Source organism: Streptomyces sp. NPDC001070 (assembly GCF_053598835.1).
Window position 1 is genome coordinate 55,145 of sequence record NZ_JBSFLB010000001.1, and the last position, 57,148, is coordinate 112,292.

Consider the following 57,148-nt stretch of genomic DNA (forward strand, 5'->3'; position numbering starts at 1 on the left):
TCGGGCCGGTGCCCTCGCTCTTCTTGCGCACGACGGTGGCCTCGATGCCGTTGCGCTTGAGCATCTCGGCCGTGCCGGAGGTGGCGAGCAGCTCGAAGCCGTGCTCGACCAGTGCCCGGGCCGGGAAGATCAGCGCGCGCTTGTCGCGGTTGGCGACCGAGACGAAGGCACGGCCCTTGGTCGGCAGCGCGCCGTAGGCGGCGGCCTGCGACTTGGCGTAGGCCGTGCCGAAGACCGAGTCGATGCCCATGACCTCGCCGGTGGAGCGCATCTCCGGGCCGAGGACGGTGTCGACGCCCCGCCCGTGCACGTCGCGGAAGCGGCTCCACGGCAGCACGGCCTCCTTGACGGAGATCGGCGCGTCCAGCGGCAGGGTGCCGCCGTCGCCGTGCGCCGGGAGCAGGCCCTCCGCGCGCAGCTCGGCGACGGTGGCGCCGAGGGAGATGCGCGCGGCGGCCTTGGCCAGCGGGACCGCCGTCGCCTTGGAGGTGAAGGGGACCGTACGGGAGGCGCGCGGGTTGGCCTCGAGCACGTAGAGGATGTCCCCGGCCAGGGCGAACTGGATGTTGATCAGGCCCTGGACGCCGACGCCCTTGGCGATGGCCTCGGTGGAGGCACGCAGGCGCTTGATGTCGTGCCCGCCGAGCGTGATCGGGGGCAGCGCGCAGGCGGAGTCGCCTGAGTGGATGCCGGCCTCCTCGATGTGCTCCATGACGCCGCCGAGGTAGAGCTCGTGGCCGTCGTAGAGGGCGTCGACGTCGATCTCGATGGCGTCGTCGAGGAAGCGGTCGACCAGCACCGGGCGGTCCGGGCCGATCTCGGTGGACTCGGCGATGTACGAGGCGAGGCGGGCCTCGTCGTACACGATCTCCATGCCGCGGCCGCCGAGCACGTACGAGGGCCGGACCAGGACCGGGTAGCCGATCTCGTCGGCGATGGCCTTGGCCTCCTCGAAGGTGGTGGCCGTGCCGTGCTTGGGGGCGGGCAGGCCCGCCCGGGCCAGGACGCGCCCGAAGGCGCCGCGGTCCTCGGCGAGGTGGATGGCCTCGGGCGAGGTGCCGACGACGGGGACGCCGTTGTCCTTCAGTGCCTGGGCCAGGCCGAGCGGGGTCTGGCCGCCGAGCTGGACGACGACGCCCGCGACGGGGCCGGCCAGCTGCTCGGCGTGGACGATCTCCAGGACGTCCTCCAGGGTGAGCGGCTCGAAGTAGAGCCGGTCGGAGGTGTCGTAGTCGGTGGAGACGGTCTCGGGGTTGCAGTTGACCATGACGGTCTCGTAACCCGCGTCGTGGAGCGCGAAGGAGGCGTGCACGCACGAGTAGTCGAACTCGATGCCCTGGCCGATGCGGTTCGGGCCGGAGCCCAGGATGATCACGGCGGCCTTCTCGCGCGGCGCGACCTCGGTCTCCTCGTCGTAGGACGAGTAGAAGTACGGGGTGCGGGCGGCGAACTCGGCGGCGCAGGTGTCGACCGTCTTGTAGACCGGGCGGACGCCGAGCGCGTGCCGGACCTCGCGGACGACGTCCTCACGCAGTCCGCGGATCGCGGCGAGCTGGGCGTCGGAGAAGCCGTAGCGCTTGGCCTCGGCGAGCAGCTCGGGCTCGAGCTTGTCGGCGGCCGCGAGCTCGTCGGCGATCTCCTTGATCAGGAAGAGCTGGTCGACGAACCAGGGGTCGATCTTCGTGGCGTCGAAGACCTCCTGCGGGGTGGCGCCGGCCCGGATCGCCTGCATGACCGTGTTGATCCGGCCGTCGGTGGGACGCCGGGCGGTCAGCAGCAGCTCTCCCTTGTCGCCCGGGTCGCCGGTGAAGGCGAACTGGCTGCCCTTCTTCTCCAGGGAGCGCAGCGCCTTCTGCAGGGCCTCGGGGAAGTTGCGGCCGATGGCCATGGCCTCGCCGACCGACTTCATCGTGGTGGTGAGGGTGGCGTCGGCGACCGGGAACTTCTCGAAGGCGAAGCGCGGCACCTTCACGACCACGTAGTCGAGCGTCGGCTCGAAGGAGGCCGGGGTCTGCTCGGTGATGTCGTTGGGGATCTCGTCGAGGGTGTAGCCGACGGCGAGCTTGGCGGCGATCTTGGCGATCGGGAAGCCGGTCGCCTTGGACGCCAGCGCCGAGGAGCGGGAGACGCGCGGGTTCATCTCGATGACGATGACCCGGCCGTCCTCGGGGTTGACGGCGAACTGGATGTTGCAGCCGCCGGTGTCGACGCCGACCTCGCGGATCACGGCGATGCCGATGTCGCGCAGGATCTGGTACTCGCGGTCGGTCAGCGTCATGGCGGGCGCGACGGTGATGGAGTCACCGGTGTGCACGCCCATGGGGTCGAAGTTCTCGATGGAGCATACGACCACGACGTTGTCGTGCTTGTCGCGCATCAGCTCCAGCTCGTACTCCTTCCAGCCGAGGATGGACTCCTCCAGGAGCACCTCGGTGGTCGGGGAGAGCGTCAGGCCCTGGCCGGCGATGCGGCGCAGCTCCTCCTCGTCGTGGGCGAAGCCGGAGCCGGCGCCGCCCATGGTGAAGGAGGGGCGGACGACGACCGGGTAGCCGCCGAGGGTGTCGACGCCGGCGAGGACGTCGTCCATGGTGTGGCAGATGACCGAGCGGGCGGACTCGCCGTGGCCGATCTTGGCGCGGACGGCCTCGACGACCTCCTTGAACAGGTCGCGGTCCTCGCCCTTGTTGATGGCCTCGACGTTGGCGCCGATCAGCTCGACCCCGTACTTGTCGAGGACGCCCGCCTTGTGGAGCGAGATCGCGGTGTTCAGCGCGGTCTGGCCGCCCAGGGTGGGCAGGAGCGCGTCGGGGCGCTCCTTGGCGATGATCTTCTCGACGAACTCGGGGGTGATCGGCTCCACATAGGTGGCGTCGGCGATCTCCGGGTCGGTCATGATCGTGGCCGGGTTGGAGTTGACCAGGATCACGCGCAGGCCCTCGGCGCGCAGGACGCGGCAGGCCTGGGTACCGGAGTAGTCGAACTCGGCGGCCTGGCCGATGACGATCGGGCCGGAGCCGATGACCAGGACGGACTGGATATCGGTGCGCTTAGGCACGCTGGCCCTCCATGAGCTTCACGAAGCGGTCGAACAGGTACGCGGCGTCGTGCGGACCTGCGGCGGCCTCGGGGTGGTACTGGACGCTGAAGGCGGGGGTGTCGAGCAGCCGCAGGCCCTCGACCACGTTGTCGTTGAGGCACACGTGGGAGACCTCGACCCGCCCGTACGGGGTGTCGGAGACCTGGTCGAGCGGCGCGTCCACGGCGAAGCCGTGGTTGTGGGCGGTGACCTCGACCTTGCCGGTGGAGCGGTCCTGCACCGGCTGGTTGATGCCGCGGTGGCCGTACTTCAGCTTGTACGTGCCGAAGCCGACGGCCCGGCCGAGCAGCTGGTTGCCGAAGCAGATGCCGAACAGCGGGGTCCTCCGCTCCAGGACGCCCTTGATGACGGTCAGGTCGGCGGTGGCCGGGTCGCCGGGGCCGTTGGAGAGGAAGACGCCGTCGGGGTTGACCGCGTAGACCTCGTCCACGGTGGCACCGGCGGGCAGGACGTGCACCTCGATACCGCGCTCGGCCATCCGCTGCGGGGTCATGCCCTTGATGCCGAGGTCGATGGCGGCGACGGTGAACTTCTTCTCGCCGATCGCCGGGACGACGTACGGCTCCTTGGTGGCGACCTCGGCGGAGAGGTCGGCGCCCTTCATCTGCGGGCTGGCCTGAACCTCGGCCAGGAGCGCGGCCTCGTCGGTGTGCGCCTTGTCGCCGGAGAAGATGCCGACGCGCATCGCGCCGCGCTCGCGCAGGTGCCGGGTGAGCGCCCGGGTGTCGATGCCACTGATGCCGACGACGCCCTGGCGGGTGAGCTCCTCGTCAAGGGTGCGGCGGGCGCGCCAGTTGGAGGGCACGCGGGCGGGGTCGCGGACGACGTAACCGGCCACCCAGATGCGGGAGGACTCGGGGTCCTCGTCGTTGACGCCGGTGTTGCCGACGTGGGGGGCGGTCATCACGACGACCTGGCGGTGGTACGACGGGTCGGTCAGGGTCTCCTGGTACCCGGTCATGCCGGTGGAGAACACGGCCTCGCCGAAGGTCTCCCCCACGGCCCCGTAGGCGCGGCCGCGGAAGGTGCGGCCGTCCTCCAGGACGAGTACGGCAGGGACCCTCGCGGGCCGCTGGGTGGAGGTCGTCATCGTGCGCCTTCCTGGTCGTGCGTGAGAGTGTTCAGGGCCTCGACCCACGCGGCGTGCTCGGCGGCGTGGTCCGAGCGGAAGCCGGAGTCGATCAGCCGGTCGCCGTGCGCCCAGGTGACCACCAGCAGGCCGCCCTCGGTGAGGACCTTGCCCGCGATGCCCTTGTCGAGACGGGCGCCGCGCAGGTCCGCGGCCGGGACGAAGAAGCTCGGCGCGCCGGTGCGCTCGACGTCCATCCCCCGGTCGGTGAGAGTGAGCTCGACCCGGCTGCGCACGCCGAGGCCGTGGGCGACGATGCGGTCCAGCCACTGCCCCGCCGTGGTGCTGCCGTGGTACCGGCCGGTCAGGATCAGGCGGGGCTCACCGGGCTCCTCGGGGGCGGTGGGGAGGGCGGGCAGGTCGCTCTGGAGGGTGGCGCGCCACTTCCAGCCCTGGCGCATCAGCCAGTACAGGAGGACGACGAAGAGCAGCAGCCCGATGACCCAGCCGATGCGCCCGGCCCAGTCGGTGACCTGTGCGGAGTGCCTGCCCTCCGCCGCGATGAGTACCAGAGGTGTCACGAGAGCTTCCCGTCCATGACCGTCGCCTTGCCCCGCAGGAACGTGGCGAACACCTGGCCCGGCAGCTCCAGACCCTCGTAGGGGGTGTTACGGCTGCGGGAGGCGAAGCCCGCGGGATTCACCACACCACGGTATGCCGGATCGACCAGGGTGAGGTTCGCGGGCTCACCAGCCGAGACGGGCCGTCCGTGGCCGGAGAGACGGCCGATGGCCGCGGGGCGGAAGGACATCCGGTCGGCGACGCCGGCCCAGTCCAGCAGGCCGGTGTCGACCATGGCGTGCTGGACGACCGACAGCGCGGTCTCCAGGCCGATCATGCCCATGGCCGCCGCGCCCCACTCGCAGTCCTTGTCCTCGTGCGGGTGCGGGGCGTGGTCGGTGGCCACGCAGTCGATGGTGCCGTCGGCGAGCGCCTCGCGCAGCGCCATGACGTCGGCCTCGGTGCGCAGCGGCGGGTTGACCTTGTAGACCGGGTTGTAGGTGCGCACCAGTTCGTCGGTGAGGAGCAGGTGGTGCGGGGTGACTTCGGCGGTGACGTCCCAGCCCTTGGACTTGGCCCAGCGCACGATCTCGACCGAGCCGGCCGTGGACAGGTGGCAGATGTGCACCCGGGAGCCCACGTGCGCGGCGAGGAGGACGTCGCGGGCGATGATCGACTCCTCGGCGACGGCGGGCCAGCCGGTCAGGCCCAGCTCGCCGGAGACGACGCCCTCGTTCATCTGGGCGCCCTCGGTGAGGCGGGGCTCCTGGGCGTGCTGGGCGACGACACCGTCGAAGGCCTTCACGTACTCCAGGGCGCGGCGCATGATCACGGCGTCGTCCACGCACTTGCCGTCGTCGGAGAAGACCCGGACGCCGGCCGCGGAGTCGGCCATCGCGCCGAGCTCGGCGAGCTTCTTGCCCTCCAGGCCCACGGTGACGGCGCCGACCGGCTGGACGTCGCAGTAGCCGTGCTCGCGGCCGAGGCGCCAGACCTGCTCGACGACGCCGGCGGTGTCGGCGACGGGGAAGGTGTTGGCCATGGCGTGGACGGCGGTGTAGCCGCCCGCGGCGGCGGACCGCGTGCCGGTGAGGACGGTCTCGGAGTCCTCGCGGCCGGGCTCGCGCAGGTGGGTGTGGAGGTCGACCAGGCCCGGCAGCAGGATCCTGCCCCCGGCCTCGACCACGGTGGCGCCCTCGGGGGCCGTGATGTCCGTGCCGATCTCCGCGATGGTCTCGCCGTCGATCAGGACGTCCTGCGGCTCGCCGCCGAGGATCCTCGCGCCGCGGATCAGTGTCCTCGGGGTCGCGCTCATGTTCACTTGCTCTCCTCGGTGCGGGCGTGGGAAATGGCGGGCTCGGCGCCGCCGAGCAGCAGGTACAGGACCGCCATGCGGATGCTGACGCCGTTCTTCACCTGTTCGACGGCGGTGCAGCGCGGCGAGTCGGCGACCTCCGCGGTGATCTCCATGCCGCGGTTCATCGGGCCGGGGTGCATGACGACGGCGTGCTCGGGCAGCACCGCCATGCGCATCCCGTCCAGGCCGTAGCGGCGCGCGTACTCGCGCTCGGTCGGGAAGAAGGCGGCGTTCATGCGCTCGCGCTGGACGCGCAGCATCATGACGGCGTCGGACTTGGCGAGCACCGCGTCCAGGTCGTAGCTGACCTCACAGGGCCACTTCTCCACGCCGATCGGCAGCAGGGTGGGCGGCGCCACCAGGGTGACCTCGGCGCCGAGCGTGTTGAGCAGCAGCACATTGGAGCGGGCCACGCGGCTGTGCAGCACGTCGCCGACGATCGTGACGCGGCGTCCTGCCAGGTCCCGGCCGGGCCCGGACAGGTGGCGGCGCATGGTGAAGGCGTCGAGCAGCGCCTGCGTGGGGTGCTCGTGGGTGCCGTCTCCGGCGTTGACGACGCTGCCGCCGATCCAGTCGGAGTACGCCAGCCGGTGCGGGGCGCCGGACATGTGGTGCCGGATGACGACGGCGTCGGCGCCCATCGCCTCGAGGGTGAGGGCGGTGTCCTTCAGGGACTCGCCCTTGGAGACCGACGAGCCCTTGGCGGAGAAGTTGATGACGTCGGCCGACAGGCGCTTGGCGGCGGCCTCGAAGGAGATGCGGGTGCGGGTCGAGTCCTCGAAGAAGAGGTTGACGACCGTGCGGCCGCGCAGCGTCGGCAGTTTCTTGATGGGGCGGTCGGCGACGCGGGCCATCTCCTCGGCGGTGTCCAGCACAAGGAGGGCGTCGTCGCGGGTGAGGTCGGCGGCCGAGATCAGGTGGCGCTTCATCGGGTCACTCCGGAGGATGCGTGCGGGGGCGGACTGGGGGCGGCACGCCACGTCTCCCGGGCAGGCCGGGGGCGGAGGCGGGCGGAGCGGTGCCCCGGGGGTCGGGGCAGGGCTCGCGCTACTCGTCCGCCGGGGAGCCGTCGCGTACGCCGAGCAGGACGCAGTCGCGCCCGTCCTCCTCGGTCAGGTGGACCTTGACGGTCTCGCGCAGCGAGGTGGGGATGTTCTTGCCGACGTAGTCGGCCCTGATGGGCAGCTCGCGGTGGCCCCGGTCGACCAGGACCGCCAGCTGCACGGCGCGGGGGCGGCCGATGTCGTTGAGGGCGTCGAGGGCGGCGCGGATCGTACGGCCGGAGAAGAGCACGTCGTCGACGAGGACGACCAGCCTGCCGTCCACCCCGTCGGCCGGGATGTCGGTGCGGGCGAGCGCACGCGCCGGGCCGAGCCGCAGGTCGTCGCGGTACATGGTGATGTCGAGCGAGCCGACCGGGACCTTGCCGCCGGTGATGCCGTCGAGCTTGTCGGCGAGTCTGCGGGCCAGGTGGACGCCGCGGGTGGGGATGCCGAGGAGCACCACGTCGTCGGCGCCCTTGGCGCGTTCGACGATCTCGTGGGCGATGCGGGTGAGCACCCGCTCGATGTCCGGGGCCTCGAGAACGGGCCGGGCCGGATCCGAACTGATTGCGGCCATGAAAAATGGACCTCCTTCCCCGCCTCACAGGACGGGCCTTAAAGGACGCCAAAACGTACGGGTCCAGCGTATCAGGCACCCTGGCGCGGTCCCCGGCGGGGCCTGGCGGCTGCCTGGCGCGTCCCTCCGGCCGGGTCCGCCACCCGTACCACGGCCGACTGCGGATCCCGGTCGAAAGGCCGGTGACCGGCGATTCCTCGCTCTTCCGGGGGACCGGTGTGGACCATTCGGCTTGACGGATTCCAATTACGCTGCGTAACCTCACAGTGAGTTACTGAGTTTCCGTCCGGGGAGCCTTATGTCCAGCGATTACGCCAAGCAGCTCGGAGCCAAGCTCCGCGCCATCCGCACGCAGCAGGGACTCTCCCTCCACGGCGTCGAGGAGAAGTCCCAGGGCCGCTGGAAGGCCGTGGTGGTCGGTTCCTACGAGCGCGGCGACCGTGCCGTGACCGTGCAGCGCCTCGCCGAGCTCGCCGACTTTTACGGCGTTCCGGTCCAGGAGCTGCTGCCCGGCTCCGCGCCGGGCGGTGCCGCCGAGCCGCCGCCGAAGCTCGTCCTCGACCTCGAGCGTCTGAGCCAGGTGCCGTCCGACAAGGCCGGCCCGCTGCAGCGTTACGCCGCCACGATCCAGAGCCAGCGTGGCGACTACAACGGCAAGGTGCTGTCGATCCGCCAGGACGACTTGCGCACCCTGGCCGTCATCTACGACCAGTCGCCCTCGGTCCTGACCGAGCAGCTCATCAGCTGGGGCGTCCTCGACGCGGACGCACGGCGCGCGGTGCAGCACGAGGAGGGCTGACGCCCTCGGGAAGCAGAAACGTCCCGCCCCTTGGGAGCGGCCGCGAGGCCGCCCCCAAGGGGCGGTTGTGTTTGTGCCCGGGGGAGGGAGCTGTCCGACGCCCGTGGGCCGCACACGCCACGGGCCCGGAACGCGTGGCGTTCCGGGCCCGGTGAGCCGGGCGGGCTAGTCCTCCCGGAGGCCGGGCTTCAGCTCCTTGAGGCGGGCCAGCAGGCCGTTCACGAACGAGGGGGACTCGTCCGTCGAGAACTCCTTGGCCAGCTGCACGGCCTCGTCCAGGACGACGGCGTCGGGGACGTCGTCCTCCCAGATCAGCTCGTAGGCGCCGAGCCGCAGGATGTTCCGGTCGGTCACCGGCATACGGTCGAGGGTCCAGCCCACGGCGTGCTTCGACAGCAGTTCGTCGATCCGCTTCGCCCGTTCGGCGTAGCCCTCGACGAGCTGCATCGTGTATTCGCTGACCGGGGGCTGCCGGTCGTCGGTCCGGGCGAGCCTGATCCAGTCGGCCATGGCGGTCTTGGGGTCGACACCCCGCTGCTCCGCCTCGAACAGGATCTGGAAGGCGCGCTTGCGGGCCTTGTTACGAGCGGCCACGGTTAGCTGGTCACCCGGCCGAGGTACTCACCCGAGCGGGTGTCGACCTTGATCTTCTCACCGGTGGTGATGAAGAGCGGGACGCCGATCTCGTAGCCGGTCTCCAGCTTGGCGGGCTTGGTGCCGCCGGTGGAGCGGTCGCCCTGGACGCCCGGCTCCGTGTACTCGATGACCAGCTCGACCGCGGCCGGGAGCTCGATGTAGAGGGGCGAGCCCTCGTACATCGCGACGACCGCCTCGAAGCCCTCCAGGAGGAAGTGGGCGGCGTCGCCGACGACCTCGGGGGTGATGTAGACCTGGTCGTACGTGTCCATGTCCATGAACACGAAGCTTTCGCCGTCCTTGTAGGAGAACTGCATCCCGCGCTTGTCGACGTTGGCCGTCTCGACCTTCACGCCGGCGTTGAAGGTCTTGTCGACGACCTTGCCGGAGAGCACGTTCTTGAGCTTCGTACGGACGAAGGCGGGGCCCTTGCCGGGCTTGACGTGCTGGAACTCGACGACGGACCAGAGCTGGCCGCCGTCGAGCTTGAGCACGAGGCCGTTCTTGAGGTCGTTCGTGGTGGCCACGGTTGCGGAATCTCCTGCACTGCTGCTTCGGGGACCCGGAGCCGCGGTCGCCCACTACAGGGCGAGCAGCTCCTTGGTCGTGATGGTGAGTAGCTCGGGCCCGCCGTCCGTCGGAGGACGCACGACGAGTGTGTCGTCGATGCGGACACCGCCGCGGCCCGGGAGGTGGACCCCCGGTTCGACGGTGACCGGCACGCAAGCGTCCAGTTTACCCATGGCCGAGGGGGACAGCCGAGGGTCCTCGCCGATCTCCAGTCCGACACCGTGTCCGGTGGTCTCCCCCAGCGCCTCGCCGTGGCCGCCGGACTCCAGGACGTGGCGTGCCGCGCGGTCCACGTCGCAGCAGGCGGCGCCCGGTGCCAGGGCCTCGCGGCCGGCCCGCTGGGCGGCGAAGACGAGGTCGTACAGCTCGATCTGCCAGTCGGCCGGCGTGGTGCCGATGACGAAGGTGCGCCCCACCTCGCAGCGGTAGCCGCGGTAGCACGCGCCCAGGCAGACGGTGAGGAAGTCGCCCTCCTCGACCCGCCGGTCGGTCGGCAGGTGGCGCGCCGCGCCCGAGTGCGGGCCGGCGCCGACGCAGGTGGGGAAGGCCGGGCCGTCGGCCCCGTGGTCGATCAGCCGGCGCTCCAGCTCCAGGGCGAGATGGCGTTCGGTGCGGCCCACCAGGATCGACTCCAGGAGTTCGCTGAGCGCCTGGTCGGCGATCTCGGCGGCGATCCGCAGCGCGGAGATCTCCTGCTCGTCCTTGACCAGGCGGAGCTGCTCCACGGCCGAGCCGAGGTCGGAGAGGCGTACGCCCGGGGCCGCGCTGCCGACCGCGCGGTGCCGCGCGACGGTGAGGTGGTGCTCCTCGACCGCCAGGGCCTCCGCCTTGCGGTCCGCGGCCAGGGCGGCGGCGGTGACCGCCGGGTCGCCCTCGGGGCTGGACAGCACGACGCCCCGCACGTCCTCAGGGAGCCGTCCCTCTGCCAGGTCGCCGGAGGGGCGGCGGTGGTGGACCAGCACGTCCTCGGCGCCGGGCCCCACCAGCAGCACGGTCCCGGGCGGGGCGCACCCCGTCAGGTAGCGGACGTTGGCGGGGCGGGAGACGAGCGCCGCCGCCGCTCCGGCCGCCGCGCAGCGGTCCCGCAGCCGTTCCCTGCGGGCAGCGTGCACCTCGGACATGTGGCGAGCGTACGTCGCGTCCCGCCGGTCGGCCTCTCGAGAGCGGCCGGGCCGTCCACGGCTACCAGGCGGGCGGGCCCTGCAGGCTGCGGGTGACCACGCCGTCGAGGGCGGCGGCGGCCGCCGCGACGTCGAGGTGGGAGTTGTCGATGATGGGCAGCCCGGAGCCGTACCAGCCGGCCATGCGCCCGTGGATGCGGGCGACCTCCTCGTCGGAGAGCCGGCGGTTGCCGCTGCGCTGGGCGTTGCGGGCCAGCACGATGTCGAGGCCGGGGAGGAGGACGACGGGCAGCAGGCCGGGGCCGACGTGGCGCTTCCAGCCGCCGAGGCCGACGACCGGGCGGTCGGGGAAGACGGCGTCGTCGATGATGCAGGAGATGCCGTTCGCCAGGAAGTTGCGGGCGGCGAAACCGCAGGTGCGGCGGGCGAGACGGTACTGCGCCTCGGAGTTGTCGTTCCAGCCGGACTGCGGGTCGGCGAAGCCCGAGCGGACCCATTCGCGGACGTCGTCCAGGCTGATGTGGGCGGTGGGCACGCCCCGGTGGTCGGCCCAGTGCCGCGCGATGGTGGTCTTGCCCGCGCCGGCCGCGCCGATCAGCAGGACGGCGACGGGGCTGTGCGTGGGGTGCGGGAGCGGCGCGCCGCCGCTGCCGGCGGGCTGCGCGGGCGGCTGGACCGGGTGCTGGACGGGGGCGCCCTGGGCCATCGGGAAGTGGCCGGTGGTGCCCGGGGGCTGCGGCGGCCCTGGCTGCCCGGCCGGCTGCCCGCCGTGCGGCGGTGGCAGCGGCGCACCCACGGCATGCTGCATCGAGGCCCACTCCGTCCGTACAAGAGCTTTCAGGTTCGACCGAACGGTACCGTCAACGGCCGCAGTTGTGTGAACGGCCGGGCCACCCACGGGGTGCCCGGCCGTTCGGAATCCGCGATCCTGTGCGAGGTGCGCCTACTTGGAGATCTCCGCGTAGGCGGCGAGGAGCACCCCGGGGTCGGGGGCCTCCAGGACGGTCGGCTTGGCGAGACCGTCCAGGACGATGAACCGCAGCCGGTCGGCGCGCGACTTCTTGTCCACCTTCATCGTCTCCAGCAGCCGCGGCCACTGGTCGCCGCGGTAGGTCAACGGCAGGCCGACGGACTCCAGGACGGAGCGGTGCCGGTCGGCGGTGGCGTCGTCGAGGCGCCCGGCGAGGCGGCCGAGCTCGGCGGCGAAGACCATGCCGATGGAGACGGCCGCGCCGTGCCGCCAGTTGTAGCGCTCGTTCTTCTCGATGGCGTGGCCGAGGGTGTGGCCGTAGTTGAGGATCTCGCGCAGGCCCGACTCCTTGAGGTCGGCGGAGACCACCTCGGCCTTGACCCGGATGGCCCGTTCCAGCAGTTCCGCGGTGTGCGGGCCCTCGGGGCCGCGGGCGGCTGCCGGGTCCTGCTCGATCAGGTCCAGGATCACCGGGTCGGCGATGAAACCGGCCTTGATGATCTCGGCGAGGCCGCTGACGTAGTCGTTGACCGGCAGCGACTCCAGCGCCGCGAGGTCGCAGAGCACCCCGGCGGGCGGATGGAAGGCGCCGACGAGGTTCTTGCCCTCGGCGGTGTTGATGCCGGTCTTGCCGCCGACCGCGGCGTCGACCATGCCGAGCACCGTGGTCGGCACGGCGACCCAGCGCACCCCGCGCAGCCACGTCGCGGCGACGAAACCGGCGAGATCGGTGGTGGCGCCACCACCGACGCCCACGATGACATCCGTCCTGGTGAATCCGGACTGGCCCAGCGCCCGCCAGCAGTACGCCGCGACCTCGGCGGTCTTGGCCTCCTCCGCGTTGGGCACCTGGATCGCGACGGCCTCGTATCCCTGCTCCGCCAGGTCCTCGCGCAGCGCCTGGCCGGTGGCCTCCAGCGCCTCGGGGTGGATGACGGCGACCCGGGCCGCCTTGTCGCCGATCAGGCCCGGCAGCTCGCCGAGCAGTTGCCGGCCGACCAGCACCTCGTACGGCTCGGTGCCCTCACTGCCCCCGACCTGGATGCGGCTGGGGGCGTGGGCGGCGTGCTCGGTCATGCGTTCTTCAGCTCCAGTGCGTCCAGGACGGCGTCCGCGACGTCCTCGGGGGTACGGCCATCCGTGCTGACCACGGCGCGGGCGACCTCGGTGTACAGCGGGCGGCGGGCCTCCATCAGCTCGCGCCACTGCCGCCGCGGGTTGACGGCCAGCAGCGGGCGGGCGGTGTCGAGGCCGACGCGCTTGACGGCTTCGGCGACGTCCATGTCGAGGAAGACCACGGGCAGTCCGGCGAGCAGCTTGCGGGTGTCCTCGGCGAGGATCGAGCCGCCGCCGAGCGCGAGCACGCCCGGGTGCTCGGCGAGCGCGGCGCGGACCGCCTCGGCCTCCAGCGCGCGGAAGTGCTCCTCGCCGTCCTCGACGAAGATGTCGGCGATCGGCCGCCCCTGGGCCCGGACGATGTCGGCGTCGGTGTCGCGGCAGGTGGTGCCGAGCCGCTCGGCGAGCAGCTCGCCCACCGTGGTCTTGCCGACCCCCATCGGGCCGACCAGGACGACGACCGGCCCGCTCATCGGATCGCCAGGTTGTCGAGGTAGCCGCGGACGTTGCGGCGGGTCTCGGCGACGCTGTCGCCGCCGAACTTCTCCGCGACCGCGTCGGCCAGGACGAGGGCGACCATCGCCTCGGCGACGATGCCGGCGGCCGGCACGGCGCAGACGTCGGAGCGCTGGTGGTGGGCCTGGGTGGCCTCGCCGGTGGTCACGTCCACGGTGGCCAGGGCACGCGGCACGGTGGCGATGGGCTTCATCGCGGCCCGCACCCGCAGCAGCTCGCCGGTGCTCAGGCCGCCCTCGGTGCCGCCGGAACGGCCGGAGGAGCGGCGGATGCCGTCGGGGGTGGAGACGATCTCGTCGTGGGCCTGGGAGCCGGGGACGCGGGCGAGCTCGAAGCCGTCGCCGACCTCGACGCCCTTGATGGCCTGGATGCCCATGAGGGCGGCGGCCAGCCGGGCGTCCAGGCGGCGGTCCCAGTGCACATGGCTGCCGAGGCCGACCGGCACGCCGTAGGCCAGGACCTCGACGACGCCGCCGAGCGTGTCGCCGTCCTTGTGGGCCTGGTCGATCTCGGCGACCATCCGCTTGCTCGCGTCGGCGTCGAGGCAGCGCACCGGGTCGGCGTCGAGCTTCTCGACGTCGGCGGGGGTCGGGTAGACGCCGTACGGGGCCTTGGCCGAGGCGAGCTCCACGACGTGGGAGACGATCTCGATACCGGCCGTCTCCTTGAGGTAGGAGCGGGCCACGGCGCCGAGCGCGACGCGGGCGGCGGTCTCGCGGGCGGAGGCGCGCTCCAGGATCGGCCGGGCCTCGTCGAAGCCGTACTTCTGCATGCCGGCCAGGTCGGCGTGGCCGGGGCGCGGGCGGGTCAGCGGGGCGTTGCGGGCGAGCCCGGCGAGGATCTCGGGGTCGACCGGGTCGGCCGCCATGACCTGCTCCCACTTGGGCCACTCGGTGTTCCCGACCATGATCGCGACCGGGGAGCCGAGGGTCAGCCCGTGGCGCACGCCGCCGAGGAAGGTGACCTGGTCCTGCTCGAACTTCATCCGGGCACCGCGGCCGTAGCCCAGCCGCCGCCGCGCGAGGTGGTCCGCCACCATCTCGGTGGTGATCGGCACACCGGAGGGCAGACCCTCCAGCGTCGCGACGAGTGCGGGGCCGTGCGACTCCCCCGCGGTCAGCCAGCGCAACCTGCTCAACGGTGCTCGCTCCTTCATCATCGCCCGGACCGCGGCGAGGCGGACCGGACCATCCGTGCGTAATCCGATCCTTTCACGTCCGGCGGCGTAGTCGGGGCGCGGTCCGCTGGGCGGACAGCTCGCCGGACGGATCCGGGCGGTCGGGAACGCACATGACCGCTCAGGAACGGTGCAGCGCCGCCTCGCCGGCCGCCCGCATGGCCGCCAGGGGGGCGGGCTTGCGACCGGTCATCAGCTCCACCTGCAGCACCGCCTGGTGCACGAGGAGGTCGAGCCCCCCGACGACGGCCCCGCCCCGTCCCGCCCAGGCGGACGCCAGCGCGGTGGGCCACGGGTCGTACAGCACGTCGAAGAGGGTGCCGGGCCGCTCCGGAACGGCCGCGGCCAGCGCGTCGGTGGCGCCCGCCGGGGTCGTGGAGATCACCAGAGGCGCGTCGAGGGCCTGCGCGGCGTCCTCCCACGCGGCCGTCCGCACGGCCACACCCAGCCGCTCGCCCCACTGCCGCATCTCGGCCGCGCGGGTGGCACCGCGCACGTACGCGGTGACCTCGCCGTCGCAGATCTGTGCCAGCGCGGCCAGCGCGGAGGAGGCGGTGGCGCCGGCGCCGAGGACGGCGGCGGAGCGGACGCGTTCGACGCCGCGCTCGCGCAGCGCGGCCACCATGCCCGGGATGTCGGTGTTGTCGCCCAGACGGCGTCCGTCCTCCGTGAGGACGAGCGTGTTGACGGCCTCGACCGCCGCGGCGGTGTCGCTGATCCCGTCCAGCAGCGGGATGACCGCCCGCTTGAGCGGCATGGTCAGCGACAACCCGGCCCACCGCTCGCCGCCCTCCGCCAGCCCGGCCAGGAAGCCGGGCAGCGCCGCCTCGTCGACCTCGAAGCGGTCGTACGTCCAGTCGGCCAGCCCCAGCTCCGCGTAGGCGGCGCGGTGCAGCACCGGGGAGAGGGAGTGCGCGATCGGCGATCCCAGGACCGCCGCCCGCCGTCCTTCACTCATCAGCCGCCGTGCTCCCGCTGGTACTTGTTGAACTCCTCGACGTTCCTGTCGTGCTCGGACGCGCTGTCGGTGAAGCGCGTGTCGCCCGGCTTGACCGTCACGAAGTACAGCCAGTTGCCCTTGGTCGGATGGAGGGCGGCGGTGATCGACTGGTGCCCCGGGTTGCCGATGGGGCCGGGAGGCAGTCCCTTGTGGTTGTACGTGTTGTACGGCGAGGGGTCCTTGGTGTCCGCGGTCGACGTGTTGAGCGTGCTGCGGCCCTTGGCGTAGTTGATCGTCGAGTCGAAGCCCAGGAACATGTCCTGGTCGAGGCGGTTGTAGATGACGCGCGAGACCTTGCCGAACTCGTCGTCCTCCTTCGCCTCGGCCTGGACGAGGCTGGCGATGGTGATTATCTGGTGCGGCGTCATACCGGCGTCCTTGGCCTGCGCCTCCAGGTCGTCCTTCTCGTACTCGGCCACGGCCTGCTTGACCATCTGCTTGAGCAGGTCGGCGGGCTTGGTGTCCTTGCCGACGCTGTAGCGGGTCGGGAAGAGGAATCCTTCCAGCGGGTCCGAGATCTGGGCGCCGTCGTCGGCCCAACGAGGGAGCCCGAGCTTGCCGGCCTGCTCCTTGGCGATCTTGGCGGTGGTGCCCTCATCTAGGTTCAGCTTGGCGTCGATCGTCGAGTAGATCTGGGCGTCCCGAAGGCCCTCGGCGATGATCAGGACGTTCTGCGACTTCGGGTCGAGCATCATCGTGACGGCGCTGGACGCCGACATCTCCTTGCGCAGGACGTAGACGCCGGGCTGGATGAGCTTGCCCTTGGGGTCCTTGTTGGCGGCGGCGGTGAAGGCGTCGACGCTCTTGACCACGCCCGCCTTCTTCAGGATGTTGCCGATCTCGATACCGCTGGCGCCCTGCGGGATCTCGACCTGCACCTCACCCGTGCCCCGCCCGGAGAAGTCCGGCGCCGGGCCGAAGTTGTTCTGGTAGTAGCGGTAGCCGAAGTAGCCGGCACCGGTGATGCCACCGCCGAGGACGACCAGGACGACCAGGCACGCCATGCCGCTGCGGCGCTTCTTGCCGCCCTTCTTGCCGCTCTTCCCGCCGCCCCTGCGGGCACGGTCGCGCCGGTCGCCGCGGCCCGGCGGCAGGTCGTCCTCGTCGTCGTCCGCGCCGGAGAAGAAGGAGTGGTCGTCGGCGGCCCCGGCCTCGTCGTCCCACAGCGGGGCTTCGTGCTGCGGCTGCTGCGGGCGCTGGAGCCGCTGCGGCGGCGTCTGCTGGGGCTGTTGGGGCTGCTGCTGCTGGTACTGGGGTTGCTGCTGCTCCGGGTAACGCTGGTCGGGGCGCTGCGGGGGCGGGTAACCGCCCTGCCCGTAGTAGTCGGGCTGCTGCTGGCCTCCGTAGCCGTTGTTGCCGTACCCGGCCGGGGCGCCCCAGGAGTCGTACTGCTGCTGGGGGTCGTACGGGTACTGCGCCTGCTGACCGGTGGAGCCGTACGGGTCCCAGCCTCCCTGCTGCTCGTACTGCGGCTGTTGCTGCTGGGGATGGTGTTGTTGCTGCTGGTACTGGGAATACTGGTGTTGCTGGGGGTGCTGTTGCTGCTGCGCGGGCTGCTGCTGCCCCCACGGGTCGCCGAAGAGAGGGTCTTCGGGGTGCCATGCTTCGGAGCCTGGGCTCCGGCCATAGTCAGTCATCGATCCCCTACGGTTCGGTTCGCGAGGCGGCAGCAGGCCGGCGCTTGTGGCGCGGGCGGGCGGGTGGGTGGGTCCCGCCCATCGGCACCACGGATCCCGCTGTGGAGCCGCCGTGCTGCGCGGAACGTTACCGTACCGCGATCAGATAAACGGTTCGACGCTCTCGCCGGGCTCTTTACCCGACACCCGTTCGGTCTCCAGGGCGCTCTGCAGGATGACCACGGCCGCCGCCTGGTCGACGACGGAACGTCCCTTCTTGGCCCTGACGCCCGATGCGCGCAGGCCCTGGGTGGCCGTGACGGTGGTCATCCGCTCGTCAACGAGGCGCACCGGAACAGGGGAGATGATCTTCGCCACATCCTGGGCGAAGTCGCGGGCCTTGGCCGCGGCCGGCCCTTCCCGCCCGCTGAGCGAGCGGGGCAGGCCGACCAGCACCTCGATCGGCTCGTACTCCTCGACGATCTGCGCGATGCGACGGCGCGCGGCCGGGACGTCCCGGCCGGGCACCGTCTCGACGGGTGTGGCGATCAGCCCGTCGGGGTCGCACGAGGCGACCCCGATGCGGGCGTCCCCGACGTCGATCGCGATCCTGCGACCCCTGCGCATCGACGACCTCAGGCCGTCTCGGCGACGAGGCGCTGCACGGCGGCGATGGCCTCGCCGACGGCGTCGGCGTTCTGGCCGCCGCCCTGGGCGACGTCCGGCTTGCCGCCACCGCCGCCGCCGAGGGTCTTGGCGGCGGTGCGGACCAGGTCGCCGGCCTTCAGGCCGCGCTCACGTGCCGCCTCGTTGGTGGCGATGACGGTCAGCGGGCGGTCGTTCGCCACGGTGAACAGGGCCACGACGGCAGCGCGGCCGCCGCTGATCCGCTGACGGACGTCCAGCACGAGCTTGCGCAGGTCGTCGGCGCCGGTGCCGTCCGGCACCTGGGCGGTGACCAGGGCGACGCCCTTGACGTCCTGGGCGGAGTCGGCGAGCCCGGCGGCCGCCTGCAGGACCTTCTCGGCGCGGAAGCGCTCGATCTCCTTCTCGGCCTCCTTGAGCTTGGTGAGCATGCCGGAGATCTTCTCCGGGAGCTCCTCCGGGCGGCCCTTGACCAGCTGCTGGAGCTGGGCGACGACCGTGTGCTCGCGGGCGAGGAAGTTGTACGCGTCCACACCGACGAGGGCCTCGACACGGCGCACGCCGGAGCCGATGGAGGACTCGCCGAGCAGCTTCACCAGGCCCAGCTGGGCGGTGTTGTGGACGTGCGTGCCGCCGCAGAGCTCCTTGGAGTAGTCGCCGATGGTCACGACGCGCACCCGCTCGCCGTACTTCTCGCCGAACTCGGCGATGGCGCCCTGCTTCTTGGCCTCGTCGATGCTCATGATCTCGGCGGTGACGTCGAGCTCGCGGGAGAGCACGGCGTTGATCTTCTGCTCGACGTCCGTCAGCACGCTGCCCGGCACGGCGGCCGGCGAGCCGAAGTCGAAGCGGAAGCGGCCCGGGGAGTTCTCCGAACCGGCCTGGGCGGCGGTGGGGCCGAGCGCGTCGCGCAGCGCCTGGTGGGTGAGGTGGGTGGCGCTGTGGGCGCGGGCGATGGCACGGCGGCGGCCGAGGTCGATCCTGGCGAACGCGGCGGCGCCGACGGTCACCTCGCCGACCTGGACGCTGCCCTTGTGCACGGTGACGCCCGGCACGGGCTGCTGCACGTCGCGCACCTCGATGACGGCACCCGAGTCGGTGCGGATGCGGCCGGTGTCGGCGAGCTGGCCGCCGCCCTCGGCGTAGAAGGGGGTGCGGTCCAGGATGACCTCGACCTCGTCGCCCTCGTTGGCGGCGGGCGACGGCACGCCGTCGACCAGCAGGCCGACGACGCTGGCCTCGCCCTCGTTGTCCGTGTAGCCGGTGAAGACGGTGCTGCCGGCCGTGTCGGCGACGGCACGGTACGCCGACATGTCGACATGACCGCTCTTCTTCACCAGGGCGTCGGCCTTGGCGCGGTCCCGCTGCTCCTTCATCAGGCGGCGGAAGCCGTCCTCGTCCACCGACAGGCCCTGCTCGGCGGCCATTTCGAGGGTGAGGTCGATCGGGAAGCCCCAGGTGTCGTGGAGCAGGAAGGCCTTGTCGCCGGAGAGCACGCCGGAACCCGCGGACTTGGCCTCGGTGACGGCGGTGTCCAGCACATTGGTGCCGGCCTTCAGCGTCTTGAGGAAGCGGGCCTCCTCGGCGAGGGCGACCGTCTCGATGCGCTTGCGGTCCTCGACGAGCTCCGGGTACTGCTGGCCCATCGTCTTGATGACGGTGTCGACGAGTTCACCGACGACGACGTCCGTGGCGCCGAGCAGCCGCATGTTGCGGATGGCGCGGCGCATGATGCGGCGCAGCACATAGCCGCGGCCCTCGTTGCCGGGGGTGACGCCGTCACCGATGAGCATGACCGAGGTGCGCATGTGGTCGGCGACCACGCGCAGCGAGACGTCGGAGTCGTGGGCGGTGCCGTAGGCGACGCCGGTGAGCTCGGTGGCCCTGTCGATGACGGCGCGCAGGGTGTCGGTCTCGTACATGTTCTGCACGTCCTGCAGGATCATGGCGAGACGCTCGAGACCGAGGCCGGTGTCGATGTTCTTGGCGGGCAGGTCGCCGAGGATCGGGAACTCCTCCTTGCCGGCGCCCTCCCCGCGCTCGTACTGCATGAAGACCAGGTTCCAGATCTCCACGTACCGCTCGTCGTTGACGGCCGGGCCGCCCTCGACGCCGAACTCGGGGCCGCGGTCGTAGTTGATCTCGGAGCACGGGCCGCAGGGACCCGGGACGCCCATGGACCAGAAGTTGTCCTTCATGCCCAGGCGCTGGATGCGCTCGGCGGGCACGCCCACGACGTCGCGCCAGATCTGCTCGGCCTCGTCGTCGTCCTTGTAGACGGTGATCCACAGCCGCTCGGGGTCGAGGCCGTAACCGCCGTCCGCCACGGGAGTGGTGAGCAGCTCCCAGGCGAACTTGATGGCGCCTTCCTTGAAGTAGTCGCCGAAGGAGAAGTTGCCGCACATCTGGAAGAACGTGCCGTGGCGCGTGGTCTTGCCGACCTCTTCGATGTCGGGCGTGCGGACGCACTTCTGCACGCTGGTGGCGCGCGGGAAGGGCGGCTTGACCTCACCCAGGAAGTAGGGCTTGAACGGGACCATGCCCGCGGGCACCAGAAGGAGTGTCGGGTCGTCGGCGATGAGCGACGCCGACGGCACGACGGTGTGCCCGCGCTCTTCGAAGAAACGCAGCCAGCGGCGGCGGATTTCTGCCGACTCCATCAGTGTTCGTCCTTCCGGTGGTGGTACGCGATCTCCGGCCGCTGGGCCGGCATGTCGAGGTCGGGGGCCGTGCGGCCCAGTGCGTCGTTGAGCTGGTCCTCGCGCTCGGCCATGCCGGCGCGGACGTCCTGCGCGAAGGTGCGCAACCGGTCCCCGGCCTCCAGGGCCTTGTCGGCCGCCTTCGCGGCGAGGCTCTCGGGGGTCAGGCTGCGGATCTTGCGGTGGACCTTGTTGGTGGCCCACACCCCGGCGGCGGCGCCGGCGGTGAACCAGAAGGCACGGCGGAACATGGCAGGTCAGCCCCTTGACTTACGGCTGCGGGCGGACGGGAGCGTCCGGCCGACGACCACGGTGCGCTTCTTGGCGGCGCCCTTGGCCTGGAGGGTGACCGCGCGCCGCACGCCGTAGCCGAAGGCCGCGACCTTCACCAGGGGGCCACCGAAGGTGGAGGCGACGGTCGTGGAGAGGGCGGAGGCGTTGGCGGTCACCTCGGCGACGTCGGAGGTGATGGTGTCCACCCGGGCCAGTTGGGCGTGCGCGGAGCGGACCGCCTCGGAGGCCTCGCCGAGCAGCGGCACGGCCTGGTCCGTCACCTCCGCCACGAGGCGCGTGGCCTGGCGGAGCGCCTGCGCGAGCCGCACCAGTGCCACGGCGAGGAACGACACCAGGATCGCCCAGAAGACGGCCACGATGAGGCCGGCCACCTCTCCACCGGACACGTTGCCACTCCCTTGGATCCACCGCGCCAACCAGGTACCGATCAGGTACCGACCTTATCGCGACGGGCAGCACGCTCCGTACCGCATAAGGACGGGCGGTGCCCTCGACCGCAGCCGGGCGCACGGGCCGGACTGTACGTTCCGCTTATTTGACGATACCCTCCGTGACCCATGCGCCATGAGACGAAGCCCGGCAACCTGCCGTGCGAGCTGAACCACTTCGTCGGCCGGCGGCGCGAGCTCGAAGACGTGGCCCGGTTGCTGGGCAAGGCCCGGATGGTGACGGTGACCGGGGTGGGCGGGGTCGGCAAGACCCGGCTCGCGCTGCGCGCGGCGGCCGGGCTGCGCGCCGGGTTCGCCGACGGGGTCTGGCTGGCGGAGCTGGGGGCCGTACGGGATCCGGGGTTGCTGGACCACGCCGTGGCGGACGCCCTCGGCCTCACCGACCACACCGCGCGCGGCGCCCGGGCCGCGCTGAGCGCCTTCCTGGCCCGCCGCGAGCTGCTGCTCGTCCTGGACTGCTGCGAGCGGCAGGTGGAGGCGGCGGCGGAACTCGCCGACGCGATGCTGCGGCGGGCGCCCGGACTGCGGTTGCTGGTCACCAGCCGGCAACCGCTGGGGGTGACCGGCGAGCACATGGTGGCGCTGGAGCCGCTCACCGACAGCCGCGAGGCGGTCGAGCTGTTCGCCGACCGGGCGGCCGCGGCGCTGCCGGGCTTCACCGTGGACGGTGGCAACCGGGCCGAGGTGGAGGAGCTGTGCCGCCGCCTGGACGGGATCCCGCTCGCCCTGGAGCTGGCGGCGGGCCGCGTGCGGGCGCTGTCGGTACGCCAGATCACCGGCCGGCTGGACGACCGCTTCGACCTGCTGACCCGGCGCGGCGGCACGGGCGGCCCGGACCGCCACCGTGCGCTGCGTACCACGATCGGATGGAGCCACGAACTGTGCACGCCGTGCGAACGGCTGCTGTGGGCGCGGCTGTCGGTGTTCGCCGGGGACTTCGACCCGGAGGCCGCTGAGTACGTCTGCGCGGGCGGTGAACTTCCCGCCGACGCGATGGTGGACCTGCTGGCGGACCTGGTGGACAAGTCGGTCGTGCTGCGCCGCGAGGTCGCGGGGGCGGTGCGGTACCTGCTGCTGGACACCCTGCGCGAGTACGGGCTGGGCTGGCTGCGCGGGCTGGGCGAGGAGCGGCGGCTGCGGGCCCGGCACCGTGACTGGTACCTGGGCTTCGCCACCTGGGGCGAGATGGAGTGGTTCGGCGCCCGGCAGGCGGAGATCTCGGTGAGCACCGAGCGTGAACTGGCCAATCTGCGGGCGGCGCTGGAGTTCTCCCTGGAGGTCCCCGAGGAGCTGCGGACCGGGCAGTACCTGGCGGCGAGCCTGTGGTTCTTCTGGGTCGGCTGCGGCCGGCTGGCCGAGGGCCGGTACTGGCTGGAGCGCGCGCTGGCGGCCGATCACACGCCGACGGGGCAGCGGGCCAAGGCGCTGTGGGTCTGCGGCTACGTCTCGATCCTCCAGGGCGACGGCACCGCGGCGCTGGGCATGCTGTACGAGTGCCGGGAACAGGCCCTGGCGACCGGCGACGCGACGGCGGTCGCGTACGCGGTGCACCGGATGGGGTGCGGCGCGCTGCTGAGCGACGACCTTCCGCGCGCGCGGGCCCTGTTCGAGGAGGCGCTGGGCCACTACCGGACGCTCGGCGAGCTGAACAGCAACGTCATCATGGCCGAGGTCGAACTGGCGATGGCGGTGGCCTTCGAGGGGGATCTGGAAGGCGGCATCGAGCTGTGCGACCGCATCCGGGAGATCTGCGAGGACCACGGCGAGCGGTGGGCGCTGGCGTACGCGTTCTACACCCGGGCCGTCATCGCGTGGTGGCAGGACGACCCCGTGCAGGCGGCCGAACTCGCGGCCGAGTGCGTGCGGATCAACCACACCTTCCGCGACATGGTGGGCATCGTGCTCGGGATCGAACTGCTCGCGCTGCTCAGGGCCCCGGAGGACGCCCGGGAGGCGGCGGTGCTGCAGGGCGCGGCCGGCGGTATCTGGGGCGTCGTCGGCCTGCCGGTCTTCGGCTCGCGCCACTTCGGGATCCCGCACCAGCGCTGCGAGGAGCTGGCCCGCGCCGAGCTCGGCCGGCCCGGCTACGAGGGGGCGTACGCCGAGGGCAGCGTCCTCGACCTCGACGCGGCCGTCGCCCGTGCCCTCGCCGGGCTGCCCCCGTCCCCGCCGGGCCACCGCCCGCCGCGCGGCCCCGTGCCCCCGGCGGACCCCCGCGCCGCGGGCACCGCCCTCCACCAGTCCGCCCAGGACTGACCCCGGCTCCGGGGAACGCGAAAGCCCCGGCGCCCCGCCGTGGAGGCGGGGCGCCGGGGCCGACGTGCGTGCCGGATGCGGCAGGCGTCAGCGAGCGTAGTACTCGACGACGAGCTGCTCGTCGCAGATCACGGGGACCTCACGACGGTTCGGCAGACGGTCCAGGCGGAACGCCAGGGCCTGCAGGTTGACCTGCAGGTACTTCGGGGTCTCGCCCTCGCCGGCCCAGCCACCCTCGCGGGCGACCTGGAACGGGGTCTTGGAGCGGGAGCGCTCGCGGACCATCACGACGTCGTCCGGCGTCACGCGGAAGGACGGCTTGTCGACCTTGTGGCCGTTGACCTCGATGTGGCCGTGGACGACCATCTGGCGGGCCTGGTAGATGGTGCGGGCCAGGCCGGCGCGCAGGACGAGGGCGTCCAGGCGGCGCTCGAGCTCGACGATCAGGGCCTCGCCGGTCTTGCCGCTGACCTTGCGGGCGCGGTCGTAGGCGCGGGCCATCTGGCGCTCGGAGATGTCGTACTGCGCGCGCAGACGCTGCTTCTCCAGCAGTCGGACCTTGTAGTCACTGTTCTGCTTGCGGCCACGGCCGTGCTCGCCCGGCGGGTAGGGACGGGCCTCGAAGTACTTGACGGCCTTCGGCGTCAGGGCGATGCCGAGCGCACGCGACTTCTTGACCTTGGGACGCGACTGGTTCACGTTTCCCGGACCTCCATGTAAGTTAGGTAAGGCTTACCTTAGCGAAGGAGATCGTATGTCTCGCCCTGGGAACACCACGCGCATCACAGACAGTGCCAGCGCCGCACAGGGCGCCGTCGACGCCGCAGTGGGCGCCGACTTGACGGAGGTCCGATCAGCTCATGGTCAGCCGCGTCCCAGCGGGCATGAAATCGCCCGACTGCCGTCAGCAGCCGAGCGCACACGAACTCTCGTACAGAGTACCGCCTCCGCCATCCTGGTGATTCCCGGCCTCTCCGCCGACCTGCCCGAGCTCATGGTCCCCGAGGAGCGGCTCGTGGGCCCCGACGGCGACCTCTTCCTGCTGTTTCCCGCGGAATCGCCCGCGGTTCGGGCCGCCACCCACGCCGAGGACGACGAGCCGGCGGCTGTGCTGGAGATCACTGATGTCGCCCCCGTCTCGGTGCCCGGACTCATCCGCGGCCGCGCCTGGATCGCCGGCTGGATCACCGTCGCGCGCGACCTGCCCGCCCCCGCCGGGAGGGTGCGGCTGCGGCTGGAGGTCGGCGAGGCCTCGCTGGACGACCTGTGGGGCGCGGAGCAGGTGGAGCCCGACGAGTTCGCCGCGGCCCTGCCCGACCCGCTGATCGCCCACGAGGCCGAGCTGCTGCAGCACCTGGCGGTCGCCCACGCCGACCAGGTGGGCCGGCTGTGCGCGCTCACGGGCGGGGCGGGTGCCTGCCACGGCGATCCGACCGGCGCGGTGCCGCTGGCCCTGGACCGCTTCGGGCTGCGGGTGCGCTTCACCGGGAAGGACGGCACCTTCGACGCACGCTTCGAGTTCCCGGAGCCCGTACGGGGTCACGCGGATCTGCACCGGGCGATGCACACGCTCTTCGACGCCGCCCGGGGGGCCGCCGCCTCGCGGGAGCACTGAACCCCGCGGGGGTGCCCGCTACTCCCCCGCCAGGCGCTCCCTGACCCGCTCCAGCACATCGGCGTAGCGGGCCTCGGCCCCGTAGCGGGTCGGCTCGTAGTAGCGCCGGCCGTGGATCTCGTCCGGCGCGTACTGCTGGGCGGCGATGGCACCGGGCAGATCGTGCGGGTACTGGTAGCCCTGGCCGTGGCCGAGCTTGGCGGCGCCCTTGTAGTGGCTATCGCGCAGATGGGCGGGGACTGGACCGGCCTTGCCCGCCCGTACGTCGGCGAGCGCGGCCCCTATCGCCGTCGTCGCCGCGTTGGACTTGGGCGCCAGGGCGAGCGCGATCGTCGCGTGGCTGAGGGTGAGCGCGGCCTCGGGGAAGCCGATCATCGCCACCGCCTGCGCCGCGGCGACGGCCGTGGGCAGCGCGGTCGGGTCGGCGAGGCCGATGTCCTCGCTCGCGGAGATCATCAGCCGGCGGGCGATGAACCGCGGGTCCTCCCCCGCCTCGATCATGCGGGCGAGGTAGTGCAGGGCCGCATCCACGTCCGAGCCGCGGATGGACTTGATCAGCGCGCTGGCGACGTCATAGTGCTGGTCGCCGTCGCGGTCGTACTTCACGGCGGCGCGGTCGACGGTCTCCTCGAGGGTGCTCAGGGAGATCTCCTGCTCGCCCTTCGCCAGGGCCGCGCCGGCGCCCGCCTCCAGCGCGGTCAGCGCCCGGCGGGCGTCGCCGCCGGCGATCCGCAGCAGATGCTCCTCGGTGTCCTCGGGGAGGGTGACGGCGCCCCTGAGCCCGCGCTCGTCGCTCAGGGCGCGGCGCAGCAGGCCGCGCAGGTCGTCGTCGGTCAGCGGCTCGAGCGTGAGCAGCAGCGACCGGGACAGCAGCGGGGAGATGATCGAGAAGTAGGGGTTCTCGGTGGTGGCGGCGATGAGGGTCACCCAGCGGTTCTCGACCGCGGGAAGCAGGGAGTCCTGCTGGGCCTTGCTGAAGCGGTGGATCTCGTCCAGGAAGAGCACGGTGTCGCGGCCGTAGCCGCCGGACTCGCGCTTGGCGCTCTCGATGACCGCGCGGACCTCCTTGACGCCCGCGGTGATCGCCGAGAGCTCGACGAAGCGCTTGTTGGTGGCATGGCTGACGACGTAGGCGAGAGTCGTCTTGCCGATACCCGGCGGGCCCCACAGGATCACCGAGGAGATCCCGGCCGGCCCGCCGCCGCCCTCGCCGACCAGGCGCCGCAGCGGCGATCCGGGTCGGAGCAGATGACCCTGCCCCACCACCTCGTCGAGGGTGCGCGGACGCATCCGTACGGCGAGGGGGCTGCCTCCGGGCTCCCTCGACTGGCGGTCCTCTGCGGCGGCGGTGAACAGGTCGGGCTCCACGGCAAGGAAGCCTATGTCACCGCACCGACAGGACGGCCCCGGCGTCAGATCAGGGTGCTCCAGTACGTCCACCAGCGGGTCAGGATCGCCACGGCGATCACGCCGTACCAGAGCACGGGGACGACCCAGTGGAACTCCAGGACCAGGTCCCGGGCGCGGCCGCGCACCGGGATGATCCCGTGCTTGATGTTGTGGACGAGGGTGTACCAGAACAGCGCGATCGTGACGACCCAGGCCAGCGAGCACCACAGGCACAGCGAGCCGATGCTGTACAGCGACTGGTACTGCAGCCACGTCACGAAGCCGACGCCGAAGAGCGTGCCGCCCTGCAGGCCGAGCCAGAACCAGCGGCGGTAGCGGGCGCCGGCGAGCATCCCCACGGCGAGGGCGATCACCACGGGGTAGGCGACCATGCCGATCATCGGATTGGGGAAGCCGAAGGCGTGCGCCTGCTCGCTCTTCATGATGTTGCCGCAGGAGATGATCGGGTTCAGGCTGCAGCCCGGGACGAAGTTCGGGTCCTCCAGCAGCTTGAACTTGTCGATCGTGATGACCCACGACGCGAGCAGGCCGAGCGCACCGCAGACCACGAGCAGCCAGGTGAAGGCCCTGCCCGCGCCGATGAGCCCGTCCGCGGGCGCCCCGCGCCCGCTGTCGGTGCGAGCCGTGTCAACCGCCGTAGTCACCATGTCGCCGTTTCCGTGGGTCGGGGATGTGCCGCACTGCCCAACGCGCCGGACCCGCCGGAAGTGCCGGGTCCCATGGTGCCGTGTCACCCGCCCGAGCGACAACGGGAGAGCGTGAAGGCGGTGTTCACCAACGCTACGTGTGTGAACGCCTGCGGTGTGTTACCCAGTTGCCTCCGGGCGACCGGGTCCCACTCCTCCGGGAGCAGCCCGAGGTCGTTGCCGATGGCCAGGACCCGGGCGAACAGCTCGCGGGCGGCGTCCACGCGGCCGAGCGCGGCCAGCGCGTCGGCGAGCCAGAAGGAGCAGGCGAGGAAGGCGCCCTCGGAGCCGGGGAGGCCGTCCGGCCCGGTGTAGCGGCGCACGAATCCGCCGTGGTCGAGGCCGGAGCGGATCGCCTCCACGGTGCGGACGACGCGGGGGTCGCCGGGCGGCAGGAATCCGGCCTTGACGACGAACAGGGTCGCGGCGTCCAGGGCGGTCCCGCCGTAGTGCTGGACGAAGACGCCGCGGACGGGGTCGTAGCCGTGCGCGCAGACGTCGGCGTGGATGGTGTCGCGCAGTGCGCGCCAGCGGTCGACGGGCGCGGGCAGGCCGGTGGCCTCGGCCATGCGCACGGCCCGGTCGGCGGCCACCCAGGCCATCACCTTGGAGTGCACGAAGTGCCGGCGGCCGCCGCGCACCTCCCACAGGCCCTCGTCCGGCTCCCGCCAGCGGCTCTCCAGGTGGGTCAGCAGCCTGCGCAGGAGGACCCACACATGGCGCTCCATGGGGATGCCCGCGCGCAGCGCGAGGTACAGGGTGTCGACGACCTCGCCGTAGACGTCGAGCTGGAACTGCCCGACGGCGGCGTTGCCGAGGCGTACCGGGCCCGAGCCCTCGTAGCCGGGGAACCAGTCGGCGTCGGTCTCGGGCAGGTGGCGCTCGCCCGCGACGCCGTACAGACTGCGCAGGTCTCCCGGGTCGCCCGCGATGGCGCGCAGCAGCCACTGCCGCCAGGCGGCCGCCTCGTCGCGGAAGCCGCCGCGCAGCAGGGCGGACAGGGTCATGCTGGAGTCGCGCAGCCAGCAGAAGCGGTAGTCCCAGTTGCGGGTGCCGCCGATGCGCTCGGGCAGCGAGGTGGTGGGGGCGGCGACGATGCCGCCGGTGGGCGCGTAGGCCAGTGCCTTGAGGGTGATCAGGGAGCGGAGCACGGCGGCGCGGTACTCGCCCTCGTACCGGAAGCCCGCCGTCCACCCGCGCCAGCCGTCGGCGGTCCTGCGCAGCGCCGCCTCGGGGTCGGCGCGGTGGGTGGTGCGCAGGTGCGAGGGCTGCCACGTCAGGACGAAGGGGATCCGCTCGCCGGCGTGGACGGTGACGTCGGAGCGGGTGCAGCCGTCGACCCCGTAGGTGTGCACGCCCGGCGGGACGCGCAGCCAGGCGGAGTCGGGGCCCGCGACGGCGACCCGGTGGCGGTCCGTGCGGCGCACCCACGGGGTGGTGCGGCCGTAGTTGAAGCGCAGCCGCAGCTCGCTGCGCACGGGCACGGCACCGTCGACTCCCTCGACGATGCGCATCAGGTGCGGCGCACGCTCGCGCTGCGGCATGAAGTCGATCACGCGGACCGTGCCGCCGGCGGTGCGCCAGAGCGACTCCAGCACCAGGGTGCCGTCCCGGTAGGCACGGGTGATGCAGTGGGCCGCGCCCTCGGGGGCGAGCCGCCAGTTCCCGTGCCGGTCGTCGCCGAGGAGGGCGGCGAAGCAGCTCGGCGAGTCGAAGCGCGGCAGGCAGAGCCAGTCGACGGCGCCGTCCCGGCCCACCAGGGCGGCCGTCTGCAGGTCGCCGATGAGCCCGTAGTCCTCGATGAGCCCGGTCATGGTGAACCGTCCGCCCCGAAAATGCGTACATATTAGACATATAGGATTCTAAGTGGACCCGGAGATCCGAGGATTCACTCCGACGGGGAGAGGTGCACCATGCATCGACCCGAATGGGTTCCTGCAGGGACGGATGTGGAGACTCCCAACGCCGCCCGGGTCTACGACTACTACCTGGGCGGATCGCACAATTTCGAGGCCGACCGCGACATGGCCCGCCAGGCCATGGCGCTCTGGCCCGACCTGCCGGTGATCATGCGCGCCAATCGCGCCTTCCTGCGCCGCGCGGTCCACCACCTCGCCACGGAGGGCATCACCCGTTTCCTGGACATCGGCTCCGGGATCCCGACCTTCGGCGCCGTGCACGAGGTGGCGCGGGCCGTCCGGCCGCGGGCGCGCGTGGTGTACGTGGACCTCGACCCGATCGCCGTGGCGCACAGCCGGCTGCTGCTCCAGGACGACCCGCTCAGCGCCACGGTGATGGCCGACATGACCGACACCGGCGACCTGCTCTCCCGGCCCGAGGTCACCGACCTGCTGGCACCGGGTGAACCGGTCGCCGTGCTCCTGGTGGCCGTGCTCCACTTCGTCACCGACGCCCAGGACCCCGGCAAGATCGTCGCGGCGCTGCGCGAGGCCGTGCCGCCGGGCAGCCATCTGGTGCTCACCCATGCCTCGCGGGAGAGCCGCCCCGACCAGGCGGAGCCGCTGGAGGAGCTGTACGCCCGGCGCACCACGACCCCGTTGGTCATGCGGACCAGGAAGGCGGTGACGGACTTCTTCGACGGCTGGGAGGTCCTGCCGCCGGGCGTGGTCTGGCTGCCGGAGTGGCGGCCGGAGGACGCGGAGTCGGTGGGACCGCACCCCGAGTGGATGTCGGGCCTGGCGGGTGTGGGGCGGCGGCCGTGAGGGGGTCACCGTCCGTCGTCGGCGGACCCGCCCGGGACTTCGCGAACGCCTGGTCGCGGCTGCTGCGTTCCGGCCCGGGGCTGGCGCTGCCACCGCTGACCCTGCGCCAGGTGGCGGCCACGACCGCGGACCTGCTCAGCCGGGCGCTCGGCGAGCCCACGTGCGACACCTCGCTCGCCGAACAGGCCGGCACACTGCTGGTGGAGGCGCACTTCACCGAGCCGGAGATCCTGGCGGACGCCGTGGCGCTGCTGCAGATCCAGCCGGCCGATCCCGAGCGGGTGCCGGCCGTGACCGGCGCCTTCGCCTCCGGCTGGGCATCGGCGCTGCGCGAGCGGACGCTGCGCGAACAGGAGGCGATCCAGCGGGCGGCCTTCCAGGCCAGGGAGGACGCCGAGCGGGCCCGGCGCGCCTCGGAGGCCCGGTTCCGCGCGCTCTTCGAGCACGCGGCCATCGGCATCGGCATCGCGGATGTGGACGGCACGATCGTGCAGGTCAACCAGGCGCTGCGGGAACTGCTCGGGGCCCGCCCGGAGGATCTGCAGGGCCGCCGGGTCACCGAACTGGTGCACCCCGAGGACGCCCCGGGGGTGTGGGAGGCGTACGACGACCTGGTCAACGGGCGGCGCGAGCGGTTCCAGTGCGACAAGCCGTACTACCGGCGCGACGGCGAGGTCGTGTGGACGCACCTGACCGTCTCCCTGATCCGCGACGAGCACGGGGAGCCGCGCTACCAGGTGGCCATGGTGGAGGACATCACCGACCGGTACCGGCTGCAGGAGCGGCTGCGCCACCAGGCGACCCATGACCCGCTGACCGGGCTGCCCAACCGCACCGCCTTCTTCGAGCGGCTGGAGCGCCTCTTCGAGGAGCCGCAGCCCGGCGCCCGCTTCGGCCTGTGCTACGTCGACCTGGACGGCTTCAAGGTCGTCAACGACAGCCTCGGCCACGAGACCGGCGACCAGTTGCTGACGGCGGTCGCGGAGCGGCTGGACGCCGCGCTCGCCCCGCTGGGGCATCTGGTGGCCCGGCTGGGCGGTGACGAGTTCGTGGTGCTGCTGGAGGAGTGCCGGGGCGAGCAGGAGGCGGTGGCGGTCGCCAAGCTCGTCCTGACGACGCTCTCCCGTCCCTTCCTGATCAACGATCAGCAGCTGACGATCGGCGCCAGCGTCGGGGTGTTCGCCCGCCGGGTGGCGGCGACCACCCCGGGCGCGGCGGTACGGGCGGCGGACCTGACGCTGTACCGCTCCAAGGAGGCCGGGCGCGGCCGGTGGACGCTCTTCGACCCCACGCACAACGCGCGGGCCGTGAGCCGGTACGCGATCTCCGTACGGCTGCCGGTGGCGCTGGACCGCGGGGAGTTCTACATCGACTACCAGCCGCTGTGCTCACTCGCCGACGGCTCGCTGGTGGCCGTGGAGGCGCTGGTGCGGTGGCGCCACCCGCAGTTCGGGGTGCTGGGGCCGGACGAGTTCGTGGCGACGGCGGAGGAGACCGGGCTGATCATGCCGCTGGGCCGGTGGATCCTGGAGCGCGCGGTCGGGCAGGCGGCGGCATGGGTGCGGCGGTACGGGGAGGCGGCACCGCAGATCAACGTCAACCTGGCGGTACGTCAGATCCGCAACCCGGGCCTGGTTCACGACGTCACGTCGATCCTGGCCGGCACCGGCCTCGCGGCCGGGCGGCTGGAGCTGGAGATCACCGAGAGCGCGGTGATCGGTCCCGAGGACGAGTCGCTGCGCGCCCTGCAGTCCCTGGCCGAAGCCGGGGTCTCCCTGGCCGTCGACGACTTCGGCACCGGCTGGTCGAACCTGGCGTACCTGAGGGACCTGCCGGTGTCGGGGCTGAAGATCGCCGGCGCCTTCGTCACCGACCCCCATCGCGCCGGGACGGACGACCCGGTGGGCTGGCGGATCGTGGGGGGACTCGTGTCACTGGCGCACGCGCTCGGCCTCACGGTCACGGCCGAGGGGGTGGAGAACTCCCAGCACGCCCGGCGGCTGCGCTCACTGGGCTGCGACTGGGGCCAGGGCTGGTACTTCGGGCGGCCGATGCGACCGGAGCGTATCGCCCGGTGGATCGAGCGGGGTCACCCGGAGTGACCCGAAAGCAAAGTGAGGGTAAAAATTGCGGCCAAATCTTGACTCTCCGTGAAGGTCATACGTAAGGATGGGGCCTTGGCGCCACATATTTCCGGTTCATCCACGTTCATCCATGTACGACCGTTACGGACGTTCCCATGGCATTGCTGCGGCACCCCCGGCACCTGTGTACGGTGCCGGCCCCGGAACTTCCCCGCCGCGACGCGCGTGCCGGCTCCCGGCCGGCACCACCCGTGGCCGTGGGGAAGCGATGAGCGGCGCCGACCGGCGCACCCGCGCGGCCTGCCCCTGCCCTGCCGCCCGCGACTCGCCCCGCACCCTCGTCCACCTCCAGGCGGACGGACGCGTGTGGGCGTTGGTGCGGCCGCACGGACACCCGCTCGGATCGGCCATCCCCCACGGTACGCCTGCCGGGGGCGGCGGGCCGTACCGCGCGCGGGCCGGCACCGCTCGCCGCACACCGGCCCACCGGTGGGCGGCGGCACCCGACGCTCCGCACCTCGCCCGAGCCACTCCCGATGAGTGTCACCGCGGCCGGCCGGTGTGTGCCCGGCCGGCCGCGTGACCCACGGCTCAGGCCAGCCGCTCGCGCAGGACCGCGACGATGCCGTCGACCGGGACGGCGCTCTGCTCGCCGCTCTCCAGGTCCTTCAACTGCACGACGCCCTCGGCGAGATCGCGCTCCCCGGCCACGACCGCGAAGCGCGCGCCCGACCGGTTGGCGGACTTCATCGCGTTCTTCAGTCCCTTGCCCCCGAACGCGAAGTCCGTGGCGACGCCCGCCCGGCGCAGCTCGGTGACCGCGCCGAACAGGACGCGGCGCGCCTCCTCGCCCATCGGCACCGCGAACACCTGGGTGGGCGAGGGCAGTTCGAGCTCGATGCCCTCGGCCCTGAGCGCCAGCACCGTACGGTCCACACCGAGCGCCCAGCCCACGGACGGCAGCGCGGGGCCGCCGATCATCTCGGACAGGCCGTCGTAGCGGCCGCCGCCGCCGACCGCGGACTGGGAGCCGAGCCCGTCGTGCACGAACTCGAAGGTGGTGCGGGTGTAGTAGTCCAGACCGCGCACCAGCTTCGGGTCGTCCTCGTAGGCCACACCCGCCGCCGTGAGCAGGTCGCGCACCTGCTCGTGGTACGCCTTGCATGCCTCGCACAGGTGGTCGCGCATCATGGGCGCGCCGACCAGCTGCTTCTGCACGCTGTCGCGCTTGTCGTCCAGGACGCGCAGCGGGTTGATCTCGATCCGCCGGCGGGTGTCCTCGTCCAGGTCGAGACCGCGCAGGAAGTCCTGGAGGGCGGCCCGGTAGACCGGACGGCACTCCCGGTCGCCCAGCGAGTTGAGCAGCAGGCGGAAGTTCCGCAGCCCGAGGGAGCGGTAGGCGTCGACGGCCAGGATGATCAACTCGGCGTCGAGCGCCGGGTCCTCCGCGCCGATCGCCTCGGCGCCGACCTGGGAGAAGTGGCGGTAACGACCGGCCTGCGGCCGCTCGTAGCGGTAGTACGAGCCGGAGTACCAGAGCTTGACCGGCAGGTTGCCGGCCTTGTGGAGGTTGGCCTCCAGCGCGGCGCGCAGCACGGAGGCGGTGCCCTCGGGGCGCAGTGCGAGCTCGTCGCCGCCCTTGGTGGTGAGGGTGTACATCTCCTTGGTCACGATGTCCGTGGACTCGCCGACGCCGCGGGAGAACAGCTCCACCTGCTCGAAGCCGGGGGTCTCCACATAGCCGTAGCCGGCCCGACGCAGCGGAGTGGCGATCGCCTCGCGTACCGCCAGGAACACGGCGGAATCGGGCGGCAGGAGGTCATAGGTGCCCTTGGGGGCCTTGAAGGTGCTCACAGGGGGTCTCTCGTCACATTCCTCGTCGCGGAGGGGCCGGGTGGTCGTCCCCTCCGAGGCCGCGGGCCACCTCCGCCAGATACGGGTTGGTGGCGCGCTCACGGCCGATGGTCGTCTGGGGTCCGTGGCCGGACAGCACCACGGTCGAGTCGTCGAGCGGCAGGCACACACGGGCCAGCGACGCGTAGAGCTCGTCCATGGAACCGCCGGGCAGATCGGTGCGGCCGACGGAGCCGGCGAACAGCAGGTCGCCCGAGAAGAAGACCGAGGGGATCTCGGCGGTCTCGGGGAGCCTGAAGGTCACCGACCCCTCGGTATGGCCGGGAGCGTGCGCCACGGACAGCTCGAGACCTGCGAGCTCCAGCGTGCTGCCGTCGCTGAGCTCCTTCAGGTCGTCGGGCTCGCCGATGGTCAGCTCGCCGAGCAGCTGCGCGCCGATCGAGCGGCCGAGGGCCTTCTCCGGGTCGTTGAGCATGTAGCGGTCCCGCGGGTGGATCCACGCCGGGACGCCATGGGCACCGCAGACCGGAACGACCGAGGCCACGTGGTCGAGATGGCCGTGGGTGAGGATGACGGCGACGGGCTTGAGACGGTGTTTGGCGAGCGTGTCCTCGACGCCCTGGGCCGCTTCGTGGCCCGGGTCGATGATCACGCACTCCTCACCGGCGGCGGGGGCGACCACGTAGCAATTGGTCCCCCAGGCCCCGGCGGGGAACCCGGCAATGAGCACGTTCGTCCTTCTGTCGGCTGTCGTTCACGGCAGGTCGTACCGCACAAGGGCGGCCCCACGAGCCTACCGGCGTGAACGCGGCCATCGCGAACCAGTAACGTCGCTGGACTGGGGGCGCGCCTGGGCGCGAAGATCGGCGACGGCACGTACTCATATCCGGCGACGGCATGTACTCACATTCGGACGCTACGAGCAGAAGGCATCGGGAGACGGCTCAGTGGTCACCAAGGATCAGCGGCGGCGCCAGCTCGCCCGGGAGAAGTTCGAGCGGCAGCAGCAGCGCCGTACGGAGGCGCACCACAAGACGGTGCGGCGCAACGCGGTGATCGCCGCCGTGCTCGCGGTCGTCCTCGCGGCGGGCGCCGCGTCGTGGGCGGCCGGCGTCTTCGGCTCGGACGACAAGAACGACAACGCCGCCGCCGCGAGCGCCTCCCCCTCCGCCGCGCCGACGAGCAAGGCGCCCGACCCCTGCGCCAAGCCCGCCGAGGGCGCGGCCGGCACGGAGCAGTGGAAGAAGGAGCCCGAGGTCACCGTCGACACCTCGGCCAAGTACACCTTCACGCTGAAGACGACGTGCGGCGACATCGCGCTGGACCTCGACGCGAAGAACGCCCCGCACACGGTCAACTCCTTCGCCTTCCTGGCCGGCAAGGGCTTCTTCGACCACACCAAGTGCCACCGGCTCACCACCTCAGGCATCTATGTGCTGCAGTGCGGCGACCCGACCGCCCAGGGCTCCGGCGGCCCCGGCTACACGATCCCGGACGAGAACCTGAAGGCGAAGGAGATCGCCAAGGGCACATACCCGGCGGGTACGGTCGCCATGGCCAACACCGGCCAGCCGCACAGCGGCGGAAGCCAGTTCTTCCTCGTCTACAAGGACAGCCCGCTGCCCCCGAACTACACCCCGTTCGGCACGATCAGCGACTCCGGCATGAAGGTGCTGGACAAGATCGCGGCCGCGGGTGAGGCGACCGGCGGCGGAGACGGCGCCCCGAACGCCACTGTGGTGATCGACAAGGCGACGGTCGAGAAGTCCTGATGCCCGTTCCCGCACCCGCGGGTGAATTTCGCGGGTGCGGGATGCGGACAGCCGGGGCACCGGTCGCCTATGTTGGCGTTGTGTAGGGTGCCTGCTCCGATGGCTGCACCAGGGATGGACGCGGACCGTCGGACCGGCCAGGGCACGGCCCGGCCGAATGGAACTGTGGACGATGCCTGCGAGCCGTACAGCGGCCGGGCATCACGTGGAGGAGGCGCTGTGAGCAGCGACCCGTGGGGCCGCGTCGACGAGACGGGGACCGTGTACGTGCGTACGGCCGATGGCGAGCGCGAAGTCGGCTCGTGGCAGGCGGGCTCCCCTGAGGAGGCGCTGGCCTACTTCGAGCGGAAATACGAGGGACTCGTCGTCGAGATCGGCCTCCTCGAACGCCGTGTGAAGACCACCGATCTGTCCCCCAAGGACGCGTTGACCGCGATCGATCACCTGCGTACCGCGGTGACCGAGGCCCATGCCGTGGGCGACCTGGCGGCGCTCGCGAAGCGGCTGGACGCGCTGACCGAGCAGGTGGACGCGCGCCGCGAGGAGCGCAAGGTGGCCAAGGCCAAGGCCTCCGAGGAGGCCAGGACGGCCAAGGAGGACCTGGTCGTCGAGGCCGAGCAGTTGGCGCAGAGCGAGCAGTGGCGGGCCGCCGGCGAGCGGCTGCGCGCCCTGGTCGACACCTGGAAGGGCCTGCCGCGCCTGGACCGCAAGACCGACGACGAGCTGTGGCACCGCTTCAGCCACGCCCGTTCGGTCTTCTCCAAGCGTCGCAAGGCGCACTTCGCGGCGCTCGACGCGCAGCGCGAGGACGCCCGGCGGCGCAAGGAGAAGCTGGTGGAGGAGGCGCAGGCGCTGTCCGGCTCCACCGACTGGGGTCCGACGGCGGCGCGCTACCGCGAGCTGATGGCCGACTGGAAGGCCGCCGGCCGTGCCCAGCGCGAGGCCGAGGACGACCTGTGGAACCGCTTCCGCGGCGCCCAGGACGTCTTCTTCGCGGCCCGCTCCGAGGTCTTCGCCGAGCGCGACACCGAGCAGCGCGAGAACCTCGCGCTGAAGGAGGAGCTGGCCATCGAGGCCGAGAAGCTGCTCCCGGTGACCGACCTGAAGGCGGCGCGCGCGGCCTTCCGCGGCATCAACGAGCGCTGGGAGGCCGTCGGCCACGTGCCGCGCGACGCCCGGCCGCGGATCGAGGGCCGCATGCACGCGGTCGAGCGGGCGATCCAGGAGGCCGAGGAGTCCGAGTGGCGCCGCACCAACCCCGAGGCGCGGGCACGTGCCGCGGGGCTGACCGGGCAACTCCAGGCGGCCGTCGACAAGCTGCGTGAGCAGATCGAGGCGGCGCGGGCGGCGGGGAACACCGCCAAGGCCGACAAGCTGCAGAAGGAGCTGGACGGGCGGCAGGCACTGCTCGACCAGGCGCTCAAGTCCCTGGACGAGTTCGGCGGCTGAGCACGACGAGCGAACGCGAAGGGCCCGTACGCATCGCGTACGGGCCCTTTCGTTGCGCGGCGGCCGGACGGCCGCCGGTCAGCGCTGCCGTGCCGACGTCACGCGGTACACGTCGTAGACGCCCTCGACGCCGCGGACGGCCTTCAGGACGTGCCCGAGGTGCTTGGGGTCGCCCATCTCGAAGGTGAAGCGCGAGGTGGCCACCCGGTCGCGGGACGTCTGGACGGCCGCGGAAAGGATGTTGACGTGCTGGTCGGACAGGACCCGGGTGACGTCCGACAGCAGGCGGGACCGGTCCAGCGCCTCGACCTGGATGGCGACCAGGAAGACCGACGACTGGGTCGGCGCCCACTCGACGTCGATGATCCGCTCGGGCTGCTGCGAGAGCGACTCGACGTTGACGCAGTCGGCCCGGTGGACGGAGACGCCGTTGCCGCGGGTGACGAAGCCGATGATCGGGTCGCCCGGCACCGGGGTGCAGCAGCGGGAGAGCTTGACCCAGACGTCCTTCTCGCCCTTGACGATGACGCCGGGGTCGGCGGCCGAACGCCGCTTGGTGCGGCTGCGCGAGGGGGTCGTGACCTCGGCGATGTCCTCGGTCGCGCCCTCCTCGCCGCCCAGGGCCTCGACGAGCTTGTGCACGACGGACTGGGCGGTGATGTGGCCCTCGCCGATCGCCGCGTAGAGCGCGGAGATGTCGGGGTAGCGCATCTCGTGCGCGAGCGTGACGAGCGAGTCGCCGGTGAGCACCCGCTGGATCGGCAGGTTCTGTTTGCGCATCGCGCGCGCGATGGCTTCCTTGCCCTGCTCGACGGCCTCCTCGCGGCGCTCCTTGGAGAACCAGGCGCGGATCTTGTTCCGGGCGCGCGGGGACTTGACGAAGCCGAGCCAGTCGCGGGACGGGGCGGCGCCCGCCGCCTTGGAGGTGAAGACCTCCACCGTGTCGCCGTTGTCGAGGGTCGACTCCAGCGGCACGAGGCGGCCGTTGACGCGTGCCCCTATCGTGCGGTGGCCGACCTCGGTGTGGACGGCGTACGCGAAGTCGACCGGGGTCGCGCCGGCGGGCAGCGCGATGACATCACCCTTGGGGGTGAAGACGAAGACCTCGTTGCGGGACAGGTCGAAGCGCAGCGACTCCAGGAACTCGCCCGGGTCCTCGGTCTCCTTCTGCCAGTCGAGCAATTGCCGCAGCCACGCCATGTCGTTGACGGCGTCGTCCTTCTTGGCGGACTTGGGGCTGTCGGTGCGCACCTTGGAGGCGCCTGCGACGGCCTCCTGCTTGTACTTCCAGTGCGCCGCGATGCCGTACTCGGCACGGCGGTGCATGTCGAAGGTGCGGATCTGGATCTCGACCGGCTTGCCGCTGGGCCCGATGACCGTCGTGTGCAGCGACTGGTACATGTTGAACTTGGGCATCGCGATGTAGTCCTTGAACCGCCCCGGCACCGGGTTCCACCGCGCGTGGATGGTGCCCAGCGCCGCGTAGCAGTCGCGGACGGTGTCGACCAGGACCCTGATGCCCACCAGGTCGTAGATCTCGGCGAAGTCCCGGCCCCGCACGATCATCTTCTGGTACACGCTGTAGTAGTGCTTCGGGCGGCCGGTGACGGTCGCCTTGATGCGGGCGGCACGCAGGTCCTGCTGCACCTGGTCGGTGACGACCGCCAGGTACTCGTCCCGCTTGGGGGCGCGCTCGGCGACGAGCCGGACGATCTCGTCGTACATCTTGGGGTAGAGGATCGCGAAGGCGAGGTCCTCCAGCTCCCACTTGATGGTGTTCATGCCCAGCCGGTGCGCCAGCGGGGCGTAGATCTCCAGCGTCTCGCGGGCCTTCTTCTCCTGCTTCTCCCGCTTCAGGTAACGCATGGTGCGCATGTTGTGCAGGCGGTCGGCGAGCTTGATGACCAGCACGCGCGGGTCCTTCGCCATGGCGACGACCATCTTGCGCACGGTCTCGGCCTGCGCGGCCTCGCCGAACTTGACCTTGTCCAGCTTGGTGACGCCGTCCACCAGCAGGGCGACCGAGTCGCCGAAGTCGCGGCGCAGCGCGTCGAGGCCGTACTCGGTGTCCTCGACCGTGTCGTGCAGCAGCCCGGCCATCAGCGTCGCCGGATCCATGCCGAGCTCGGCCAGGATCGTGGTGACGGCGAGCGGGTGCGTGATGTACGGGTCGCCGCTCTTGCGCTTCTGGCCGCGGTGCCAGCGTTCTGCGACCTGGTAGGCGCGCTCGATCTGCCGAAGCTGCGACGGGTCGCCCTTGGGGTCGTTGCTGCGGACTATGCGCAGCAGGGGCTCCAGGACCGGGTTGTACGGGCTGGAGCGCTGGACGCCGAGCCGGGCGAGGCGGGCGCGGACACGGTTGGAGGAGGTGGCGGGCCGGTTCGGGGCCACCGTCCCGGGAGTGCGTACGGGCCGGGCGGCGGGGGTCGCCGGTGCGGCGGGCGCGGGCTTGGCACCCTTGCTCTCCGCGGGTGCGGCGGGCGCGACGGGAGGAGCCGCGGAGACGGAAGACGTCTGCTTACCGTCTGCGGCGGTCATCGGCTGAGCCTGCCTGGCCTCTTCTTGCAACGGCACTCCTTATGGGCCCCTCCCGACCGTACGGGGGCGAGGAGGGAAGGTCCGAGTCACCATGGTAGCGATCTGTTCGGGTGAACCGCGTCCCGTCCGGCCCCGGCGGGCCCCGTCAACGCCCGGAGGCGGGCTCCCGGACCGTTTCCACGGCCTGGGAGCCCGCCTCCGGCGAGCCTGGGGCTCAGACGGCGATCAGCGCCTCCAGGGGGGCGCCGGCCAGCGACGGGGCGAGGCGGGCGCGCCCGCCGAGGAAACCCAGCTCCAGGAGGACCGCGACACCCGCGACCTGTGCGCCGGTGCGGCGGATCAGTTCCAGGGACGCCTCGGCGGTGCCGCCGGTGGCGAGCACGTCGTCGATGACCAGGACCCGGTCACCGGCCGTGAACGCGTCCTGGTGGACCTCGATCTCGGCGGTGCCGTACTCCAGCTCGTACGCCTGGCCCAGCGTCGCCCCGGGGAGCTTGCCCGCCTTGCGCACGGGCACGAACCCGAGCCCGGCACGGGCGGCCGCCGGGGCGGCGAGGATGAACCCGCGCGCCTCCAGGCCGACGACCTTGTCGGCGCCGTGCCGGGCGCAGAGCCCGGCCAGAGCGTCGATCAGCGCGTTGAACGCCGCGGGGTCGGCCAGCAGCGGCGTGATGTCCTTGAACATCACGCCCGGCCTGGGGTAGTCGGGCACGTCCCGGATCCGGCTGAGCAGCAGGCTGCGCAGCCCGTCCGGGGTGGCGTCCGTGGTGGTCATCTGTGGTGTTCCTCGGTGCTTCGTCGCTGCGTCTCGTCGATCGGTCGCTTCGTCCTCAGCGGCGCTTGCCGGAGGGACGGTTGCGGCCGCGGTTGCGGGCCGGTTGGGTGCGCTGGCCACCGACGACACCGGCGCCCGCGTGGGCGTCCTCCGGGTCGCCGTCCTCGTCCGCGGAGACCGCGTCCTGCGGCTCGTCCGGGGTGTCCTCGCCCCGGCGGGCGTCGGCGGCGCGCTTGGCGAGCACGCGCTTGCGCAGCGCCTTCATCTGCGGGTCGCGCTCCTTGAGGTCCGCGACCAGCGGTGTCGCGATGAAGATCGAGGAGTACGCACCGGCGGTGAGGCCGACGAAGAGCGACAGGGCGATGTCGTTGAGCATGCCCGCGCCGAGCAGGCCGCCACCGACGAACAGCAGGCCCGCGACCGGGAGCAGCGCCACGACCGTGGTGTTGATCGAGCGCACCAGGGTCTGGTTGAGGCTGCGGTTGGCCAGCTCGCTGTAGGTGTAGCGGTTCTGCTTGGTGATGTCCTTGGTGGACTCCTTCAGACCGTCGAAGACGACGACGGTGTCGTAGAGGGAGTAACCGAGGACGGTCAGCAGACCGATCACGGTGCCCGGCGTGACCTCGAAGCCCACGATCGCGTAGACGCCGATCGTGATCGTGAGGTCGTGGATGAGGGCGATCAGGGCGGCCACGGCCTTGCGCCACTCGAAGGCGATGGCCAGGTAGATCGTGACCAGGACCATGAAGATCACCAGGCCCTGGAAGGCCTTCTTGGAGATCTCATCGCCCCAGCTGGGACCGATGATCTGCGGGTCGATGTCGCCGGCCTTGACGTTCAGGTCCTCGGCGATGTCGCCCTGGATCTTCTTCGCCTCGGTGAGCGAGATGTCGCTGATCTGGACGCGGACGGCGCCCGATCCGAGCTTCTGCACGATGGCCTGGTGGCCACCGGTGTCATTGGCGATCTTGTTCTGGACCTGGCTGACGGACATCTCGGTCTTCGGGGTGGTGAAGACCGCGCCGCCGGAGAACTCGATGCCGAGCTTGAGGCCGTTGACGGCCAGGCCCACGATCGCGGCGATCGTGATCAGCACGGAGACGCCGTACCAGAGCCTGCGCTTGCCGACGAAGTCGTAGGCGATCTCGCCTCGGTGCAGGCGGTGCCCGAGGTTGCCGAGCCGGGACATCAGGCCTCCTTGACGTCGGTACGGGCCGCGGGGCGGCGGGTGCGGCGCAGCGGCGGGTTGACGCCCAGGGCGCGCGGGTCGAGCCCGGACCAGGGGTGTCCGCTGGCGTAGAACTTCTTGCGCGCCAGGATGGTCATCAGCGGCTTGGTGAACAGGAAGACCACGGCCACGTCGAGCAGCGTCGTCAGGCCGAGGGTGAAGGCGAAGCCCTGCACCTTGCCGACCGAGACGATGAAGAGCACGGCGGCGGACAGGAACGACACGAAGTCCGAGACGAGGATCGTGCGACGGGCCCGCGGCCAGCCGCGGGCGACGGCCGGCTGCAGGGAGCGGCCCTCGCGCAGCTCGTCACGGATGCGTTCGAAGAAGACGATGAACGAGTCGGCGGTGATGCCGATGGCGACGATGGCGCCGCAGACCGCGGGCAGGTTGAGCGCGAAGCCGATGGCCGGGCCGAGCAGCGTCATGATCTCGTAGGTGAGGATCGCCGAGACGATGAGGCTGAGGATGGCCACGAAGCTCAGGCCGCGGTAGTACGCGATCAGGTAGAGCACGACCAGGGCCAGGCCGACGCCGCCGGCGATCAGACCGCCGTGCAGCTGCTCGCCGCCGACCGCCGCGGAGACCTTGGTGACGTCCGACTTGTCGAAGGTCAGGGGCAGGGAGCCGTAGGACAGGACGTTGGACAGGTCCTGGGCGCTCTCCTGGGTGAAGCGGCCGTAGATCTCGGCGCTGCCGCTCAGGGTCTGGTTCACCGAGGGGGCGGAGACGACCTCGTTGTCCAGCACGATCGCGAACTGGTTGTTCGGGGCCTGCTGCTGGGAGAGCTGCGAGGTGACCTTCGAGAAGGCCTTGGAGCCGGTGCCGTCGAAGGACAGGGTGACGACCCAGCCGTTGCCGGTCTGGGTGTCGTACTGCGCGGCGGCCTTCTTGACGTTCTTGCCGTCGACCGCGGCGGGGCCGAGGGCGTACTTGGCGGCGCCGTCCTGGCTGCACGCGACGATCTTGTCGGTCGCCTTGGCCTTGAGGTTCAGGTTGGCGCGCGCCTGCTTGTCGGAGCAGTCCAGCGCGGCGAGCTTCGCCTGCAGGTCGGCCGGGATGGAGGTGTCCAGCGTGCTGCCCGGGGCCGCCTGGCTCGCCGAGGGCGACGGGGTCGGCGCGGGCGAGCCGGAGGCCGAGGCGGACGGCGTGGACGATGCCTTCAGCGCGTCGGTGACGGCACGGCCCTGCGTCGAGGCACTGGCGGACGGGGAGCCCGGGGCCTTGGCGCCGGTCGAGGCGCTCGCGGACGGCGAGGACGGGGCCGAGGGCGAGCCCGAGGGGCTTGCGGACGGGGACTCGGAGGTCGCCGGGGTGTTGGGCACCTCGGCGAGCACGGGCCGGAAGTAGAGCTGGGCGGTCGTGCCGACCTGCTGCTCGGCCTGCTCGGCGTTGGTGCCCTTGGGGATGTTGACGATGATGTTCCGGTCGCCCTGGATCTGGCTTTCGGCTTCCGAGACACCGAGACCGTTGACACGCCGGTCGATGATCGCCTTGGCGGTGTCCATGTTGGTCTTGTTGATCGCGTTGGGCTGATCGCTCTTGGCCGTCAGCGTGATGCTCGTACCGCCGGCGAGGTCGATGCCCAGCCGGGGGGTGGTGTGGCCGGAGAGGAACATCCCTCCGGTGAGCGCCACGATGGCCAGCAGGATCACTGCCAGCGCCCGCCCGGGGTACCCCTGGCTCCCCGAGGGCCTACGGCCCCTCTTCGGTGCTGCCACCTTCTCGATTCTCCCTGTCCAACCGCCCTGCGGACCTGCGCGCGCAGCAGGGCGGCACGATGAGTAGTACGGACTTGCCGAACCAGTGAAACGTACCGGCCTGGCCGCTACTTCTTGTCGGTGCCGTCCGTCTTGGGGGCGTCCTCGTCCGCGGACTTGCTGAGGTCGACGTGCTCCTCGGCCGGCTCGTCACTCGTGTCGACGTCGGCCGCCTCGAGCTCGGGCTCCGGCTCGATGCCGTGCACGATGCGGTCGAACTCGGCCTGGTCGAGAACCGCGGCGATGGCGTTCTTCGCGAAGTGCGCGTGAACGCCGTCGGCCAGCTCCAGCAGGACCGTGTCCTCGTTGACCTCCTTGACGACGGCGTACATGCCGCCGATCGTCCGGATGCCCGAACCGGGGGCCATCTGGTCACGCATCTGCGTGGCCTGGCGCTGCCGGTTCTTCGCGGAGCGGGTCATCAGCAGCATGACACCGATGATCAGAACGAAAGGCAGGATTTGAACCAGATTCATGGTGTCTTGACGATCCTTCGCACGGCCGCGGGGGGCCTGGTCTACGGGATTGTGGGTGTCGGTCCCTGAGGACGACGTCGGCGGAGTCTAAGCGTTCGTTCGCCGGTGGAACAACGCCAAGCATTACACCGAGGTTCCTGCGGCGGCGAGTCTCCCCGCCGTCAAGGGCCGAACAGCCCGTCTTGCCCGGGTCCGCCGCCCTGTGGCGGTACGAGTCCAAGGTGCGTCCACGCGGCGGGAGTGGCGACGCGGCCACGGGGCGTGCGCGCCAGCAGCCCCTCGCGCACCAGGAACGGCTCGGCCACCTCCTCCACCGTCTCCCGCTCCTCCCCCACGGCCACCGCCAGGGTCGACAGCCCCACCGGGCCGCCGCCGAAGAGGGTGAGCAGCGCCCGCAGCACGGCCCGGTCCAGCCGGTCCAGGCCGCGTCCGTCGACCTCGTAGACGTCCAGGGCCTTGGCGGCGACCTCGGGGGTGATCAGGCCGTCGGCCTTCACCTGTGCGAAGTCCCGTACGCGGCGCAGGAGTCGGTTGGCGATGCGCGGGGTGCCGCGGGAGCGTCCGGCGATCTCGGCGGCGCCCTCGGCCTCGATCTCGACGTCCAGCAGGCGTGCGGAGCGGTGGATGACCAACTCGAGTTCGGCCGGGGCGTAGAACTCCATGTGGCCGGTGAAGCCGAAGCGGTCGCGCAGCGGCGGCGGCAGCAGGCCGGCCCGGGTGGTGGCGCCGACCAGTGTGAACGGCGGCAGTTCGAGGGGGATGGCGGTGGCGCCGGGCCCCTTGCCGACGATGACGTCGACCCGGAAGTCCTCCATCGCCATGTAGAGCATCTCCTCGGCGGGCCGGGACATCCGGTGGATCTCGTCGAGGAAGAGCACCTCGCCCTCGGCGAGGGAGGAGAGGATCGCCGCGAGGTCGCCGGCGTGCTGGATGGCCGGGCCGGAGGTGATGCGGATGGGGGCGCCCATCTCCGCCGCGATGATCATCGACAGCGTGGTCTTGCCGAGCCCGGGGGCGCCGGAGAGCAGCACGTGGTCCGCGGTGCCACCGCGCCGCCGGGCGGCCTTCAGCACCAGGTCCAGCTGTTCGCGGACCCTTTCCTGGCCGACGAACTCCGCCAGCGCCTTCGGTCGCAGCGCCGCCTCGACGGCCTGGTCCTCGCCGTCTGCGGCGGCGCCGACGAGACGGTCGGCGGTGGTCGGTACGGACTCGTCGTCCCAGTTCACTTCGGTGCGCCTTACGGTCGGCGGGCTACGGTCAGCGGGCTCGGTTCAGGGTCTGCAGGGCGGCCCGCAGGAGGGCCCCGACCTGCGGCTCGGCGCTCGCCTCGGCCTGCGGGGCGACGGCGGCCACGGCCTCCTCCGCCTCACGCGGCTGGTAGCCGAGGCCGATCAGCGCGGCGTGCAGCTGCTCGCGCCACGACGCGGGCGCGGCCGCCACGGCCCTGCGCGCTCCGGCCGCGCCGCCCACGGGGGCGCCGAGGCGGTCCTTGAGCTCCAGCAGCAGGCGCTGGGCGCCCTTCTTGCCGATGCCGGGGACGGCGGTGAGGGCCTTCTCGTCACCGGTGGCGACGGCCAGGCGCAGCGCGTCGGGGGTGTGCACCGCGAGCATGGCCTGGGCCAGCCTGGGGCCGACGCCGCTGGCGGTCTGCAGCAGTTCGAAGACCTGGCGCTCGTCGTCGTCGGCGAAGCCGTAGAGGGTGAGGGAGTCCTCGCGGACGACGAGCGAGGTGGCCAGGCGGGCCTGCTCCCCCACGCGGAGCGCGGCCAGGGTGCCCGGGGAGCACTGGACGGCCATCCCGATGCCGCCGACCTCGATCACGGCCGTGTCCGGGGCGAGGGCGGCGACGGGCCCGCTGACGAAGGCGATCATGTGCTGGGCTCCTGGATTCGTGCTCGGGCGACGGCCTGCTGGAGGCGGTTGGTCGCGGTGCCGCGCCAGATGTGACAGATGGCGAGCGCCAGGGCGTCGGCGGCGTCGGCGGGCTTCGGCGGGGCGTCGAGCCGCAGCAGCCGGGTCACCATGGCGCCGACCTGGGCCTTGTCGGCCCGGCCGCTGCCGGTGACGGCGGCCTTGACCTCGCTGGGGGTGTGCAGATGGACGGGCAGCCCGCGGCGGGACGCGCAGAGGATGGCGACCGCGCTGGCCTGGGCCGTGCCCATCACGGTGCGCACATTGTGCTGGCTGAACACCCGTTCCACGGCGACCGCTTGGGGCGCGTACTCGTCCAGCCAGGCCTCGATGCCGCGCTCGATCAGCACGAGGCGGTGACCGATGTCGGCGTCCGCGGGCGTGCGTACGACCCCGACTCCCGCCATGCGCAACGGTTTCCCCGGGGCCCCGTCCACCACGCCGACGCCGCAGCGGGTCAGCCCCGGGTCAACGCCGAGCACACGCACCGCGCCCCTCCCTCCCTCGGACAACCGTTCAGCGGTTCCTGGAGGCTATCGGGTGCCACCGACAACGACGGCGGCCCGGTGGGGTGTGTTGTCCCCACGGGCCGCCGTGCCTGCCGTGCGTCGTCCTTCCGGACGGCTCAGGCCTCGACCTTCTCCATGATCTCGTCGGAGACGTCGAAGTTGGCGAAGACGTTCTGCACGTCGTCGCTGTCCTCGAGCGCGTCGATGAGCTTGAAGATCTTGCGCGCGCCCTCCTCGTCCAGCTCCACCTGCATGGTGGGGACGAAGTTGGCCTCGGCGGAGTCGTAGTCGATGCCGGCCTCCTGGAGCGCCGAGCGCACCGCGACGAGGTCGGTCGCCTCGCTGAGCACCTCGAAGGACTCACCGAGGTCGTTGACCTCCTCGGCGCCCGCGTCCAGGACCGCGCCGAGCACGTCGTCCTCGTTGAGCTCGCCCTTGGGGACGATCACGACGCCCTTGCGGTTGAACAGGTAGGACACCGAGCCCGGGTCGGCCATGGAGCCGCCGTTGCGGGTCATGGCGACACGCACGTCGGAGGCGGCGCGGTTGCGGTTGTCGGTGAGGCACTCGATGAGCACCGCGACACCGTTGGGGCCGTAGCCCTCGTACATGATCGTCTCGTAGTCGGCACCGCCGGCCTCGAGACCGGCACCGCGCTTGACCGCGCTGTCGATGTTCTTGTTGGGCACCGAGCTCTTCTTAGCCTTCTGGATGGCGTCGAAGAGGGTCGGGTTGCCGGACACGTCGGCGCCGCCGGCACGGGCCGCGACCTCGATGTTCTTGATCAGCTTCGCGAAGAGCTTGCCGCGCTTGGCGTCAATCACGGCCTTCTTGTGCTTCGTCGTAGCCCATTTAGAGTGGCCGGACATCAGCCTGTCTCCTTCACGTCACCGATTGCTTCACGAACACTGCGATCCTACCGGGATCACATCACCGGGCGGAGCGCACCATGTCGACGAAGTACCGGTGCACCCGGTGGTCCCCGGTCAGTTCGGGGTGGAACGAGGTGGCCAGCAGGTTGCCCTGGCGCACGGCGACGATCGTGCCGTCGTCGAGACGGGCCAGCGTGGCGACCCCGCTGCCGGTGGACTCCACCCAGGGGGCGCGGATGAAGACGCCCTCCACCGGGCCGCCGTCGACGCCCTCGACATCGACCGCGGTCTCGAAGGACTCGTTCTGCCGTCCGAAGGCGTTGCGGCGCACGATCATGTCGATCCCGCCGAAGGTCTCCTGGTCGTCCCTGCCGTCCAGGATCTTGTCCGCGAGCATGATCATTCCGGCGCAGGTGCCGTAGACCGGGAGGCCGTCCCGGATCCGGTCCCGCAGCGGCTCCATCACGCCGAAGAGCTTGGCGAGCTTGGACATCGTGGTCGACTCGCCGCCGGGGACCACCAGCCCGTCGACCTCGGCCAGCTCCTCGGCCCGCCGTACCGGGCGGGCCAGGGCGTCTGCCGCGGCGAGGGAGACCAGGTGCTCGCGAACGTCGCCCTGGAGGGCGAGGACTCCGATGGTGGGGGTGCTGCTGGACACGCGTGGGACCTTCCGGAACGTCAGGGCGGGGCGACGGCGGATGGGCAGGCCGTCGCCGGCCTGCCCATCGTGAGGGGCGCGGGGCGCTTACCAGCCGCGGTTGGCGTAGCGCTCGGCCTCGGGGAGGGTGTCGCAGTTGATGCCGACCATGGCCTCGCCCAGGTTGCGGGAGGCATCCGCGATGATCTTGGGGTCGTCGTAGAAGGTGGTGGCCTTCACGATGGCGGCGGCGCGCTTGGCCGGGTCGCCGGACTTGAAGATGCCGGAGCCGACGAAGACGCCCTCGGCGCCGAGCTGGCGCATCAGCGCGGCGTCGGCCGGGGTGGCGACACCGCCGGCGGAGAACAGCACGACCGGCAGCTTGCCGAGCTCGGCGACCTCCTTGACGAGCTCGTACGGGGCACGCAGCTCCTTGGCGGCGGCGTACAGCTCGTGGTTGTCGAAGCCGCGCAGGCGGGCGATCTCGTTCTTGATCTGGCGCAGGTGGCGGACGGCCTCGACCACGTTGCCGGTGCCGGCCTCGCCCTTGGAGCGGATCATGGCCGCGCCCTCGGCGATGCGGCGCAGGGCCTCGCCCAGGTTGGTGGCGCCGCAGACGAAGGGGGTGGTGAACGCCCACTTGTCGGAGTGGTTGACCTCGTCGGCCGGGGTGAGGACCTCGGACTCGTCGATGTAGTCGACGCCGAGCGACTGCAGCACCTGGGCCTCGACGAAGTGGCCGATCCGGGACTTGGCCATGACCGGGATCGAGACGGCGTCGATGATGCCCTCGATCATGTCCGGGTCGGACATGCGGGCCACGCCGCCGTCCTTGCGGATGTCGGCGGGGACCCGCTCCAGCGCCATGACGGCGACCGCGCCCGCGTCCTCGGCGATCTTGGCCTGCTCGGGCGTGACGACGTCCATGATCACGCCGCCCTTGAGCTGCTCGGCCATGCCGCGCTTGACGCGCGCGGTTCCCGTCTCGGGGGACTGGGGGGTGCTGGAAGGCGTGGTGGACACGGGGGACCTCACTCGGAGACTCATCTTCTCGGGTTGCGGCAGCGCTCGGTGCCTCCCGGCCCCGTCTCCGGGCGACCGGAAAACACCGATTGTTGCTCTGCCTTTCATGGTGGACCGCGTGAAGTGGACCGGAAAAGGGCCAATCGCTCCTCAGTGGCCTGCCGCGCCGTCCACGGTCAGGACGACCGGGGGCTCGTCGTCCATCTCGAAGGTGACGGGCCGCGGCGCGTGCCCGGCGAGCCGGAACCAGCGCACCTTGCGGTGCTCGCGCAGCGCCCTGGCGGCGCGTACGGCGTCGTTGTGGAAGCGCCGCGCCATGGGCACCCTGCGCACCGCCTGGGTGAGCTCCCGGGCGGCCTCGTCGCCCCCGGGGGCGGCGCGGACGGCGTCGACGGCGTCGAACTCGGCGAAGACCGCGCGCAGCGCCTGGCTGAGCTCGCTCTCGGCCACCTCGCGCTGGTCGTCCTCGGCCTGCCGGGCGGAGTGCGCGGCCTCGTAGAGGACGATGCTCGCCGCCGGGTCCAGCACGCCCGCGGTGGCCAACTCCTGCGCCACCGACGCCCTGCGCAGCAGCTGCGCGTCCAGCGCGGCCCGCGCGGCGTCGATACGGGCGTGCAGGCGGTCCAGACGGCCCGCGGTCCAGCTCAGATAGAGGCCGACGGCGACGATCGCCACGGCCACCCAGATGATGGTGGTCACGGGCGGCAAGGCTACCGGTGAGGCCGGTACGGTCCGCCGGGCGGCGGACCGTCATCCCGTGGGCCGGGCCGGGCCCGGTCAGTCGCGGGCGAAGCCCAGGCGGGCCCGCAGGCCCACCCGCTCGTCGGCGGCGACCGAGGCGGCCCCGGCCGTGACCGTCTCGTACACCGCGAGGATGTCGGCGGCCACCACCGACCAGTCGAAGCGCCGCACGTGCCGCGAGCCCAGCTCGCGCAGTTCCGCGCGGCGCTCGGCGTCGCCCAGGAGCCGTACGGCGGAGACCGCGAGCGCGTCGGGGTCCTCGTTGGGGAAGAGCTCGCCGGCCGCGCCCCCGTCGAGCACCTGGCGGAAGGCGTCCAGGTCGCTGGCGAGCACCGGCGCGCCGGCCGACATGGCCTCGACCAGGATGATCCCGAAGCTCTCGCCGCCGGTGTTGGGCGCCACGTACAGGTCGACGCTGCGCAGCAGCCGCGCCTTGTCCTCGTCGCTGACCATGCCGAGGAACTCGACCCGGTCGCGCATCTCCCTGGGCAGGTCCTCCACGGCCTCGGCCTCGTCGCCGCGCCCGGCGACCAGCAGCCGGGTGCGCGGGCGCTCGGCGAGGATCTTCGGCAGGGCCTTCATCAGGACGGGCAGGCCCTTGCGGGGCTCGTCGATCCGGCCGATGAAGCCGATCGTCTGCCCTTGCCACTCCGCCTTGGGCTCGGCCCGGGCGAAGAAGCCCACGTCGACACCATTGGGGATGACCACGGCGTCCCCGCCCAGGTGCTCGACCAGGGTGCGCCGGGCGTACTCGCTGACCGCGATGCGCGCGCTGATCTTCTCCAGCGCGGCCTGCAGAATCGGATAGGCGGCGATCATGGCGCGGGAACGCGGGTTGGAGGTGTGGAAGGTGGCCACGATCGGCCCCTGCGCCGCCCAGCAGGTCAGCAGGCCGAGGGAGGGCGAGGAGGGCTCGTGGACGTGGATCACGTCGAAGGCGCCCTCGTGCAGCCAGCGGCGCACCCGCGCGGCGGACAGGAAGCCGAAGTTGAGCCGCGCGACCGAGCCGTTGTACGGCACGGGCACTGCACGCCCGGAGGAGACCACGTACGGCGGCAGCGGGGTGTCGTCGTCGGCCGGCGCCAGGACGGAGACCTGGTGGCCGAGCGCGATCAGGTGCTCGGCGAGGTCGCGGATGTGGAACTGGACGCCGCCGGGGACGTCCCACGAGTACGGGCTGACGATCCCGATCCTCAAGGCTTCTCCGTTCCGGAGCGGTCGGTGGGGTCGCCGGACACCGGGGAGGACGCCGCGGCGGGCCCGCCGGGTTGCCCGGCCGGCGCGGCCGGCCGCGGTTCCAGGTCGGCGAGCCACAGGCGCTGCAGCATGTGCCAGTCCTCCGGGTGCTCGGCGATGCCGGAGGCGAAGACGTCGGCCAGCCGCTGCGTCATGACAGCGGTGCGCTCCGCCCGCGTGCCGTCCTCCGGCACCTCGATCGGCGCGTGCACCCGGCCCTGCAGTATGGGCGAGTCGTCGTACCAGAGGGTGACCGGCAGCAGCAGGGCGCCGGTCTGCTGGGCGAGCAGGGCGGGTCCGGCGGGCATGCGGGCGGCCTCACCGAAGAAGCTCACCTCGACGCCGGAGGCGGACAGGTCCCGGTCGGCGACCAGGCACACCAGTCCGCCGCCGCGCAGCCGCCGGGCCAGCGCGCCGAAGGCGGCGCCGCCCGTGTGCGGCAGCACCTCCATGCCCAGGCCCTCGCGGTAGGCGACGAAGCGGTCGTACAGCGTCTCGGGCTTGAGCCGCTCGGCGACGGTGGCGAAGGGCACGCCGAGCTTCGTGGTGACCCAGGCGCCCGCCAGGTCCCAGTTGGCCATGTGCGGCAGGGCCAGGACGACGCCGCGGCCCGAGGCCAGGCCCTCCTCCAGGTAGTGCAGGTCCTTCGGGTCGAACGCGGACCGGACGCGGTCGGTGCTCCAGGCGGGCAGCCGGAAGGACTCCATCCAGTAGCGCAGGTACGAGCGCATACCGGCCTTCGACAGCTCGCGCAGCCGCGCCGAGTCGGCACCGGGCACCACCCTGGCCAGGTTGGACTCCAGGCGCTCCACGCCCTTGCCACGCCGGCTCCAGGCCAGGTCGGCGATGGACCGGCCCAGCCGGTTGGCGGCCGGTTCCGGGAGCCGCTTGACCGCGCCCCAGCCCAGCCCGTACAGCGAGTCGGTCAGCCGGTCCTTCACGCCGTACCGCTCCCTTCGCGCGCCGCCGCGTCGGCCTCCATGGCCTCGTGGCGCACGGTGATCACCCGCTGCACCAGCGTCACCAGGCTTCCGACGGCCACGATCCACAGGGCGATCGGCAGCAGCCACTGGATGCCCGGGACGCCGAACTTGTGGAGCCCGGCGAAGCCGCAGGCCACCAGTGAGATCACCAGTCGCTCGGCCCGCTCGACCAGGCCGTTGACCGCGACCGGCAGTCCGATGCTCTCACCGCGCGCCTTGGTGTACGAGACCACCTGGCCGCTGGCGAGGCAGAAGATCGTCACCGCGCAGAGCACGAGGTCGTCCCCGCCCCCGGCGTACCACAGCGCGAGGCCGCCGAAGATCGCCGCGTCGGCGACCCGGTCGAGGGTGGAGTCCAGGAAGGCCCCCCAGCGGCTTGAGACGCCCGCCTGGCGGGCCATGTTGCCGTCCACCAGGTCGGAGAAGACGAAGAGCGTGATGACGACCGTGCCCCAGAAGAACTCGCCCCTGGGGTAGAAGACCAGCGCTCCCGCGACCACGCCTCCGGTGCCGATCAGCGTGACCGTGTCCGGGCTGACGCCCCGGCGCAGCAGAAACGCGGCGAACGGTGTGAGAACACGCGTGAAGAAAGCACGCGCGTACTTGTTCAGCATGGCCTTCCCGGAGGTCGGTGGGTGCCCCGGCGCGGCCCCGTCGGCCGCCCGGCTGGCCCATCGTAGCCAGGCGGGTTCCACCGAAGGCGTGAGGCTCCCTACCTGCCGCTGCACGTACGACGTATGGACGCACCGTGACGGGCGTGGGAAGGTCGAATTACCGCGGGCGTCACTGAGGACCGCCCTGGGCGGGTGGTCTCCCGTGGCGCCAGTCCCCATGCCGTGACGGACCGGGAGGCGAGGCACATGGGCGACAGGAGAGACGCAGGTCCAGGAGCCGCCGGAAGGGCATCGGCGGCCGGCCGGCCCGAGGATGTACGCAACGTGGTGCTGGTCGGCCACAGTGGCTCCGGAAAGACGACGCTGGTCGAGGCGCTCGCCCTGGCCACCGGGGCGGTGAACCGCGCCGGGCACGTGGCCGACGGCGGAACGGTCTCGGACCACGACGACATCGAGCACCGTCAGCAACGCTCGGTACAGCTCTCGCTCGTACCGGTGGAGTGGGACGGAATCAAGATCAACCTGCTGGACACCCCCGGATACGCCGACTTCGTGGGGGAACTCAGGGCCGGTCTGCGCGCAGCGGACGCGGCCCTTTTCGTCGTCTCGGCGGCCGACGGCGTCGACGGCGCCACCCGGATGGTCTGGGAGGAGTGCGCGGCGGTCGGCATGCCGCGCGCGGTCGTCGTCACGCACCTGGAGGCGGCGCGGGCCGACTTCGACGAGATGACCGAGACCTGCCGTGAGGTCTTCGGCGGCGACTCACCCGAGTCCGTGCTGCCGCTCTACCTCCCGCTGCACGGCGAGGAGACCCCGGACGGGCACGCGCCGGTGACCGGGCTCATCGGCCTGCTCTCGCAACGGGTCTTCGACTACTCCTCCGGCAAGCGCGAGGAGCGCCCGCCCGACGACGGGCAGCTGCCGGTGATCGACGAGGCGCGCGACCGGCTCATCGAGGGCATCATCGCCGAGAGCGAGGACGAGACCCTCATGGACCGCTACCTCGGCGGCGAGGAGCTGGACCTCAAGACCCTCGTCCAGGACCTCGAGAGGGCCGTGGCACGCGGCTCCTTCCACCCCGTGCTGGCCGCCGCGCCGGCCGCCGAGGGCTGCAAGCAGGGCATCGGCACGGTGGAGCTGCTGGAGCTGATCACCGGCGGCTTCCCGACGCCCCTGGAGCGGGAGATCCCCCAGGTAACCACCCCCCAGGGCGCGTCGCACGCCCAGCTCACCTGTGATCCGGACGGGCCGCTGGCCGCCGAGGTGGTGAAGACCTCCTCCGACCCGTACGTGGGGCGGATCAGCCTGGTACGGGTCTTCTCCGGCACGCTGCGCCCCGACGAGACCGTCCACGTCTCCGGCCACGGCCTGGAGGACCGCGGCCACGAGGACCACGACGTCGACGAGCGCATCGGCGCGCTGTCCTCGCCCTTCGGCAAGCAGCAGCGGTCCGTGCCGCACTGCATCGCCGGAGACCTGGCCTGCGTGGCCAAGCTGACCCGCGCCGAGACCGGCGACACGCTCTCCGCCAAGGACGAGCCGCTGCTCATGGAGCCCTGGCTGATGCCGGACCCCCTGCTGCCCGTGGCGATCCAGGCGCACAGCAAGGCCGACGAGGACAAGCTGTCCGTCGGGCTGTCCCGGCTCGTCGCCGAGGACCCGACGATGCGCCTGGAACAGAACCCCGACACCCGCCAGGTCGTCCTGTGGTGCCTGGGCGAGGCGCACGTCGACGTGGCCCTGGAGCGGCTGCGCACGCGCTACGGCGTCCAGGTCGACGCGGTGCCGCACAAGGTGGCGCTGCGCGAGACCTTCGGCGAGAAGTCGACCGCGCGCGGACGCCACGTCAAGCAGTCCGGCGGACACGGCCAGTACGCCATCTGCGACATCGAGGTCGAACCGCTGCCGGTCGGCTCCGGCATCGAGTTCGTCGACAAGGTGGTCGGCGGCGCGGTACCGCGGCAGTTCATCCCCTCGGTGGAGAAGGGCATCCGCGCCCAGGCCGCCAGGGGCGTCGCCCTCGGGTTCCCGGTCGAGGACATCCGCGTCACCCTGGTCGACGGCAAGGCGCACTCGGTGGACTCCTCCGACGCCGCCTTCCAGACCGCGGGCGCCCTCGCCCTGCGCGAGGCGGCCTCACAGTGCCGCATCCATCTGCTGGAACCGGTCAGCGAGATCCAGGTCATGGTGCCGGACGACTACGTCGGGCCGGTCATGAGCGACCTGTCCGGGCGCCGCGGACGGGTACTGGGCACCGAACCGGTCGCGCAGGGACGCACATTGGTGCGCGCCGAGGTACCCGAGATCGAGATCGGGCGCTATGCGGTCGACCTGCGGTCGCTGTCGCACGGCACCGGCCGGTACGGCCGCACCTACGCCCGGCACGAGCCGATGCCGCCTCAACTGGCCGCCAAGCTGAGGGAGCAGCACGCCCAGGAGTCCGGCAAGTAACGCCCTTACGGGGGACGTTGACGGCCCGGCGGAACGATCTTCTTCCGCCGGGCCGATGACGCATGTCACACCCCCCGTATACGCTGGGTGGGCAGCGCGGGAGGTGTGCCGGCGCTGCGGCCGGGGAATGGGCCGTGCGGGTTCACGTCCGCGCGGGCGGGGACCAGAAGGGGGCGGTAGTGACCGACGGTTTCGACTTCCTGAGCCCGGGCGCGCAGATACCGCTGAGCGGTGTCGACGGCCAGACCGCGGCCACTCAGGCCCTCGCGTCGGCCGCCTACCGGGACAGCCCGCTGGAGGCCCTGTCCGAGGCCGACGAAGGCAAGTCGTCGGTCAAGGAGCCGAAGGTCTCCCTGCTGCGGGCGAACCTGGGCGAGGCGTTCGCCCGCGCCGTGCAGAACCGCATGCTCGGCGCCGCGCGCAACGAACTGGTGCAGTCCTTCGGCGCGGAGCCGCAGACCGTCGTCGAGCACTGCCTCGCCGCCAACCGGATCCGCCAGGAGCGGGACGGCAGGCTGACGGCCGTCATGGTCGTCTTCGGCCTGCTCTTCCTGCCCGGCGTGCTGGTCTGGCTGGGCGCCTTCCAACTGCGCAGCACCGTACGGAAGGCCGAGGGTTCACGCGCCGGGCTGCTCGGCTCGGTGGTCCTGGTCGTGGTCGGCTTCTTCGCCGTGCTGTTCGTCGTCAACCCGCCGCTCACCGGCTTCTGGCAGCAGTATCTGCGGGTCATGATGGTGGCCCCGATCCTCGGCTGGTTCTGGGCCAAGCGGATCTGCGAGCGGACCGCCAGGGACATGCGCGAGCGCTGGGCGGGGCTGGTCTCCGGCAGCGGCATCGGCGCCAAGATCCCCGAGGCCGTCCCGCGCACCCCCAACGAGACCCGGGCCGAGAAGCTGCGCCAGAGCCTGGCCAAGCTCTCCGCCGAGCAGCAGAGCAACGTGGTCTTCTACGCCGGCCCCAAGGGCATACTCGGCATGGGCACCCGCTGGGGCATCTGGCAGATGGCCGAGGAGCTGACGCCCCGCGAGGGCCTGAGCGAGATCCACCCGTTCCGCAGCTGGGACGTGATCAAGGCGATCCACGGCAAGCTGCGCGACCTGCAGCGCGGCCCGCTGCACACCGGCGGCTTCACCAAGCCCCTGATACAGCACTGGGTCGTCGCCCCCGTCGGCGAGGGGGTGAAGAAGGTCACCCGGCCCACCGGCGCGGACGTCGAGGGCTACACCGTCCGGGACTTCGAGATCCAGCGGATCTGCAACGAGCAGCAGTTCGGCAAGGGCAACCGGCACTACCTGGGCGTGCAGTTCGTCCTGTGGGACGGCCAGCTGGTGATAACCCTGATGGTCACCGTGACCGTGCTGGCGAGCACGCTGCGGGTCGAGGTGACGGGGCACGCGCTCGGGCCGGTGCACTCCCTCTTCACCACGGCGCCGGAGGCGAAGGAGAAGGAGATCAGTCACCCGGTCAAATTCTGGGAGACGAAGAAGGTCCAGCTGCCGCTGGTGGGGAGCGACGAGGTGGTGCGGCTGGCGGTCAGGGCCCCGTTCACCCGCTTCCCGCAGGTGCTCGACTACCTCGGCGGCAAGATCGTCCTGCCCGAGCCCTTCGGGCTGCGGCACATCTGGGCCTCGGCGCCCTGGAAGCACCGTTTCATGGCCGACGACGCGCTCCGCGCCGCCACGCCGGTGCTGCGGGCGGTCCACGCCGCGGCCATCGCCGTCATGGAGGAGAACGGGGTGGACACCACGAAGTTCACCGCCCGCTCACTGATCCTGAGCACCTCGGTGCAGGACGCCGCGCCCTCCGAGGCCGACGTCTACTGACACTGCCCGGTCCCGTCGCCGGGCGGCGCTCACACCGCCCGGGCGGGTCGGCCGATCAGCCGGTCGGCCAGGCGTCGGCGAGCATCTTGCGGGTGTCGGCGAGGAGCTGCGGCAGCACCTTGGTGTGGCCGACGACGGGCATGAAGTTGGTGTCGCCGCCCCAGCGCGGCACCACGTGCTGGTGCAGGTGCGCGGCGATCCCGGCGCCCGCGACGGTGCCCTGGTTCATGCCGATGTTGAAACCGTGCGCTCCGGAGGCCGAGCGGAGGGCGGCCATGGCGCGCTTGGTGAAGTCGGCCAGCTCGGCGGTCTCCGGCCCGTCCAGGTCGGTGTAGTCCGCGACGTGGCGGTAGGGCACGACCATCAGATGGCCGCCGTTGTAGGGGTAGAGGTTGAGGACCGCGTACACG

Annotated in this window: 50 protein-coding genes (2 of these 50 cut by a window edge); 9 read left to right on the top strand and 41 right to left on the bottom strand. The window is 71.7% G+C overall.

Annotated features, from left to right (window positions below):
* The 6 genes from carB to pyrR all read right to left on the bottom strand — a co-directional run.
* Positions 1-3,055 carry the 5' portion of a carbamoyl-phosphate synthase large subunit gene (gene carB, locus ACWDAS_RS00285; protein WP_450385945.1) on the bottom strand. It extends 257 nt beyond the left edge of the window, so 3,055 of the gene's 3,312 nt are visible here — the first part of the coding sequence; its start codon is at positions 3,053-3,055; its stop codon lies beyond the left edge, outside the window.
* On the bottom strand, positions 3,048-4,187 hold the full coding sequence (gene carA, locus ACWDAS_RS00290; protein WP_450385947.1) for a glutamine-hydrolyzing carbamoyl-phosphate synthase small subunit: 1,140 nt from the start codon (positions 4,185-4,187) through the stop codon (positions 3,048-3,050). The genes carB and carA overlap by 8 nt, the downstream gene beginning before the upstream one ends.
* Complete coding sequence (locus ACWDAS_RS00295) at positions 4,184-4,747, bottom strand: PH-like domain-containing protein (protein WP_450385949.1); 564 nt, start codon at positions 4,745-4,747, stop codon at positions 4,184-4,186. The genes carA and ACWDAS_RS00295 overlap by 4 nt, the downstream gene beginning before the upstream one ends.
* Positions 4,744-6,042: a dihydroorotase gene (locus ACWDAS_RS00300; RefSeq protein WP_450385951.1), complete on the bottom strand. Its 1,299-nt coding sequence runs from the start codon at positions 6,040-6,042 to the stop codon at positions 4,744-4,746. Before ACWDAS_RS00300 ends, ACWDAS_RS00295 begins: the two co-directional genes overlap by 4 nt.
* 2 nt (positions 6,043-6,044) lie before the next feature.
* Positions 6,045-7,013: an aspartate carbamoyltransferase catalytic subunit gene (locus ACWDAS_RS00305; protein ID WP_450385953.1), complete on the bottom strand. Its 969-nt coding sequence runs from the start codon at positions 7,011-7,013 to the stop codon at positions 6,045-6,047.
* Between the two features lie 118 nt (positions 7,014-7,131).
* Positions 7,132-7,704, bottom strand: coding sequence for a bifunctional pyr operon transcriptional regulator/uracil phosphoribosyltransferase PyrR (pyrR, locus tag ACWDAS_RS00310; RefSeq protein WP_450385955.1), 573 nt, complete (start codon positions 7,702-7,704; stop codon positions 7,132-7,134).
* A 298-nt stretch (positions 7,705-8,002) separates the two neighbouring features.
* Between pyrR and bldD the strand changes: the two genes are divergently transcribed.
* Positions 8,003-8,503, top strand: coding sequence for a transcriptional regulator BldD (bldD, locus tag ACWDAS_RS00315; protein ID WP_018564185.1), 501 nt, complete (start codon positions 8,003-8,005; stop codon positions 8,501-8,503).
* 165 nt (positions 8,504-8,668) lie between these two features.
* Here bldD and nusB read toward each other — a convergent pair whose 3' ends face one another.
* From nusB to ACWDAS_RS00380, 13 genes are all read right to left on the bottom strand, one after another.
* The gene (gene nusB / locus ACWDAS_RS00320; RefSeq protein ID WP_450385957.1) at positions 8,669-9,097 is read right to left on the bottom strand and encodes a transcription antitermination factor NusB; all 429 of its coding nucleotides are present in this window, start codon (positions 9,095-9,097) and stop codon (positions 8,669-8,671) included.
* A gap of 2 nt (positions 9,098-9,099) precedes the next feature.
* Entirely contained in the window at positions 9,100-9,666 is a 567-nt protein-coding gene (gene efp / locus ACWDAS_RS00325; RefSeq protein WP_319134977.1) for an elongation factor P, read from the bottom strand.
* Between the two features lie 54 nt (positions 9,667-9,720).
* Positions 9,721-10,830: an aminopeptidase P family protein gene (locus ACWDAS_RS00330; RefSeq protein ID WP_450385959.1), complete on the bottom strand. Its 1,110-nt coding sequence runs from the start codon at positions 10,828-10,830 to the stop codon at positions 9,721-9,723.
* Positions 10,831-10,891: 61 nt separating this feature from the next.
* Positions 10,892-11,638, bottom strand: coding sequence for an AAA family ATPase (locus ACWDAS_RS00335; RefSeq protein ID WP_450385961.1), 747 nt, complete (start codon positions 11,636-11,638; stop codon positions 10,892-10,894).
* A gap of 135 nt (positions 11,639-11,773) precedes the next feature.
* Positions 11,774-12,877: a 3-dehydroquinate synthase gene (gene aroB / locus ACWDAS_RS00340; RefSeq protein WP_450385963.1), complete on the bottom strand. Its 1,104-nt coding sequence runs from the start codon at positions 12,875-12,877 to the stop codon at positions 11,774-11,776.
* Entirely contained in the window at positions 12,874-13,389 is a 516-nt protein-coding gene (locus tag ACWDAS_RS00345; RefSeq protein ID WP_450385965.1) for a shikimate kinase, read from the bottom strand. The genes aroB and ACWDAS_RS00345 overlap by 4 nt, the downstream gene beginning before the upstream one ends.
* Positions 13,386-14,570 carry a chorismate synthase gene (gene aroC, locus ACWDAS_RS00350; RefSeq protein ID WP_450385967.1) on the bottom strand — a complete coding sequence of 395 codons (1,185 nt, stop codon included), beginning with the start codon at positions 14,568-14,570 and terminating at the stop codon, positions 13,386-13,388. The genes ACWDAS_RS00345 and aroC overlap by 4 nt, the downstream gene beginning before the upstream one ends.
* 160 nt (positions 14,571-14,730) lie before the next feature.
* Positions 14,731-15,567 carry a shikimate dehydrogenase gene (locus tag ACWDAS_RS00355; protein WP_450385969.1) on the bottom strand — a complete coding sequence of 279 codons (837 nt, stop codon included), beginning with the start codon at positions 15,565-15,567 and terminating at the stop codon, positions 14,731-14,733.
* Positions 15,567-17,246 (bottom strand): endolytic transglycosylase MltG, encoded by a 1,680-nt coding sequence (mltG, locus tag ACWDAS_RS00360; protein WP_450385971.1) that lies wholly within the window; start codon positions 17,244-17,246, stop codon positions 15,567-15,569. The genes ACWDAS_RS00355 and mltG overlap by 1 nt, the downstream gene beginning before the upstream one ends.
* A 141-nt stretch (positions 17,247-17,387) precedes the next feature.
* On the bottom strand, positions 17,388-17,852 hold the full coding sequence (ruvX, locus tag ACWDAS_RS00365) for a Holliday junction resolvase RuvX (protein ID WP_450385973.1): 465 nt from the start codon (positions 17,850-17,852) through the stop codon (positions 17,388-17,390).
* A gap of 8 nt (positions 17,853-17,860) precedes the next feature.
* Entirely contained in the window at positions 17,861-20,530 is a 2,670-nt protein-coding gene (alaS, locus tag ACWDAS_RS00370) for an alanine--tRNA ligase (RefSeq protein WP_450385975.1), read from the bottom strand.
* Positions 20,530-20,820: a DUF6167 family protein gene (locus tag ACWDAS_RS00375; RefSeq protein ID WP_450385977.1), complete on the bottom strand. Its 291-nt coding sequence runs from the start codon at positions 20,818-20,820 to the stop codon at positions 20,530-20,532. Before ACWDAS_RS00375 ends, alaS begins: the two co-directional genes overlap by 1 nt.
* A gap of 6 nt (positions 20,821-20,826) precedes the next feature.
* Positions 20,827-21,249 (bottom strand): DUF948 domain-containing protein, encoded by a 423-nt coding sequence (locus ACWDAS_RS00380; RefSeq protein WP_450385979.1) that lies wholly within the window; start codon positions 21,247-21,249, stop codon positions 20,827-20,829.
* Between the two features lie 171 nt (positions 21,250-21,420).
* Here ACWDAS_RS00380 and ACWDAS_RS00385 point away from each other — a divergent pair, with 171 nt between their 5' ends.
* The gene (locus ACWDAS_RS00385) at positions 21,421-23,568 is read left to right on the top strand and encodes an ATP-binding protein (RefSeq protein ID WP_450385981.1); all 2,148 of its coding nucleotides are present in this window, start codon (positions 21,421-21,423) and stop codon (positions 23,566-23,568) included.
* Positions 23,569-23,655: 87 nt separating this feature from the next.
* Here ACWDAS_RS00385 and rpsD read toward each other — a convergent pair whose 3' ends face one another.
* Entirely contained in the window at positions 23,656-24,267 is a 612-nt protein-coding gene (gene rpsD / locus ACWDAS_RS00390) for a 30S ribosomal protein S4 (RefSeq protein ID WP_361802669.1), read from the bottom strand.
* Positions 24,268-24,466: 199 nt separating this feature from the next.
* Here rpsD and ACWDAS_RS00395 point away from each other — a divergent pair, with 199 nt between their 5' ends.
* Entirely contained in the window at positions 24,467-25,183 is a 717-nt protein-coding gene (locus ACWDAS_RS00395) for a DUF2470 domain-containing protein (protein ID WP_450386585.1), read from the top strand.
* Positions 25,184-25,201: 18 nt separating this feature from the next.
* Here ACWDAS_RS00395 and ACWDAS_RS00400 read toward each other — a convergent pair whose 3' ends face one another.
* The 3 genes from ACWDAS_RS00400 to ACWDAS_RS00410 form a co-directional block, all read right to left on the bottom strand.
* Positions 25,202-26,551, bottom strand: coding sequence for a replication-associated recombination protein A (locus ACWDAS_RS00400; protein ID WP_450385984.1), 1,350 nt, complete (start codon positions 26,549-26,551; stop codon positions 25,202-25,204).
* Positions 26,552-26,595: 44 nt separating this feature from the next.
* Positions 26,596-27,240: a vitamin K epoxide reductase family protein gene (locus ACWDAS_RS00405; RefSeq protein WP_450385986.1), complete on the bottom strand. Its 645-nt coding sequence runs from the start codon at positions 27,238-27,240 to the stop codon at positions 26,596-26,598.
* Between the two features lie 83 nt (positions 27,241-27,323).
* Complete coding sequence (locus tag ACWDAS_RS00410; RefSeq protein ID WP_450385988.1) at positions 27,324-29,093, bottom strand: glycoside hydrolase family 15 protein; 1,770 nt, start codon at positions 29,091-29,093, stop codon at positions 27,324-27,326.
* Positions 29,094-29,192: 99 nt separating this feature from the next.
* Here ACWDAS_RS00410 and ACWDAS_RS00415 point away from each other — a divergent pair, with 99 nt between their 5' ends.
* Entirely contained in the window at positions 29,193-30,002 is an 810-nt protein-coding gene (locus tag ACWDAS_RS00415) for an SAM-dependent methyltransferase (protein WP_450385990.1), read from the top strand.
* Positions 29,999-32,104 (top strand): putative bifunctional diguanylate cyclase/phosphodiesterase, encoded by a 2,106-nt coding sequence (locus ACWDAS_RS00420; RefSeq protein ID WP_450385992.1) that lies wholly within the window; start codon positions 29,999-30,001, stop codon positions 32,102-32,104. Before ACWDAS_RS00415 ends, ACWDAS_RS00420 begins: the two co-directional genes overlap by 4 nt.
* 573 nt (positions 32,105-32,677) lie before the next feature.
* On the opposite strand, the gene hisS is transcribed toward ACWDAS_RS00420, so the two are convergent.
* Both hisS and ACWDAS_RS00430 read right to left on the bottom strand, forming a co-directional pair.
* Entirely contained in the window at positions 32,678-33,940 is a 1,263-nt protein-coding gene (gene hisS / locus ACWDAS_RS00425; RefSeq protein ID WP_450385994.1) for a histidine--tRNA ligase, read from the bottom strand.
* A gap of 13 nt (positions 33,941-33,953) precedes the next feature.
* Positions 33,954-34,670 carry an MBL fold metallo-hydrolase gene (locus tag ACWDAS_RS00430; protein WP_450385996.1) on the bottom strand — a complete coding sequence of 239 codons (717 nt, stop codon included), beginning with the start codon at positions 34,668-34,670 and terminating at the stop codon, positions 33,954-33,956.
* A 217-nt stretch (positions 34,671-34,887) separates the two neighbouring features.
* Here ACWDAS_RS00430 and ACWDAS_RS00435 point away from each other — a divergent pair, with 217 nt between their 5' ends.
* Positions 34,888-35,712 (top strand): peptidylprolyl isomerase, encoded by an 825-nt coding sequence (locus ACWDAS_RS00435; protein ID WP_450385998.1) that lies wholly within the window; start codon positions 34,888-34,890, stop codon positions 35,710-35,712.
* A gap of 219 nt (positions 35,713-35,931) precedes the next feature.
* On the top strand, positions 35,932-37,161 hold the full coding sequence (locus ACWDAS_RS00440; protein ID WP_450386000.1) for a DUF349 domain-containing protein: 1,230 nt from the start codon (positions 35,932-35,934) through the stop codon (positions 37,159-37,161).
* Positions 37,162-37,239: 78 nt separating this feature from the next.
* Here ACWDAS_RS00440 and ACWDAS_RS00445 read toward each other — a convergent pair whose 3' ends face one another.
* From ACWDAS_RS00445 to pgsA, 15 genes are all read right to left on the bottom strand, one after another.
* On the bottom strand, positions 37,240-39,699 hold the full coding sequence (locus ACWDAS_RS00445) for a RelA/SpoT family protein (RefSeq protein ID WP_450386002.1): 2,460 nt from the start codon (positions 39,697-39,699) through the stop codon (positions 37,240-37,242).
* Positions 39,700-39,913: 214 nt separating this feature from the next.
* Positions 39,914-40,474, bottom strand: a complete 561-nt coding sequence (locus ACWDAS_RS00450; protein WP_450386004.1) for an adenine phosphoribosyltransferase — start codon at positions 40,472-40,474, stop codon at positions 39,914-39,916.
* A 55-nt stretch (positions 40,475-40,529) separates the two neighbouring features.
* On the bottom strand, positions 40,530-41,663 hold the full coding sequence (gene secF / locus ACWDAS_RS00455; RefSeq protein WP_450386006.1) for a protein translocase subunit SecF: 1,134 nt from the start codon (positions 41,661-41,663) through the stop codon (positions 40,530-40,532).
* Entirely contained in the window at positions 41,663-43,423 is a 1,761-nt protein-coding gene (gene secD / locus ACWDAS_RS00460) for a protein translocase subunit SecD (RefSeq protein WP_450386008.1), read from the bottom strand. Before secD ends, secF begins: the two co-directional genes overlap by 1 nt.
* A gap of 107 nt (positions 43,424-43,530) precedes the next feature.
* Positions 43,531-43,938, bottom strand: a complete 408-nt coding sequence (gene yajC / locus ACWDAS_RS00465) for a preprotein translocase subunit YajC (protein ID WP_450386010.1) — start codon at positions 43,936-43,938, stop codon at positions 43,531-43,533.
* Between the two features lie 161 nt (positions 43,939-44,099).
* Positions 44,100-45,164, bottom strand: a complete 1,065-nt coding sequence (gene ruvB / locus ACWDAS_RS00470) for a Holliday junction branch migration DNA helicase RuvB (protein WP_450386012.1) — start codon at positions 45,162-45,164, stop codon at positions 44,100-44,102.
* Positions 45,165-45,195: 31 nt separating this feature from the next.
* A complete protein-coding gene (gene ruvA / locus ACWDAS_RS00475) occupies positions 45,196-45,810 on the bottom strand; it encodes a Holliday junction branch migration protein RuvA (RefSeq protein WP_450386014.1) in 615 nt (204 codons plus the stop codon).
* Positions 45,807-46,337, bottom strand: a complete 531-nt coding sequence (gene ruvC / locus ACWDAS_RS00480) for a crossover junction endodeoxyribonuclease RuvC (protein ID WP_450386016.1) — start codon at positions 46,335-46,337, stop codon at positions 45,807-45,809. The genes ruvA and ruvC overlap by 4 nt, the downstream gene beginning before the upstream one ends.
* Before the next feature lie 137 nt (positions 46,338-46,474).
* Positions 46,475-47,227 (bottom strand): YebC/PmpR family DNA-binding transcriptional regulator, encoded by a 753-nt coding sequence (locus ACWDAS_RS00485; protein ID WP_450386018.1) that lies wholly within the window; start codon positions 47,225-47,227, stop codon positions 46,475-46,477.
* A gap of 61 nt (positions 47,228-47,288) precedes the next feature.
* A complete protein-coding gene (pdxT, locus tag ACWDAS_RS00490) occupies positions 47,289-47,888 on the bottom strand; it encodes a pyridoxal 5'-phosphate synthase glutaminase subunit PdxT (protein WP_450386020.1) in 600 nt (199 codons plus the stop codon).
* Positions 47,889-47,975: 87 nt separating this feature from the next.
* The gene (gene pdxS / locus ACWDAS_RS00495) at positions 47,976-48,914 is read right to left on the bottom strand and encodes a pyridoxal 5'-phosphate synthase lyase subunit PdxS (protein WP_450386022.1); all 939 of its coding nucleotides are present in this window, start codon (positions 48,912-48,914) and stop codon (positions 47,976-47,978) included.
* A 126-nt stretch (positions 48,915-49,040) separates the two neighbouring features.
* A complete protein-coding gene (locus ACWDAS_RS00500; protein WP_450386024.1) occupies positions 49,041-49,598 on the bottom strand; it encodes a hypothetical protein in 558 nt (185 codons plus the stop codon).
* 69 nt (positions 49,599-49,667) lie between these two features.
* Positions 49,668-50,828 (bottom strand): glycosyltransferase family 4 protein, encoded by a 1,161-nt coding sequence (locus tag ACWDAS_RS00505; RefSeq protein WP_450386026.1) that lies wholly within the window; start codon positions 50,826-50,828, stop codon positions 49,668-49,670.
* Positions 50,825-51,808 (bottom strand): phosphatidylinositol mannoside acyltransferase, encoded by a 984-nt coding sequence (locus ACWDAS_RS00510; protein WP_450386028.1) that lies wholly within the window; start codon positions 51,806-51,808, stop codon positions 50,825-50,827. Before ACWDAS_RS00510 ends, ACWDAS_RS00505 begins: the two co-directional genes overlap by 4 nt.
* On the bottom strand, positions 51,805-52,464 hold the full coding sequence (gene pgsA, locus ACWDAS_RS00515) for a phosphatidylinositol phosphate synthase (protein ID WP_450386030.1): 660 nt from the start codon (positions 52,462-52,464) through the stop codon (positions 51,805-51,807). Before pgsA ends, ACWDAS_RS00510 begins: the two co-directional genes overlap by 4 nt.
* A gap of 246 nt (positions 52,465-52,710) precedes the next feature.
* Here pgsA and ACWDAS_RS00520 point away from each other — a divergent pair, with 246 nt between their 5' ends.
* Both ACWDAS_RS00520 and ACWDAS_RS00525 read left to right on the top strand, forming a co-directional pair.
* Positions 52,711-54,915 (top strand): elongation factor G-like protein EF-G2, encoded by a 2,205-nt coding sequence (locus tag ACWDAS_RS00520; protein WP_450386032.1) that lies wholly within the window; start codon positions 52,711-52,713, stop codon positions 54,913-54,915.
* A 179-nt stretch (positions 54,916-55,094) separates the two neighbouring features.
* Positions 55,095-56,738, top strand: coding sequence for a hypothetical protein (locus tag ACWDAS_RS00525; RefSeq protein ID WP_450386034.1), 1,644 nt, complete (start codon positions 55,095-55,097; stop codon positions 56,736-56,738).
* A gap of 55 nt (positions 56,739-56,793) precedes the next feature.
* Here ACWDAS_RS00525 and ACWDAS_RS00530 read toward each other — a convergent pair whose 3' ends face one another.
* Positions 56,794-57,148 carry the 3' portion of an HIT family protein gene (locus tag ACWDAS_RS00530; protein WP_450386036.1) on the bottom strand. 206 nt of this gene lie beyond the right edge of the window, so 355 of the gene's 561 nt are visible here — the last part of the coding sequence; the start codon falls outside the window, past its right edge; it ends in the stop codon at positions 56,794-56,796.

Excerpts from the sequence above, each read along its gene's own strand:
- carA (WP_450385947.1), bottom strand. The coding sequence starts at position 4,187 with ATGACGACCTCCACCCAGCGGCCCGCGAGGGTCCCTGCCGTACTCGTC.
- ACWDAS_RS00300 (WP_450385951.1), bottom strand. The coding sequence starts at position 6,042 with ATGAGCGCGACCCCGAGGACACTGATCCGCGGCGCGAGGATCCTCGGC.
- ACWDAS_RS00305 (WP_450385953.1), bottom strand. The coding sequence starts at position 7,013 with ATGAAGCGCCACCTGATCTCGGCCGCCGACCTCACCCGCGACGACGCC.
- pyrR (WP_450385955.1), bottom strand. The coding sequence starts at position 7,704 with ATGGCCGCAATCAGTTCGGATCCGGCCCGGCCCGTTCTCGAGGCCCCG.
- bldD (WP_018564185.1), top strand. The coding sequence starts at position 8,003 with ATGTCCAGCGATTACGCCAAGCAGCTCGGAGCCAAGCTCCGCGCCATC.
- ACWDAS_RS00330 (WP_450385959.1), bottom strand. The coding sequence starts at position 10,830 with ATGTCCGAGGTGCACGCTGCCCGCAGGGAACGGCTGCGGGACCGCTGC.
- ACWDAS_RS00335 (WP_450385961.1), bottom strand. The coding sequence starts at position 11,638 with ATGCAGCATGCCGTGGGTGCGCCGCTGCCACCGCCGCACGGCGGGCAG.
- aroB (WP_450385963.1), bottom strand. The coding sequence starts at position 12,877 with ATGACCGAGCACGCCGCCCACGCCCCCAGCCGCATCCAGGTCGGGGGC.
- ACWDAS_RS00345 (WP_450385965.1), bottom strand. The coding sequence starts at position 13,389 with ATGAGCGGGCCGGTCGTCGTCCTGGTCGGCCCGATGGGGGTCGGCAAG.
- ACWDAS_RS00355 (WP_450385969.1), bottom strand. The coding sequence starts at position 15,567 with ATGAGTGAAGGACGGCGGGCGGCGGTCCTGGGATCGCCGATCGCGCAC.
- mltG (WP_450385971.1), bottom strand. The coding sequence starts at position 17,246 with ATGACTGACTATGGCCGGAGCCCAGGCTCCGAAGCATGGCACCCCGAA.
- ruvX (WP_450385973.1), bottom strand. The coding sequence starts at position 17,852 with ATGCGCAGGGGTCGCAGGATCGCGATCGACGTCGGGGACGCCCGCATC.
- alaS (WP_450385975.1), bottom strand. The coding sequence starts at position 20,530 with ATGGAGTCGGCAGAAATCCGCCGCCGCTGGCTGCGTTTCTTCGAAGAG.
- ACWDAS_RS00375 (WP_450385977.1), bottom strand. The coding sequence starts at position 20,820 with ATGTTCCGCCGTGCCTTCTGGTTCACCGCCGGCGCCGCCGCCGGGGTG.
- ACWDAS_RS00385 (WP_450385981.1), top strand. The coding sequence starts at position 21,421 with ATGCGCCATGAGACGAAGCCCGGCAACCTGCCGTGCGAGCTGAACCAC.
- ACWDAS_RS00405 (WP_450385986.1), bottom strand. The coding sequence starts at position 27,240 with ATGGTGACTACGGCGGTTGACACGGCTCGCACCGACAGCGGGCGCGGG.
- ACWDAS_RS00410 (WP_450385988.1), bottom strand. The coding sequence starts at position 29,093 with ATGACCGGGCTCATCGAGGACTACGGGCTCATCGGCGACCTGCAGACG.
- ACWDAS_RS00415 (WP_450385990.1), top strand. The coding sequence starts at position 29,193 with ATGCATCGACCCGAATGGGTTCCTGCAGGGACGGATGTGGAGACTCCC.
- ACWDAS_RS00445 (WP_450386002.1), bottom strand. The coding sequence starts at position 39,699 with ATGACCGCCGCAGACGGTAAGCAGACGTCTTCCGTCTCCGCGGCTCCT.
- ACWDAS_RS00450 (WP_450386004.1), bottom strand. The coding sequence starts at position 40,474 with ATGACCACCACGGACGCCACCCCGGACGGGCTGCGCAGCCTGCTGCTC.
- secF (WP_450386006.1), bottom strand. The coding sequence starts at position 41,663 with ATGTCCCGGCTCGGCAACCTCGGGCACCGCCTGCACCGAGGCGAGATC.
- yajC (WP_450386010.1), bottom strand. The coding sequence starts at position 43,938 with ATGAATCTGGTTCAAATCCTGCCTTTCGTTCTGATCATCGGTGTCATG.
- ruvA (WP_450386014.1), bottom strand. The coding sequence starts at position 45,810 with ATGATCGCCTTCGTCAGCGGGCCCGTCGCCGCCCTCGCCCCGGACACG.
- ACWDAS_RS00485 (WP_450386018.1), bottom strand. The coding sequence starts at position 47,227 with ATGTCCGGCCACTCTAAATGGGCTACGACGAAGCACAAGAAGGCCGTG.
- pdxS (WP_450386022.1), bottom strand. The coding sequence starts at position 48,914 with ATGAGTCTCCGAGTGAGGTCCCCCGTGTCCACCACGCCTTCCAGCACC.
- pgsA (WP_450386030.1), bottom strand. The coding sequence starts at position 52,464 with ATGCTGAACAAGTACGCGCGTGCTTTCTTCACGCGTGTTCTCACACCG.
- ACWDAS_RS00520 (WP_450386032.1), top strand. The coding sequence starts at position 52,711 with ATGGGCGACAGGAGAGACGCAGGTCCAGGAGCCGCCGGAAGGGCATCG.